Below are 57,671 nucleotides of genomic sequence, written 5' to 3' on the forward strand. Positions count from 1 at the left end.
CAGCCTGGACAAGTCGATCGGCGAGGTCGGGCATCTGCTGTACATCAAGACCAACGAACGCCGTGGCGGTTGGGTGCGCAAGGTGTGGATGCGCAATATCGAGGCGGGAGACCTGAGGAAGGGTGTGCTTGCGATCGATACGGATGTGCTCTTCCAGTGGCGGGATCTCGTGCCTACTTACGAGAAACGTATGACTCGTATCGAGTCTGTTCGCGTTGAAAATATAAAAGTCGGAGAGGTGGGATATGTGTATCGAATCCTTGGGGACGAGCGTCTGCCCGTAGCTGATGTACGGATGTCGGGTATCGAGTACGAGTCCGCCCGGGAGGCGAATGAAGTGCGCAACGCTCAGGCTGTGGATTGCCCCGAATAGCCTAGAGCGTGTTTCGTTTAGTTATTCGTACTGTGTGATAAGGAAGACGCGGCGTGCCCGGCGGTCCCGCCCTACCTTATGCGAATGATCAAACGAAAAATGCTTTAGACTTTTCTCTTTGTTCGGCCACAAAAACGCCACTTGAGCTACAGAGCGCAAGTGGCGTTTATTTTATATAGGCGAATTTTCCGAGGGCCTGCCTCAGGCCTGGTTTCGCCTAGAAGGTAAAGTTGGAGGACAGCTCCCAACGGCGTTCTTCTGGAATGCGGTAGATCGCATGAGTGCCGTCTGGTTGAGCAATGGTTGGCACGAGGTCATCCTCGTCCAGCAGATTGCGGATGTTGAGCTGGATCTTCCAGTTGACCTTGTCGTTCATGATCGGGCGTTGGTAACCAACCCAGACGTCCAGGTTCGACTCGTTCGGTCCGAAGAACGGGTTGGCAACGTCGATGATGCGATCGCCGTTGGGAGCTACGGTGATCGGGTAGCCGATCGCCGATTCGGACTGCCAGCGGTAGGCTCCGCCGACGTTCCACGTGTCGTTGAGACGGTAGTTGGCCACCGCATTGGCCCGCCACTCGCGCAGCTCTTGGCGGATTGCTCCGTCTTGGGCGACTACCGAGCGAATCTCGTTGGCGATAGACTCCGCTTGCTGGGCGAGGGTGACGCCGCCTTGGGTGATGACGAGGCCTTGGCCGACAGGACCGGTCCAGTTGTCGTAGAGGCTTTCGCCGTTGGATCCGACTGCGTCCTCGAAGTAGAACTTGCGCAGGGCGGCGCCGCTGTTGTCGCGGATGGCTTCCTGCTTGGCCACGTTAAGCACGAGGCTCAGGCGTTGGTTCGGGTTGTAGACCGTCTCGAGCTCGAAGCCGGAGGAGCTGGACTCGGTCACGCCGACGACGTTGCCCGGGTCGCTGAAGGTCGCGGAGCCGTCGGGGAGGCGAATCACGTTGAAGGTGTCCAAGAGGAACTGCGGCGGAGCGACGTAGCCCGATTCGAAGGGGATGCCGTCTCCGTTGGGGTCTGGATTGAGGCCGAAGCGGGTTGTCTCGATGAGGCGCACGTACTGGCGGTTCACGATCTCGCGGATCTGGGTGGAGATGGTGCCTTCGCTCACGTTGACCTGATCGGTCTCGTACCACGTGGCCCGGATGTGGAGCCTGTTCTCGAACATGGAGAGGCCGATGCTCTTGTCCACGTTCTTGCCTTGTGGGGAGGAGATGCGCTCGCCGTAGACATTGAAGCGGGAGGTGGTCGGCTGGAAGTTGGACGAATCGTTGTAGTAGAGGCTGATGCGATCGATCCAGCTGAGCTTCTCGGTTACGCTGTCCGGGAGGTGGAAGGCCAAGCCCCAGGAGAAGGTGTCGCTCTTGTCGTTGAAGGTCGAATCTGTTGGCAGGGTGTAGACGTCTGGATCGACGATGCGCGAACCTTGCGGGTGCAGCGGGGCTGGGCCGGCGTCGTAGGTGGTCAGCTCGTCTTCTCTCCAGCCGAGGGTGGCCACCAGCAGGTCGTCCCAGAAGTAGCTTTGGGAGACGAGGGCGATCGATTCGACTTCCGAGCGGCCGAAGTCGGCGTCTTCCGGAGCGATGGTGAGTTGTCGGTCATTATTGAATACGTTCAGTGGGATGACTTCCGCTTCCGCGCTGGCGCCTTGCTCCTTGAGGAAAAAGACGGCGTCGTTGCCGGTCAGGTTGAAGGCGGAGAGGCTGCGCTCGGTGTAGAGGCGGGGGATGTTGGCTCCGGCAGGGGAATCCATGTTAGCCAAGCTGCCGCCTAGATAGTGGATCGCTCCGAAGCGTGGGCCTTGGCCATTGGCGATACTGGAGCTGGCGCCGTGGGTGAACTCCGAACCGGCGTAGGTGGTGGCGCCGTAGCGGGACTGGGCCTCGCGGGTCTGCTCGCTGAGCACCCCGGTGAGGACGTGGCGTCCGAGCAGACGGCCAAGCAGGTCATTGTTGGTGTTGTCGCGCAGGTCCAAGTCGTAGAAGGCGGTTGCTCGCCAGGCGCTGCGTTCCGCTTCGTCGTAGTACATCTTGGGTACGTTGACGACGTAGGGGCGGCCGAAATTGGCGTTGGGCGTGCCGTCGATCATGGTCAGGGCGTTGTCGATCGCGATGGTGGCGTTGCGGTCGTCGCCGAGCAGCGAGCCATTTGCGTTGCTCATCTCCTGTTGGTCGAAGGCCAGTTCGATGCCGACCTTGTTGTCGAGGAAGAGCTGCTCGAGCGTCAGGTTCCACGCCTCGAACTCGGAATCCTCGTACTTGTTGGGACCGTCGATCAGGTTGTTGCGGAAATCGAAGATGCTGGTGTCGGTCAGGCTAGGCTGCTGGTAGAAGCCCCAGTCCGGGTCGCCGGCTTGGCGCAGGGCGTTGCCGACGCGAGTGATGCCGGTGTGCACCGCGGTGGTGCGGGTGCCGCTGGGGAAGGTCCAGTTGGAGAGAACGAACTGGCGTCCGATGATGTTTTGGCCGGCGGTGGCAGCGGGGTCTGCGGGAATGGGCGAAGTCTCGTCCGGATAGATCACCACGGGGTTGCGCAAGGCGCCGCCCATCGGTTCGGCTTCGGCGCTATTTCGATTGCCATAGGGAGTGTTGCCCGGGTCGAAGGTGAACTTCGGTTCGGAGGAGGGATCCCAAGGATCGAACCAGGACGTGATGTTGTCCGATGGTGGGGTGATGCGCGGGCGGTTGGCCTCGATCTCGCCCTTCTCGTAGTTGCCGCGCAAGGACAGCTTCGAAAAGGCTCCGCCCGTGCTGGCGAAGGGCTTGCTGTCGAGGGCGAGGAAGAGCCGGGAGTCATTCTCGAAGGCCGGGTCCTGCTGGAACTTCTGGCGGTCTTCGAGGCCGATGATGCGGATGGCCAATTGGTCTTCGAGCACTACGCGATTGATGTCGATCACGCCGCGCACGGAGCCGTAGGAGCCGACCTTGGCCTCAACGGTGTGGGAGTCCTCGTAGAAGGCCGCTTCGGTGGCGTTGTTGATAATGCCAGCGGGGCTGCCTAGACCGAAGAGGATGGAGTTCGCTCCGCGGTTCACCTCGACGCGGCTGGTATTGTAGGAGTCGAAGGGGATATCGGTGGCGAAGTAGTTGCGGGTCAGGTCAGCGGATGCGAGACCGCGCACGCGATTGCGGCCAGTGGCGCTGGTGCGGCTCGTACGCTCGTCGGCGAAGCCGCTCGAAGCGCCGGTAGCGGAGAAGTTTCCGCCTGAACCGCCGATTTCGGTGCCGACGGTGTAGACGAGCAGGCTCTTGGCGTCGGTGGATCCAGTGTCGTCCATGAACTCCTCGGTGACCACCGAGATGGAGGCGCTTACGTCCTGCAGGGAGGAACGCAGGCGTGAGCCGGCGAGGGTACTGGTTGCCATGTATCCAGAATCCTCGTTGGAAGATACTACGAAAGGAGAGAGTTCGAATGTCTCTTCCTCGTTGTCAGATTGGGCGTAGAATGGAAGCGTCGCGAACAGGGGCGCTCCCAATAGCAATAGGGGTGTTTTTTTCATAGGGTGATTTGGTGTTAAATCCCCCGCACTAACAGGCGGGGAGGTTCGTATTTGGGTTCCTAATAGGTTACCAGGACCATTCGTCGGTCCGGAAAGACGAAGCAGGTAGACCTGCGGAGTCGAACAAGCTTGCGCCTGTCCAGTTCTTCCAAGCGTAACGCACCGATTTGGGTGCTTGTACGTGATCGCTGGATACGTGAACGGTTCCGTCTCGCTTGGCAATTGCGGTAGCGGGATGGAAGATGCGGTCGTCTCCGGCGATGGTGAAATAATCGAGAGGAACCTCGTAGTTGAGGAAACCTTTGGCCATCCCGGTGAAATGGAGAATCGCAGTGGATCCTTCAAAGCTCACGCTTTCGAACACTGGGCCGCTCGCTCCGATGGACGTGTATCCATAAAGTTCGCGCAAAGCGAAGTAGGCGAAGCGGTCAGCGACTTTCCGTTTCTGGGGAGGATGGATGGTGTGAGGCGAACCGAGGTCCAGCGTGACGACCATGCCGGTGTGGGGAAGGTTCTTGGCGGTTTGGAACTGCGTTTCACGCAGGTAGGCGGCGCGGTCCTGTTGCTCGGTGAGCTCGTTGAAGCGTTCCACGTTGGGAGCGATTTGGGCGAAGTAGAAAGGCAGCTCCGGGCTTTCGAAAGTTTGGCGCCAGTTTTCGATCAAGCTTGGCAAGAGCTTGGCGTAGGGGAGCGGGTGGTGGCGATTGCCTTCGCCTTGGTACCAAAGCGCGCCGCGGAGGGTGTATTGGCCGATCGGGGCGATCATGCCGTTATAGAGCGAGGAGTGAGCCCGGTGCGGAATATCCGGATCCTGTTCGATCAGGTCTTCGGATGAAAACGTCTTTAGGGCCGCGCGCGGCAGCCATGACTCGATCGCGGAACTGGAGCGGGCGGCGAGTATCAGACCTATGGGTACATCGAGTGTGCCGCGAAGTTTCTCGCCGAAAAAATAGCCAACGGCGCTGAAGCGGCTAACGCTTTCAGGCGTCGCGCTTTGCCACGCTCCCGTCACGTCCTCGGCCGGCTCCTCGGCGAGTTGCACTTTCATGGGGAAGAAGCGGAGCGAATCGTCGCGACCATTGATAATGGCCTCCTGGCTGCCTTCCACCGGCTGACTCTTGAACCCTTCTACGGGCATCGCCATGTTGGACTGGCCGGAGCAGAGCCAGACTTCGCCGATCAGGATATTGGATACGGAAATCGATTCCGCGGCAGTCGAGACCGTAACGGTGTGAGGGCCGCCGGCGGCGGGCGTGCCGAGCGCGACACTCCAGCGTCCGTTGTTGTTGGCGGTTGCGGAAAGCGGGGCGGTCGACTCGCCCCAAGAGACGCTCACTTCCACCGTCTCGCCCGCGTTTGCCCAGCCCCAAATCCGCGCGTCGGACTCCTGCTGCAGCACCATCCCGTCGCTCACCAAAGCAGGCAGACGCAGTTCCGCGAGGACGTCCGAGCAGTGGAGGCTGAGAGCTAGGGCAAGGAGTGAGAATCGCATGACGGGTGACAAGTGAGGTGATGGGGCGTTTACGCTTCGGCAGGCGCGGGGGGCGGAACCAGCAAGGCGCCGTTTTTCTCCAGCAGGTTTCGCAGCTGGCTTTGATCAAGGGCCTGGCCGCTGGAGTCTTTCATCAAAGCGGCGGCCGTGCCGGCACCTTGGCCGATCGCCATCATGGTCGGCGTGGTACGGATCGCGGCGAAGGCTTCGTGCGTGGCGCTGAGGCAACGGCCATTGACCAGCAGGTTCGAAACCTCATTGGTCTGCAGCGAACGCAGCGGGATGCAGTAGGTGGTTCCGGGCTTGAAGAATTGAGTATTGGTGCCGTTTTCGTCCGGCGAATGGATGTCGATCGGGTAACCGCCGAGGGCGATGGTGTCCTCGAACTCGCGGCCGCTCAGCAAGTCCTCGGCAGTGAGTGTGTAGCGGCCGACCACGCGCTTCGACTCGCGCACGCCCACCTTGCTGGAAGAGTCCAGACGGATGGCGTTCTCGAAGCCCGCTCCGCGCTTTTTCAGGAACCTGAAGATTTCCAAGCATTGTTTGCGGCCGATCATTTCCGCCTTGCTGAGGTCGAGCGGGTTCGTGGCATCCAGACCTTGGATTCTGGATACGTTTATGATGAAGGTCCCTTTTTCGCTGGTTTCGAAAAGGAGGATGAATTCGCGGTTAAATGTAATTTCGCCGCTTTCGCGGGCCTGCTTGAGGGCTTTGATGAAGGTTTTGAGCGAAAGGCGAGGGGCAGTCTCCAAGCGCTTGAGGCCAAGCTCTGCTCCGTAGTCGAATTCGCAGTCGTCCACATTGTTCTTCACGTAGTCGATCAGCTTGTCGCGGTCCACGTTGCCCAGCTTGAGGTTCATGGTCATCGGCTGAGTCAGGCTGTCGGCATCGCGTCCGAACTCGAAGGGCACGCCGGCTCGCGTGGCTAGGTCCGCATCGCCAGTGGAGTCGATGAACACCTTGGCCTCGATGCGGGAGACTCCAGCCTTGTTCGCGATGGTGATCGCTTTGAGGGTGCCGGACTCGACCTCGGCATCGAGCAGCATGGTGTGGTAAAGAATATCGACGCCGGCTTCGGTGAGCATCTCTTCCAGTTCGATCTTGAGCATTTCGCTGTCGAAGGGAGTAACGGTCGAGACGTAGGTGATGATGTCCTCGACGTGACCCGGGCTGCCGCCCTTTGCTATGAGGCGGTCGATCAGCTCTTGAGGATAGCCCTGAATGACCTGTTCGCCGGAATTGTTGTGGAAGGTCATCATGGGACCGACTCCCATGGCGGTGAGACTGCCGCCGAGGAAGCCGAATTGTTCGACAAGCAGGACGCGGCAGCCTTCGCGGGCCGCGGCGAGAGCGGCCATCGAACCGGAGGGGCCGCCTCCGGCGACGATTACATCGTAGGAATCGAGGAGAGATTTAGAAGTTGTCATTTGAAAGTGGGTACAGGGCTATTTATGGAGAGGTCTCTCGGAGGGGAACAGTCGGAGGGTGGCGAGGGCGAAGGCGATCAAGGCGACAGCGCCCACCGGATACCACCAGAAGAAGCTGACTCCGTACTCTTGTAGTAGAAGTATCGATACGGTGGCCGCCACGCTGCCGACGAGGATTGCCCGCAGGTCGCCTACCCGCATCCAAGCGAGCAGGGCTATGCCCAAGATCGACCCATAGACGTAGCCTGGCACTGAGAGTCCCATGTCGAGCAGGCCGAGCTCCTTAGTCGAGTTGAAGAGCAGGGCGATGCCGCTGAGGGCGAAGCCCCAGAAGAGAACGCAGCCCTTGGAGAGCTTGAGGTAGAAGCGGTCGGCCCGATCGGGGTAGACGTAGGTGCGGAGCAAGTTGGTCGTCGTGGTCTGCGAGAGGGCGGAGAGGGCGGAGTCGAGCGTGGAAATTCCGGCCGCGAAAAGGGATGCGACCAACAGGCCGGATACGCCGACCGGCAGGTGGTTGACGATATAGTAGGGGACGATGCGGTCGGGCTCGGAGGCGATCTGGGCGGCGGCTTCGGCGGGCAGCGGATTGACCTCGAAGAAGGCGACCAGGCCGATGCCGACCGCGAGCATGATCCAGACAGTGACGTTCGCGAAGCAGGCTCCGTAGAGGGCCTTCTGGGCGTCGCGCAGGCTGCGGCAGCAGTAGAGGCGCTGGGTGACGACTTGGTCGACGCTCTTTTGGGCGAACTCGAAAATGCTGGTGCCGAAGATGCCGACCCAAAGGGTATACGTTACGGTGGGATTGGCGGTTAGGTTCAGGATGACGAGCTTTCCTTTGTCGTCGGCGATCTCTAGGATTTGCGTCAACCCACCCGGTAGGGCGAAGAGGAGGTTGGCGAGAATGAAGAGGCTGCCACAGACGAAGATCATTAGCTGCAGAAAGTCGGTCCAGACGACGGTGGTAATGCCTCCCATCCAGGTCCAGACCACTGCGAACAGGCCGATGACGAGAATGGACTGCTGTAGTGAAAGTCCGGTTACGACGCTGAGAATCAAAGCGGTCGAAAGAAGGCGTACGCTTTGGGATAGGACCGCGCCTATGGTGAAAAGTAGTCGGGTGTAGTTGGCGACCTTGCGGCCGAGTCGATCTTCGACGAAGTCGTAGGGGCTATAGTACTTCGCGTTGTAGATGGCTTTGAGAAGGGTGTGGGCCAGCAGGATGTTGCCCAAGATGAAGCCGATCGAGATTTGGAAAAAGGTCAGGTCGCCGCCCGGTTTGAAGACCACGGATGGGACCGCTACGAAGGTCAGGGCGCTGGTGCTGGTCGCGATGAGCGAACCGGAGACGGCCCACCATGGCAGATCGCGCCCTCCGGCGAAGAAGGACTCCACGTCCTGTCCTTTGCCGCGCAGGGCGTGGCCGAACCAAGTGGTTCCGAGCAGGAATGCGATAAGCAGGGTCCAATCTATTGCAGTAAAGGGTGAGCTATCCATGGAGCGTGTCGATTGCGAGGGTGGGGATCGGGGCGGCGCAGGGGCTGCCTAGGCTTAGCTTGTCGCCAATTGAAGCCCCAGCCAGCAAGGATTCTCGCTTGTTTACCGTAAATGATTGAGCTCGGGTGTCGAAGCTGCTGGAAAGGGGGGATGGGCGAGAAGCGGGTACGGTTGAAAGACATAGCGGAACGAGCGGGCGTTACCCCGATGGCGGTTTCCTACGCTTTGCGCGGCGCTCCGAACGTTTCGGAGGAGAAGCGGCGTCGCATTCTCGCGATTGCCGAGGAGATGGGCTACGTTCCGGATCCGGCGATCTCTCGCATGATGTCCTACCTTGCGGGTCGCAAGGGCACGCGGGTGTTTCAGAATACCTTAGCCTTGATCAATACCAGCGAGGATCGCGAATTCGTAGAACGGGAAGCGCCGCTAGTCGCTTTTCGCAGGTCGGCGGTCGAGCGGGCGGAGGAGCTCGGCTACAAGGTGGAGCTCTTTTGGTATCACCAGCCGCGCACGAGCCCGAAGCGACTGGCGGGGATTCTCAAGTCGCGTGGAATCGAGGGGATCATCTTGTCTTCGTCAGGCAGGGCGGATACGCGCCTCGACTTCGACTGTTCGGAGTTTTCCCTCGTCGCTCTGGGGGATACGATCGTTTCGCCACGGCTCAATCGAGTGATGGAATATCATTTCGGCAATGCCCTCACCCTCTTGGAGGAGCTGAAGGCCTTGGGCTATCGAAAAATTGGATTCGTATTCAACGAGGAAGTACAGAGGATGCACGCTCGGCGGCACAAGGCAGCAGCGCTTTGCCATTTGTCTGAAACTCAGCCCGCATGGCAGGTTCCGATTTTTGAATACAAGCAATGGGACGATCACGCCTTTGTGGCTTGGTATCAGGCTCACCGGCCGGAGGTCGTGGTCTCGAATCGACCCGTCGCGCTGGAGGCAATGCAGCGAATGGGGGTGGCAGTCCCACAGGAAACAGGTTTCGCTCAACTTGAGCTTCTCGACGAAACCGCCGCGGTCGCTGGAATGAGGACTCGTTTTAACCTTCTGGGCAGCGCCGCGGTTGAGCAGCTCGTCGGTCAGCTGCACAGCCGCATGCTGGGCCTGCCTTCCGCTCCCAAAACGGTTAAGATTGAGGGAAGCTGGCGGGCCGGACCGACGGTGCGGAGCCTTCGAGAGCCTTGAGGGCAGGGGCGGAAAAGAAGGGGCAAAGGGCAGGAAATTCAAAGGTGTTTACGGTAAATGAATCGGGTCCGTTGCGTCTGGGTGTCGGTTCGAGGTCAATACGGTTCAGTGGACCCGGACTAAGCGTTTCCGCTCGCGCCCCATGCGGAGCTTAGCTTCTCCCGTTTCTCGGAGGAGACTAAGCGAGCGAGTTGAGTTCGGTTCCTTCGCTCGCATGCCCCATCGAAATCATGACCCGAATCAGACACTCTAGCGTTGAAACTGTCGCCTTTGGCAGCGTTTCTGCACAGAAGCTCGCCTCGAAATTGCTGCTCCTCGTCCTCTTGTTTGCTCAGGCTCTCGCATTCGCGAGCAGTGGCTCCTCTGCTGGCGAAGAGCTGAGACCCAATATTCTCTTCGCGATCAGCGACGATCAGTCGTACGCCCACACCAGTTTTGCCGGTAGCGCTTTTGTGAATACGCCAGCTTTCGACCGGATCGCTGAAGAGGGAGTTTACTTTTCGCATTGCATCGCCGGCTCGCCAGGCTGCGCTCCGTCCAGAAGCGCGCTCGTGACAGGTCGCCACCACTGGCAGAACGAGCAATCTGGCCAGCACGCGTCAGCGTGGTTGAAGCAGTACGTTCCCTTCGTAGACGAGATTCGCCGCAACGGCTATTTCGTGGGCCGGACCGGTAAGGGGGTAGGCCCCTTCCAGTACGCTCGCGATGGCAGCGACGGCCTATGGCGCGAAGAGGATGCCGCTGGACCGGAGTTGAGCGAAATCCGCTATGACGATCCGGAGAGCGAGGACGTTCGCCCGACGACGCGGCTGAGCCCGACCGACTATTTTGCCAACTTCGAATCGTTCATGGGCAAGCGACCCGCTGGAGCGCCTTTTTTCTTTTGGTACGGGGGCAAGGAACCGCACCGCCGCTACGAGCAGGGCACTTGGCGACGCTTGGGCAAGAAGCTGATCGACGTGGAGGTTCCGGGCTTCTTGCCTGATAATGAGATCATCCGGGGCGACCTGCTCGACTACGCGGTGGAGATCGAGTGGTTTGACCAACACCTCATGCGAATGCTGCGTTACTTGGAGGAAGTGGGGGAGTTGGATCGCACGATCGTGATCGTAACCTCCGACAACGGCATGCCGTTTCCCAGAGCCAAGGCGAACGGCTTCGACTACGGCATAAGGGTGCCGTTGGCGATCCGCTATCCGAAAGCGTTTCTCGGCGGGCGGATCATCGACGATCCTACGAGTTTTGTGGATTTTGCTCCGACGATTCTGGAGCTGACCGCAACGAAACCGCGAGAGATGCTTCCGATGACGGGGAAAAGTTTCGCTCCCGCATTGAGATCCAACAAGAGCGGAAGCGGTGTATTGGAAAGCGAATACGCCTTCTCTGGGCGTGAGCGGCATTCGGCGTCGCGCTACAAAAACTGGGGCTATCCCCAGCGGGCGATTCGCAGCGAGAAGCACCTGCTGATCTGGAATGCCAAGCCGGATCGTTGGCCCGCGGGCGCTCCCCAGCGTATCGATCCGGAGCAAGCTAATTCGTTACTGCCGCTTTATGGGCTGGACGCTGCGGGCAAGCATGTCAGCGAGTGGGCGTTCACCGATATCGATGCGAGCCCGAGCAAGTCGTATTTGGTGGAACACTACGATGACGAGGAGGACGGGGCTTTCTTTTGGCATGCAGTAGGAAAGCGCCCCGAATTCGAGCTCTACGATGTGGAGGAAGATCCCTATTGTCTCTTGAACCTGGCTGGAGACAGAGACTATGCCGGATTGGAGGCGAAACTCAAAAAGGCCCTGTTCGCGGAGCTGCGAGAAACCAATGATACGCGCGTTGTCGGAGCGGACAGGGATGTTTTCGACTCCTACTTGCGTTATAGTCCGATGCGGGAATTTCCCGCTCCCGAGGAGTTGCAGCGATGAGGTTGCTTTCTTGTTTGATCGTAGTTGTTTTCGGCTTCGTTGCGGGAGAGCCCGCGATGGCGCGACCTCTTTATGTCGCTCATCACTTGGGAGGCGATTCGGGAGCGGCTATGGGCGAGGTCGCTTGGGTAAAGGTTTCAGGGGAGCCGGTAGACTATTGGTTAAAGTTTGGCTGGTCCGAGCGTGAGCTGCGGATCGGGATAAAGCTGAGCCCGGAAGCGATGGAAGCCGGGAAATACTTTCACTTCTGCTTGGATATCGAGAATGATAGCGACTTCTCGTATCAGGAAGATGACTACCATTTTTCGCTTTCGCTGCCAGATGGGGACGGCACTGTATCCTCCTCCCTAGTACGAGCGGGAGGCGAGACGGTTACGCCTAGCGAGGTGATCAGCGGGCAAGGCAGGCAAGCAGGCGCAAATTGGCTCGTCGATATCGCAGTTGATCTACAGGCGTTGAGGGACGGACCGATGAAGCTCGGGGGAGATCTGGGGATGATGCTTGAGCTGAAGCAGACGCCCGGGCCGAATCCGATGCCAATCCATTGGGGCGATCTGCTCTTCGGGGATGGCTTGGGAAAGGTTTCACCGCTGGCGCTTCAGCGGATGCAAAAGCATCAAGCGGAGCTGGAACTTCGGTTCCAGGTGCATCAGGCGGATCCGGTGGTCTCGGGAGAGCTGAGCGAAGCTGCAAGGCGTGACCTCGCGAGGGTGCGCCAGCGGATTGTTGAGGCTCAGCGACAGGAGGTGGATCGGGGCGAAGTGGCTGGCTACCTTCGTTCGCAGCAGGCCGATGGGTCTTGGGAGGACATCCGTTATTACGATTCTGGTCTTCCCGACATGGCGGGAGGCTGGGAACACTTGAACCGTCTCTTGGCGATCGCGGTAGGTATTCGATTCGCTGGATTGGGTGAAGATGCAAGAGAGGCTCTGTATCGAGGTTTGGACTACTGGTTCGATCACGACTTTATATTCACGAATTGGTGGAGAAACGAAATCGGAGTACCTTTGCAGATGGGGCGAATCGCTTTGCTCGATGATCAGCTCTCGGAAGCAAGGGTGGAGCGAATCGTCGAAATCATGACCAGGGCGAAGCGTCCCATGACGGGACAGAATTTGGTTTGGATAAACAAGGTCACGGTCATGCGTGGCGTGCTCGAGGGGAAGCCAGCTTTGGTGGATCGAGCTTTTGAACGCATCGAGGACGAGGTTCGCATCTCCGCGGGCGAGGGCTTGCAGGCGGATTACAGCTTTCACCAGCATGGAGCTCTGTTGTATTCGCATGGATACGGAGCCGAGTTTTTAAACGATGCGACCCAGTGCTTTTATTGGTCGCAAGGGGGCCAGTTTGAGATGGCGCGCAAGACTCGGGACTTGCTCGAGAGCATGGTGCTGGAAGGAAACCGCTGGATGGCGCTTGGACAGTTTGCCGACTACGCGGCGCTGGGCCGCAACGTGGCTCGTCCCGAAAGCAGTGGACGATACTTGGCCCGCGTCGCAACTACGCTATTGGAGGCTGGGGCGGAACGACGGGAAGAACTGCAGGCTCTGGTCGCTTCGGCGAGCGGTTCGGGCGCGGACGGACTTGCGGGGAACCGCTATTTCCATCGCTCCGAATTCATGGTCCATCGCAGGCCCGAGTTTTATGCGTCCGTAAATGTTTACTCCCGTCGCATGTCCGGCACTGAATACCTCAACGGAGAAGGGCTCAAGAGTTACTATCTGCCAGACGGAGCTACCCTTTTTCTCAAGAGGGGAAATGAGTATGAGGGGATCTTGCCGGTATGGGATTGGCGGGGTATTCCTGGTACAACCACTCCTCTGGGCGAAGGTCCTCTACCGCGGGTGGGCTCGGGTAAGTCTGGGTCGAAGGGGACTACTGACTTTGCGGGAGGAGTGAGCGATGGCTGGTATGGCTGTGTTGGATACGATTACGAGAAGGACGACGTGAGCGCGAAAAAGGCATACTTCGCCTTTGATTGGGGGCTGGTTTGCCTGGGGGCGCAAATTGATTCGACTAGGGGAAGGGCGCTGCGGACTACCGTCAACCAGACGCTGCTGAAGCAGGCCGTCACGGTTAGCAGAGAAGGAGGGGTGCCGGATCGAATGGAGCGAGGAGAGTTGCGACTGTCGGGCGGCAATTCTTGGGCGAGCCACAATGGATTGCTTTATTATTTCCCAGGCGGCCAGTCGGTGGTGGTTAAGGCGGAGAGGCAACATGGCAGTTGGCGAGAGTTGAGTCGGAGAGAGTCAGACGATCCTTTGAGTGAGGAAGTGTTCACTATAGAAGTGGCCCATGCTCCGGATGGAAAGGGGGCTTATGCCTATGCCGTAGTGGACGAAGGGCAGATCAAATCGGCTTCGGCATTTGTCGACAGGCTCAGGTTTTCGGTGCTGGAAAATTCGGCTCAGCTACAAGCGGTGCTGGATGAGGCCTCGGGAATTGTAGGTCTGGTGTTTTATGAAGGCGGGCAGCTCGAACTAGGAAACGGCTACGAATTGGAGGTGGACCGCCGCTGCGCGATCCTCATTCAGGAAGGGATTTCGGGTGAATTTACCTTAACTGTTGCTAGCCCAGCTCGGGAAACGGGTGAGATTCGCCTGAGCATGGAGAGGAGCTCCGATGGTGAGCGCCGTTCGGTTAAAATCGCTTTGCCAAGTGGCCCGCACCAGGCCGGCAGTTCCGTTTCCGAGCGCCTTGCATTTTGAACCTCTCAGTCTCGGTGTTTAAATAGTCTTTCTCTGTAACTAACCTGGCGGGACCGTATCATGGCCTGCCGCTTATGCTCGATATGAAAATAAATGACCGCCCCCGATTTCCCCTCACTTTTAAGATTCTGCTGGCTCTTCTAGCATTCTATCCAGCGACGCGAGTCTTAGCGGAAAACCGTCCCAACATCGTGATCGTTTACACGGATGACCATCGGTGGGATGCTGTGGGGGCGTCTCGCGCCAGCAGTATCCAAACTCCGAATATCGATCGCTTGGCGGAGCGCGGGCGCTACTTTCCCAACTCTTTCGTGACTTTGTCGATCTGCGCTCCGAGCCGAGCCGCGTTGCTCACGGGGCACTACGGGAGCGCCAACGGGGTGATGGACATGGAGTCGGACTTGCAGATGGAGGACGACACCTTGGGAGAGCGGCTGAAGGAGGCTGGTTACGAGACTTCCGTTTTCGGCAAGTGGCACTTGTCCAGCTCGCCCGAGCGTCTCGGCTTTTCGTACGCGTCGTACTTCTATGGCTTGGTTCCGTATTGGGATGTTGAATTCAATCGCCAGGGCCAGACGCTTACGGTGCCCGGCTTCGTGGACGATGCGACGACTCGGGAGACGGCGCTTTACCTGGAAAAGGAGAGGAACAAGGAGAAGCCGTTCTTCGTATTCTACAATTCCTTCGCTCCGCATATGGATAACAGCTTCGCTTGGCCTGCTCGTCCGGAGTCGATTGCCCTGTATCCAAAATCCAATTTGCCTTTGCCCCGTACCTGGAAGACGGGACTGAACGGGAAGCCGCCCTACATTCGCCAGAACCGTCCGCACCAGCGGGCGCTGGAGTATGGATACGCGGAGCAAGAAGCGGTGCTGGACCACATTCAAGGTTACTACGCTTCCGTTACCGACATGGATAGGGCGGTCGGCGAGTTGGTGGAGGTGTTGGAGCGCCAGGGCTTGCTGGAGGAAACCTATATTCTGTTGATGGGCGACAACGGGTGGTTCAACGCGGAGCATGGTTTGACGAGCAAGGTGCTTGCTTACGAGGAATCGATCCGAGTGCCGCTGATCGTGTCCGGCCCCGGAGTGAAGCAGGGAGTCAGCGAGGAGTTGGCCCTGAACATCGACTTGATGCCGACCCTTTTGGAATTGGCCGGGTTGCCGCAGGACCCCGAGTTGCCGGGGAGGAGCTTGGCGCCGCTGCTGAAGGGCGAATCGGTGGCGGACTGGCGGGAGTACATCTACTACGAGGCTCCGCACGAGCAACACGGCACGCAGCCATTGGTCGCGGTTCGCACCGCGGACTGGAAGTACATCGGAACCTATGCGGAGGAAACCTTGGATACGTTGGTCTTTGAGGAGCTCTACCACCTGGCATCCGACCGCGAGGAGCAGCGAAACCTGGTGGGCGATCCGGCGTGGGGAGAGCAGCTGGAGGAGATGCGGAAGCTTTTGCAGGAGGCACGGGAACGTTACACGAAGGAATCGGGATTGCCCTACAGCGCTCGCAAGTGGAGCGGGAAGAACCTGTAGCGGTCAAGTTCGGTTTCTCCTTTGCTGGCATCTGGAGGGGCGAGGAAGGTGGTCTCGTCTCTCGATCCTCTTTACGGGGAAAGTTAAAGGAAGCTTGGGCGAGCGGAGCGGGGAGCGCTTTATGGGAGAATTGGTGTTAATTGATAATATTGAAATTATGGATACTGAGGCAGGGGAGAGCTGCGGGGCGTTGTTTTCGTAAGCTTTACGGAATGTGCGATTGAGGTTTGAGCCGTGCCTAGATTTGTTTTTGTTCGTTGCTATGATACCCCTTAGATTCATTACCCGACTTTGCCTGTGGATAGGCCTTTGCGTTGCGGCGCGAAGCGCGATGGCCCAAGAGGATCCCGATCCTTTGCGCTACGCCGACGAGATCGCTCGTTTCGAGGCGGAGCGAGCGGAGGGCGTCCATGCGGAAGGGGCGATCGTCTGCGTGGGCAGTTCGTCGATGCGCATGTGGCACAAGCGTATGGCGGAGGACCTCAGTCCGCTGACGGTGATTCCGCGCGGTTTTGGCGGCAGCCACTACAGCGACGTTAACTATTTCTTCGACGAGTTGGTAGGGGCGTACCGGCCGCGAGCGGTCTTGGTCTACGAAGGGGACAACGACGTGACGCATGGGAAGTCGCCGGAGCGAGTGTTCGCGGATTTCATGGAGTTTCGCGAGAAGGTGGCGGCTCTGGATCCGGAGATACGGGTTTACGTGATCGGGGTGAAGCCCAGCACCACGCGCTGGCACCTGAAGGAAGAGATTCTGGCTACGAACCGGCTGATCGAGCAGGCCTGCGAGGCGGACGAGCGCTTGAGCTACATCGATGTATCCAAATTTCTATTGAACGAGGAAGGGGCACCGCGACCGGAGATCTTCGTTGAGGATGGGGTTCACTTGAACACGATCGGATACAACCTGTGGGCAGCGGCCGTGGGCCTGGTCCTCGTGCCTGCTGAATCTGAATACGAGCTCAAATGAGCGCGGAACACTCTCGTATCCAGGAGTCGCTGGAAGAACCGTCGCATTATGGTTTGCGGCAGTGGTCGGGCTGGGTGGTCGGGCCGGGACTGCTGCTGGTTACCTTGCTCTTCGATCCACCTGCGGGCTTGTCGGTGGAAGGCTGGCGTACCGCTGGGGCGGCCGCCTTGATGGCGACCTGGTGGATTAGCGAGTCGGTGCCGATTCCGGTTACGGCTTTGCTTCCGCTGGCCCTTTTTCCCTTGCTGGGATTGGGCAAGATTAAGGAGGTGGCGGCGCCCTATGCGAACCCCTTGGTTTTCCTCTTCCTAGGGGGCTTCCTCATCGCTTTGGCGATGCAGCGGTGGAACTTGCACCGTCGCGTGGCGGTGGGCTTGATTGGAGCTTTGGGAACGCGACCGAACCGGATCGTAGCGGGCTTTTTGCTGTCGGGCGCTTTGCTTAGCATGTGGGTGAGCAATACGGCGACCGCCCTGATGATGCTGCCGATCGCTACCTCGGTGGTGGCCTTGGCATCCGAGAGCTCGGGGCGTTCGGGCCCGGGTAAGCACTTCGGTCCGGCCCTCATGTTGGCAGTCGCCTACGGCGCCACTACCGGAGGCATGGCAACATTGATCGGCACGCCGCCGAACGCGCTGTTGGCTGGTTACTTGAATCGAGTTTATGGATACGAGATCGGTTTCGGTCAATGGATGATGGTGGGGCTGCCGGTGACCTTGCTTGCCCTGCCGGTGGTGTACCTGACCTTGACTCGAATCGTCTTCAAGCTGGGGCGCCAGCCGCTGCAAGGCATGGAGCAGCTTTTGATGGAGGAAAAAGGGCGCCTGGGCCGCTTCTCCAAGGGGGAGCGCTGGGTGGCGACCGTGTTCGCCGCTACGGCCCTCTGCTGGATCTTCCGCCCTTTGCTCGCGGATTTCGTGCCGATGATATCGGATACGACGATCGCGATTGCGGGAGCGGTGATCCTTTTCATGATCCCGGTGAACCTCGGTCGCGGCCAGTTCGTGATGGACTGGGGATCGACCAAGGGGCTTCCTTGGGACGTGCTCCTGCTTTTCGGGGGCGGCTTGAGCCTGGCGGGAATGATCCAAGCCCATGGGCTTTCCAGCTACTTGGGAACCTTGTGCGAAGGCCTGGGCGGCTGGCCGGTCTTTTTGGTATTGGGAGTGATTTGTTTCGGAATCCTCATGCTGACGGAGCTGACCAGCAATACCGCTACGGCGGCCACCTTTCTGCCGATCGTGGGAGCGGTTGCGGTTAGCTTGGGCCAAAACCCGCTGCTTTTCCTCATCCCCACGGCTCTGGCGGCCAACTGTTCCTACATGATGCCGGTAGGGACTCCGCCGAATGCCATCGTATTCGGTAGCGGGGTTCTGCAGCTGCCGCAGATGGCCAAGGCGGGACTCTTGCTCAACGTCTTGCTGGTGCCGGTGGTCCTGCTGCTGGTGTGGCTCCTTGGCTCCTGGGTCTTCGACATCGAGCTCGGCGAGCTGCCGGCTTGGGCCGGGAAAAGCGTCGAGTGAGGGGCGGCTGCGCGAGGCGGCTGAGGATCGGTTGCCCGCGCTTCGCGACCTTGCGATTTCCTTGCTGATATCTGCAGGTAGCGACTCGACTGGGGCGAGCGCTTAGGGGGCTCTTTTCCGAGGGAAGCGGGCGTGGTCCCGGTTTTCCCCCGATTGGGGGATTGAGAGTTGGGGCGAGGACTGCTAGTCTTATGGCAGATGCTCGGAGCTATCCGAGGTTTTCCCCACAGCTATCCTGCGATCCCCTGTCCGCTTCCCCGAAGTCGCCAAGACACGTTTCGGCCCATCTCATTACGAGCGGGACGTTTGGCATCGGTGTGTTGCTTGGGAACGCGTTCCACCCCAACAAAAACAAACCAAACTCACAAACTAAGATGAGTAGATTCAAACATCCCGCTAAACGTAGAACCTGCCAGGTACCGACTTATCTCGCCTGCGTCGGAGTTCTATCTGTTGTCCCCTCGGCTCTCTATTCCCAGGGCTCCCCTGCTGACGGTTCCGAAGAGGATGATCCGATCTTCGAGCTGTCGCCTTTCGAGGTGAAGGGCGATGAGGACGTTGGCTATATGGCGACTTCTTCCCTGGCCGGTTCTCGCTTGAACACGGAGCTGCGCGACATCGCGGCGGCGGTGCAAGCGATCACTCCGGAGTTCATGAAGGACATTGGAGCGACTGACCTGCAAAAGCTTCTCGTTTATACTACGAACACGGAAGTTGCTGGTATCGAAGGCAATTTCTATGGCGGGGACACATGGGACAAGGGGCATGCTCGCGATATGCTGGTCGAACCCCACCGCACGACTCGTATCCGTGGCTTGAATAGCGCGGACATCACCCGCGACTTTTTTCCGACTGATATTCCGATCGATTGGTACAGTCTCAACCGCGTTGACATCAGCCGTGGACCAAACTCGATCCTGTTTGGACTGGGAAGTCCAGCCGGTCTGATCAACAACACGCTCAAGACGCCGCTCATGTCCCAGGACGAGCGTTCGGTTGAGCTTCGTTTCGATAGCTATGGCTCGATTCGCGGGGTAGTCGACCTGAACAAGACGATTATCGAAGACGAGCTTTCCGTTCGCGTGGTCGCTTTGAACGACGAGGCGAAGTTCCGCCAAAGGGGAACCTTTAACAACGATCGCCGTATCTACGCCGCGTTGCGCTGGCAGCCAAGTTTCGGGGATGGCATCTTTACCCAGTTCGACGCCAACGGCGAGTGGGGACAGATCAATGCGAACCGTCCGATGGCGGCTCCGCCAGCCGACTTCCTGACGAACTGGTACGGAGCGACCGATCGCAACTTGGTTACCAACGACGAGTATTGGACCGATCCGGGCGACGCGGAAGGGCTTTCCGGCTTCGGCGCCCATGAGGCGATCTACGGCGCCCAGTCTATCGGAGGCCAAGTTTGGGACGACCATCCCGTTTCCTTCTTTGCGGATCCGACAAGCGGCGCGATTGGCCTAGCCGGTGGTCCCGATGCCATGGTTCTGCGCGGTTGGAACAATGTGAATGGCGGCGGCTGGGGTAGCTACGTGGGCTTGACCAATCCCAATTGGGAGTTGGGCAATGGCAACCACGAGAAGAACCAGGCGGCCTACTACGCTGGCAACCCTGCGGTCACCGCGATCATTGACGACTACGAGTCCTTGACCGGGCAGAACTTCCGTGGCTTCGGACAGGGTATGTGGCCGACGCAGATGATCATCGACGGTCCGATCGCGGAGTTGGCGAGGGAGAGCAACCTGGTCGGTCCCAACAAGTCTGAGTTCAACGACTTCGAGACTTTCAATTTGGTGGCGACTCAAACTTATCTCGACGGCCGCGTTGGATGGAATTTCGCCTACAACGACCAGTCATACCGTTCTGGATACACGAACGCGATGGAAGGGCTCTGGGGCGGTAACATTATTTCCGTAGACATCAACGAGTCGCTTCGTGGTGGCGAGGGTAACAATCCGAATGTGGGTCGACTCTTCACCATAGGCGAAGGCCGTGGCGGCATCTACGAAAAGCGCCGCGAGAACTGGCGGGCAACCGTGTTCGGCGAAGTCGCTGCCGACGATTTCTTCGATTCAGACAGCGTGCTCTCCACGGTTTTGGGCAAGCACACCTTTACCGGAGTCGCGTCGTCCCAGAAATACGACTACTTCGACCGCAGTTTCGCCATGTACCGCTGGGACGAGCAATTCAGCGAAGAGCAGGCATGGTCTCGTCCAGGCTATGCGACCTGGCGTGGTATCCACTATCTCAGCGACAGCATTCTCGGCACTACTTCTATGGACCAGATTACTGGCTTGGAAGGCGTCTCGACCGTGCAAGATCCAGCTCTCAACCAGTCCGTGCTGGCCTTCGGATTCAACGACGAAGGCGGCCGCGAATGGGCTCAAAGCGATTTTGGCCTCCTGAACTACCAGACCGACTTGGATAAGCTCTACGACGGCGCCAGCGAAGGCTACGACGTCACGGATTCCAAGGTGTTCGTCTGGCAGGGCGATCTACTCAACGGCGCCTTGGTACCGATCTTCGGATGGCGCGAAGACGAGTACGAAGCGCGTCGCAAGCCTTCTCCCACACGTATCGAAGAAGATGGCGTGATGGTAGAGTACGGAAGGGACGCGGTCTATAACAACGTGCTGCCGTACAGCGACAACTGGGTCTACAACGACGAACGTAGCACGCCGATCCTTGCCAAGGCCCAGCGCCGCAGCTGGAGCGTTGCCTTGCACGGCGAGGAGCTGCTCGATCTGTTCGGCCGCGAGCTGCCTAAGGGCATGGGGCTGACGCTGCTGTACAACGACTCGAGCAGCTTCCGGCCCTCCGAAGTGGCGACCGACGTTTACGCTCGCCAGGAGGCGAACCCATCGGGCAACACCAAGGACGTAAGCGTTCTCGTTTCGGCCATGGACAACAAGTTCTCGCTCCGCGTAACCAAGTATAAGACCACTCAGGAAAACACGACCTTCGTGGGCGACGCCCCGGCCTTCAACCGGAACAAAGCGATCTTGGGACGTGCCATGGACGGAATGATGTGGGAGATCGGCCCGCACTGGGGCGGATTGCCTGAGACGGATGAAGCAGCGGCGAATCGTTGGCAACCGACACCGGAGTGGGTCGTCAACAATTGGATGTTTGGCGAGGGCAACTACGACGCTTCGATTGCAAACACTCCGCTGCCTGCCGATTGGAGGGACAATCCTGACATCATGAGCCAGCCGCTTCGCATTCGTTCGTCGGCGCTGCCGGACTCTCCGAATTACGTCGCCCAGGGCGATATGAATCCTGACCTCACGCTACCGTACGTCGCTCCTCCTCTTACGGCGGAGGAAGTCGCGTATCGCTCCGAGTGGTACCGCGCTCGTTCCGACGCGGAGTGGTCGCGTCCGGTAGACCCGACCTTCTGGGATGCTATGAACTTCGAGCGCATCGAAGCTGCATGGGGAGGCTTCTGGGAGCTTACCGCTTGGCAGGTGCCCAGCACTTCTCGCAACTTGAACAATCTCGTGTCGGAAGGAATTGAATACGAATTGACTGCGAACCCAGTGGAGAACTGGCGCTTGACCTTCAACGCGTCCAAGGCCGAAGCCGTTCGCTCGAACGTTCTCAGCTCGTGGGACGAGTATATCGCGAACAGCATGGATATGTGGTTCGACGGTGGATACGAACTCTACGACGAGCCCGGCATGGACTACTGGTCTATCCAAGGATTCTACGACATTCCGGAAACTCCGGGTAACCAGTTGGGTACCGGTGGAAGATTGGGTACGAGCTACGGATCTGAGATCCTGGCCAAGTACTACCAAGCCAAGGCCACCGAAAGCCAGATGGTCAACGAGCTCAGAGAGTGGCACTTCAACTTGATTTCGAATTACAGCTTCAAGGACGGAAAGTTCAAGGGCTTGGGCATCGGCGGCGCCTATCGCTGGATGGACGAGTCGAACCTTGGTTACTACCCGAAGTATGACGCGGAGGCGAATGCCTGGGTGAACGACCTATCCAAGCCGATCAAAGGCTCTAGCGAAGATTACTTCGACGCGTGGGTTTCGTATGAAACGAATATCGGCGGCGACAAGACCTGGTCTATTCAGCTGAACGTGTACGACCTTTTCGCTGACGACGAGTTGATCCCAGTTCGCGCTAATCCAGACGGAACGATCGCTCAGGTTCGTATACCCGGCGAAACGCGTTGGTCGATCAGCAACACGATTCGATTCTAAGCCTGCTGCAGGCTTTGTGTAGCGGGACATCTTGGGGGGTGTCCCGCTTTTTTGCGGGCTGAGTATCTGCGGCTGCGCCTAGGGCGCGTCGCTAGAGCGTTTTTCGTTTAGTTAGTCGTACTGTGTGATGAGGGAAACGCGGCGTGCCCGGCGGTCCCGCCCTACCTTATGCGAATGATCAAATGAAAAATGCGCTAGCCCGCCTGTACCCGAAATCATACTACGACTATGAGTCTAATCCAATTCTCTACCGTTTCAGGACGCTCCGTTTTTTCATCGGCTAAGGCCATGGGCGTTTGCCGCTCCGCGCTTGTTGCCGCTCTGCTGTCGCTTGTTCCGGCAAGCTCGGGCGAGGAATTTGTATTTTTCGACCTGAGCGATGAGGGGGTCGAAAAGTCCATCCCGATTTGGGGACTTGATACCGCTTGGCTTTCGGAGAGCAACGTACGCCGCGGCGTCGAGTTTATGGGGAAGGATCAGGTAGACGTGATTCGCTTTTCCTTCACCGGCGACCGGCCTTTGATCGACGGGGATCTCGAGACCACGCGACAGGCGGAATTTGATGAGCGTATGAGGATCGTAGATACGTATGCTAAGCCCGATGCGGGGCTCTATTTCAATAGCGATACCATCGGCATCGATCCCTACTTTATGGATGGGTCTAGCGGACCGCGCCCCGACCGATGGGCTGAGCTGATCGACATCACGCGGCAAAAGGCGGAGGAGGCAGGGAGAACGGTATTGTCGGTGGCTCCTTTCAACGAGCCAGACCTTCTCTCCAATGGACAGGGCAGCGTTTCGCGCTTGAGGGAGATACTTGCCCTTTTGCGAGAAGATCCGAAATACAAGGATAGCTTCGCGAATATCCGTCTAGCTGGTGGCAGCACGCTCAATAACGATGAAGCGATGGATTGGTACGATCCGTTGAAGGATTTGCTCGACGAAGGCAATACTCACCAGCTCGCAGGTACCTTCGATACCTATGCATCGTTTTTTGAATACGTTAAGTCGAATGGTGATATTGGAATAAACGACGAATTGCACAACGTGATGGAGGCGATGGTCGGCGCCGAGTACGGCATGGAAGCAGGCATCTGGTGGGGGAGCGCCGAATACGCCAGAGGGGAATTTGTGAAGGCCAGCGATGGGCGCCGCCTCGGTTATGCGGAAAATCGTCCGAACTGGACCGCTGCTTCCGTCTACCGGGCGCCTAGCGGCAAGGTGCAGGCGTTCGTGGGAGAGTCGGAAAGAGAGGCCCGCCCGACTTCTTTCGTTTTCGTTTCCAAGGATCGGGATGTCTTCTACGATGGAGTCGGTCCACAGCGTCGGTTTAAAGTGAATACAACGGGCGGAAGCGGTTACCGGACGGCAGCCCATAAAAATGCGGAGCGGGTGGTTAACGTTACTTGGGGGGAAGACATACAGCCGGTGATCGACGGGCGTTATACCTTGGTGAATCGAGCGACGGGCAAGGTGCTGGAAGTCGAGGGAGGGAGTTCCCAGAACGGAGCCAATCTCCAGCAAGCAAGTCCTAGCTACAGCGATCACCAGTCCTGGATGGTTTCTCGCGTTCCCTTTACGATCGGTGGAGACTGGAGCTATTTCTCCATCAAACCCTTTCACAATTCGGAAAAGACGGGTGACGTTTGGAACTGGAATCTAGACGCCGGCGCGGACGTCCGTCTCTATGACTATGCGGGGGGGACCAACCAACAATGGGTTCTCGAGTACGTAGAGGATGGATACTTCTATATCCGCAGCCGCTTCAGCGGCAAGTATCTGGAAGTGGCGAATGGTTCCGTGGACGACGGAGCCAACGCGCAGCTGGGCGAGGGGCCTGGCGGTTTTCTGCAGCAGTGGCGATTCCTTCCTGCGGGGGCCTTGGTCGAGTTCGATCCGCCTGAAGCTCCGACGGGTTTGAGCGCTCGGGCGAATGCACTTTCGGTGAGCCTTGCCTGGGACGAAAATTCCGACGCTGATTTCGATAGTTATAGCATTTACCGCTCGATCGAGTCGGAGGGACCGTACGAATTGATCGCTCGAGGCATATCAAGCAATGCCTTCGTGGATGGCTCTGCCAACGAGGGGAGTTCCTTCTTCTACCGGGTCAAGGCGGTCGACCGCTCGCTCAATCATTCCGACTATTCGGAGGAAGTATCTGCTTCACCCAGTAGGGGGCGAGCCTTGGTTTTGTCGCTTGGCTTCGAGCAATCTATGGGAGACAGCTCCGGCAATGCGAACGACGCGGAAACAGGCTATACGCCAGCCTTCCTAGATGGACGCGGAGGAGGGAAGTCGCTGTATTTCAATGGGGCGACCCAGTTTGCGAATCTCCCTGCAGAGGTGTCCAACTTTGAGGGCTTGAGCATTTCCTGTTGGGTCTACTGGAGCGGTGGCTCGGACGGGCAGCGCCTCTTCGAGTTTGGGGAAAATTCGGAATCCCGTTTCTATTTGAGTCCGAAAGTTGAAGGAAGCGGGCTTCGATTTGCAATGATAAGTGGCGGCGCGGAAAAACAGCTGAATGGGGCGACTCTGGAGTCCAACCGTTGGACGCACCTTTCGGTAACCTTAGGCGCGGGCGTTGCCCGATTGTACGTCGATGGGGTATTGCAGGACGAGAGCGACGGGTTTGCTTCGCCCTCGGATCTTGGATCGATTTTGAACGTTATAGGAAAAAGCCATTTCGATTCCTTTTCATTCTACCGGGGACGAATCGACGATTTCCGAATCCACAATTTTGCTCTCGCTACGCATGAAGTGGTGGCTGAGGCGGGGCTATCGATCCCTGCCGCGCCCATGTCCGTGGCGGGAGCGTTTAGCGGGGATGAGGTTTACCTGACCTGGCAGGACGTGCCGGGGGCCAAGAGCTACACGGTGAAGCGTTCTGAGACGAGCGATGGTCCTTTTGTTGCAATCGGGACGGAAGTATTGAAAAATGGATACTTGGACGAGCATGCCTCTGGAAGCGATCGCTTCTATTATCTGGTGACTGCGGTGAATGAGATGGGAGAGAGCCTCGCATCTTCGGCTCATTCAGTGAGCTTGCTGTCTCCTGGTGAGGAATGGCGACGGGAGCACTTCGGGACAGTGGAAAACGAGGGTGACGCTGCGGACGGAGAGGATCCGGACCGTGATGGCATCGTCAACATTCTGGAGCGAGCTTACGGCGGCGATCCGCGGGTGGCGGATCGGTCAATCGCTCCTTATCTCGATCGCTCAACTTCTCCTCTGGCTATGGTCTATCGACGCGACTCGAGAGCGGTAGATTTGGAATTTCGAGTCCTAGAATCTTCGGATCTTTCGCCTCTTTGGGTTGAGGCGGAAGGGAGCACGGAGGTTTTGGGCGAGGAGGGTGCGATTCGATGGATACGATTCCAGCGTACGCAGGGATCGGACGAGAATTTGTTTCTGCGCCTTGAGGTAAAGAAAGATTAAGGGCTCGAACGGCTTTGAATTGATATTTGGGTATGAATATAAAATCTATTTATTCAATAATTTGCGCAGGTTTATTAGGAGCTTGCCCAGTTGTTAGCGCGGATCATTCAGGACTGGATGATAAGGGCCATATGCAGGCTCTCTTGCGAACCGACGAGGACGGTTTCGTTTTTGAGCGCTTGGAGAGCGGGATCCAGTTCGTTCTGGATGGGATCACTAAGAACGTGATTTTCTACGATCCGAAAGTGGTGCGCGTGAACGCGAACCTTGGCGAGAGTCACTGGAAGCATCCGAGTATCGTAGTGGTAGAGAAGCCCAAGCCAGTCTCTTTCGATTTGGAAGAGCTTGAGCGGTCCCTGGTTTTGACCGGCGAGTTTTTGCGAGTCGAGATCAGCAAGCAGACGGGGGCGGTAACCTTTAGAGATCGTAGCGGAAGGATCTACACGCAGGAACATCAGGAAAGTCCTCAACGCGTAAGGCGGTTTGAATACGAAGGCGCTCCCACCTACGAAGCCGAGAACACCTTTACCTTAAAGGAGGGAGAGGCGATATATGGATTCGGCTATCTAGGAACTAACGAGACTCAGAGAAGGGGCAAGGAGTTGCTTTTGGTGCAGACCAATATTGGCATCGTGATTCCTGTCATGATGTCCTCCGAAAGCTACGGGGTTCTTTGGGATACCTACTCGGTCATGAAGTTCAAGGACGATGAGGCGGGAGCCCGGCTCTGGGCCGAGAGCGCTCCTGGCGGCGTGGATTATTACTTCATGGCGGGAGAAGATTTGGATGATGTTGTAGCAGGATACCGTTGGTTGACGGGAGCGGCGCCGATGTATCCGAAACAAGCTTTTGGTCTTTTCATGAGCAAGGAGCGTTACCCGACTCAAGAACGTATTGTCGAAGTGGCGAAGGAATTCCGCGAACAGGAATTTCCGCTGGATTACATCGTGCAGGATTGGCAGTACTGGGGCTCCGCTAACGATGGAAGCTGGAGCGGAATGATTTGGGATAGCGAACGATTTCCTGATCCGGAAGGGATGACGAAAACGATCCACGATCTGAATATGAAACTCATGATTTCGATCTGGCCTTCGATCGGAAACGATACGCCTTTGGCCAAGGAACTGGACCGATACGGGCTGCGTCACGGGCCGCTTCATTGGATTTCGAAGAAGGCTCACATATATGACGCCTTCAGCGAAAAGGGCCGGGAGATCTACTTCAAGCATGTGAAAGAAGGGCTGCTCGATAAGGGGGTGGATGCCCTTTGGATGGATGGGACCGAAGTCGAATTGACTACCGCCTGCTGGGACCCTTATCAGGTGGCTCGCGATATCAAGCAGATTGGCCAGAACGCCTTGGGCGACACCTCTCGCTATCTCAATCCGTATTCTCTGATGACGACTATGGGAACCTACGAAGGTCAACGGGCCACTAGCGATAAGCGGGTCTTTACCTTGACTCGGTCTGGTTGGGCAGGGGCTCAGCGTACCGCTGCTGCGTCTTGGTCAGGCGATATTTACGCAAGTTGGGAGACCTTGAAAAGTCAGATTGCGGACGGAGTGAACGTTACGGTAACGGGAAATCCATATTGGACCCAGGATATAGGTGGCTTCTTTGTGCGGGACTATCCCGGCGGCGAGACCAATCCAGCTTATCGTGAACTTTTTGCCCGTTGGTTTCAGTTTGGTGTATTCAATCCTTTGATGCGCGTGCATGGGACCAGCGTAGAGCGTGAGCCCTATATTTTTAAGGATATGGATCCTCAAGTGTACGATTCCCTTTTGGATGCGGTCCACCTGCGCTATCGTCTCCTGCCCTATATCTACAGCTTGAGCTGGAAGGTGACCGACGAGAGCTATACTTTGATGCGACCACTGGTGATGGATTTTGCCGCCGACAGGAACGTTTTCGATATCGATAATTCCTTTATGTTCGGTTCGTCGTTTTTGGTTAATCCAGTGACGCGTCCGATGTATCGGGAATTGAACCCGCCTCCGGGGACCGTGCCTTCGACTGCCCTGCGGACTCCTGACGGGAAACCCGGATTGGCGGGACAGTACTTTGCGGGGGAAAACTTCGAGGAGCCGAAAGGCAAGGTCGTGGACCTTACCTTGGACCACGATTGGCCAGGCCCTCCTTTGGCAGGCCCTCCAGGAGGACTCGATGGCTTCTATAACTTCTCGGGTCGATGGGAAGGGGTGCTGGTGGCTCCTGAAGATGGCGAGTACGAAGTAGGTTTGGAAGGAGACGACGGTTTTCGACTCTACTTCGATGGTGAGCTGGTGGTGGAGGACTGGAACTATGCTGCTAAACGTTACAAAGGGAAAAAGGTAAGCTTGAAGAAGGGGCAAGAGCTTCCGATCGAAATCGAGTATTACCAAGGTGGATACGAACGCTATCTCCGCCTTGCCTGGCGTACTCCGAGCGAGATTCGCGAGATCGAAGCGAAAAAGGGGGAGCGAAACCTTACCGTGGAGACTTATCTACCCGAGGGCTCGCAGTGGTATGACTTTTGGACGAACGAAACCTTCGATGGCGGGCAAAGCGTGACGAAGGAAGCTCCGATGGATGTTATTCCGCTCTATGTCCGCGCGGGTTCGATTGTGCCGATGGGGCCGGTCGTGCAGTATGCGACGGAACGGCCTGACGCGCCGTACGAGATACGAATCTACCCGGGAGCCGACGCTGAGTTCACCCTCTACGAGGACGATAACGAGACTTACGATTACGAGGAGGGCGAATATGCGACGTATGATCTCGTTTGGGATGACTCGAATCGGATTTTAACGTTGGAAGCCCGCGAAGGCTCGTATCCGGAGATGAACAAGAAGCGTAAGCTAAAGGTTTTGCTAATGGCTTCGGGCGAAAAGGCGGGGCTGCACGCGAAAGCGAAGCGAAGCAAGTCGGTCACCTATACCGGGAAGCGACTCCAAGTAGCGTTCGATTGATTTGATAGCCCGGCTCTAGTCTAGTCCAAGTGTACGATACCGTGCCGGATGGCGGCGATGGCTGCCTCGGTGCGGTCGCGTACGCGAAGTTTGGCGAAGAGAGTCTTGAGGTGAGACTTCACGGTCTCCTCTGAGATGGAGAGGCTGGAGGCGATCTCCTTGTTGCTGCGGCCCTTGATGAGCGCTTCGAGGACATCGCGCTCCCGCTCGGTGATTTGATCGCGTTGCGAGCGCAGCTCGAGGCGTTTGGCGACGCTTTGGGGGAGGGAGGTGTCGCCTTCGTTTACGAGCTTGACGGTTTCGGCTATGTCTTCAATGGGCATGTCCTTAAGCAGGTAGGAGGCGGCACCGGACTGCAGGGCTCGGTGGATGTCTTCGTCCCAGTCGTAGGTTGAGAGGACTATGATTTTCGCTTCGGGGAATTTTTTGCGGATGGCGAGAATGGCCTCGGCCCCGCCCATTTCGGGCATGCGCAGGTCCATGAGTGTGACGTCGGGGAGGGTGTCCTCGAACACCTCGATGGCTTCCTCGCCATCGGAGGCTTCGGCGATCACCGTCATGCCCGGCTGCTGGTTGATCAGGGCGACCAATCCCATGCGCATGGAAGGATGGTCGTCGGCGATCATGACGCGAATGGGAGCGTTTGATTCTTCGTGGCTCATCTTTGTTTCTGTCGTTTAAAGGTGGATACGTTTGAAGTTCGCGAGGGTTAGTCGCTCACTTCGACGCGGATTCGGGTTCCTTTTCCGGGCGTACTTTGTATGTCGACCTCGCCGTCGAGCAGCTCCACGCGCTCGCGAATTCCCACGAGGCCGAAGCTCTTCTTTGAGTCTTGGCAGGTTTTTTCTTGGTCGAAGCCTTGGCCGTCGTCTTGTACGACGAGTTCGATTCGCCTGTTGTGGTAGGAGATATGGATTTCTATCTTTTGGGGCTTCGCGTGCTTGATGGCGTTGGTAACGGCTTCTTGGCCGACGCGCAGGAGGTTGTTTTCTACTACGGGAGGGAGGCGTCTCCTGTTTCCGGATACGCTTACGCTGGCTTCGATGTCGCTGTCTTCTACGAGCTGGAGGGCGATGCGTTCGAGCGCTCCGCCAAGGTCGTGCTTTTCCAGTACCTGCGAGCGCATGTTCCAGATGGAGTCGCGGGCGTCGGTGAGCGCGGTACGGGCTAGCTTGTGGGCGGTTTGGATGTGCTTTTGGGCGTCTTCCTTGAGGTCGCGAACGTCGGGTCGTACCAGTTCGAGGTGGACGGAGATGGCTCCGATGTTTTGGGCGAGGGTGTCGTGGATTTCGCGGGCGACGCGGTTGCGTTCGGTGAGGATCGCGGAAAATTCGGATTCCGCCATGGCCCGTTGCTGCTTTTGCTCGCGGAGTCTACGGCGTGAGAAGAGTACGATGAGGGCGATGGTGGCGATGGCGAGGAGCAGGACGCCGGCGAGACCGTAGGCGATGCGCTGGGGGGTCCACCAAGGGGCGGGCGTGAGAATGGTAAGGTCGCTGGGGGAGCGCAGGAGAAGGTGCAGGGATTCGGACCACCAGAGTCCGTTGAGGGGGATGGTTTCCCCTTCGCCCACGGTGGCGATTCCGGATACGGATACGGTGCTGCCTGGGCGCCAGTCCGGGAGTGAGTCCAGCTCGGCGTGGCTTATGAGGGAGGCGCGCACGGTAGTGCCCAGTCCTTGGAGGGTAAGCTCGATGCTTTCGGGGTAGCGTTGGACTTCGAGAAGGGTGGCGGTGAGGCGGATGAGGTCCGAGTCGTGGCGAGTGATCATGTTAAGCTCTGAGAGCTCTACGGGAGCAGGTCGGGGGGCGTTTCCTCGTTTTTTGAAGGTGGCGTCTTGCAGGACGGGGCTGTAGGTGCCTGGTGTTGGAAAACCCAATACGCTGACGATGTCGCCCGGTACAAGGGCTTCGTCTTGCGAGCTTTGGATGCGGAGGCTTTGCTTGTCGTCGCGTATCCAGAGGGCTTTGCCGGGGCGTTGATGGGTCACCACGCCCTTGACGTGGACGCGGTGTCCGGGGTTGCCGCCAGAGGGGTCGAACGTGAAAAGGCTGGAGACGGGGCGGGGCGGGGTATCGAAGCTCTTGTAGACGGGGGGCTGGATGATGTCGGGCACGATTCCCATGGGGGTGTGCAGGATGGGGCGCACGAACTGGCGGTTGCCGTTGTGCAGGTAGAAGCAGTGGCCGACGACTCGAATCTTGGCGTCGAGGTATTTGCTGGGGTCCAAGAGTTCCTGCATTTCGATCACGAGCTCCAGGTTGCCGGAGACGAGCTTGAGCTTGGTGTATAGGTTTTCGCCGTCGGGAGTGAGCGCTTCCGGCGGCTTTTGCAGGATATTGGGGAGGATTTCCACGCGTCGGACGATGCCTTCGAGCTCGACCCATTTGGCGTCCATTTGCCCGAAGTAGAGCTCGGCCAGAGTGGTGGGTATGGGATCGGGGACGCTTGCCTTTCCGATCAAGCGCACGGAGGTGGCGGTGACGCAGGGAGCGTAGTCGCCGGCGTTCGTGTAGCCGATGACTTCTACCCGGTCGCCTCGCTTGAAGTCTACGTCGACGGAGGTGGAGGAGGTGAAGATGAAGATGCCGTCCGTTTCGTCCTGCATGGAAAAGGAGTGGGTCTCCTGGGCCATGTAGCAACCTCTGAGGCGGATCGGATGTTGCTTGGCCGCCTCCTCTGGGGAGAGGGCTCTGATCTCAGCGGCGGTGGTGAAGAGTGGCTCGGGGGCGGGCGTTTGGGCCTGGGTGGGCTGGCATGGTAGTATGAGGACCGCTGCGAGGGCTAGGAGAAGAGAGAGCGGGGGCAGTGGGTAGGTGTAGCGAGTGTTTAGGTAAGGCACGAAGGTAGCGGTTGGGAGAGGGCGAAGGGGAGTACCGTTGCGGGAACGATGGGTTGAGACGCTATTGAAATCGGCTGGCGGGGCAAGTCGGGGCCTCGGCAATCGTATAGATTCTAGCCCAATTCCCCCATTTGGGTGAGGGTCAAGGGCGGAACCCTGTGCTAGTCTTCGGCGTGGCTTCGCAGAGGCGTCGCTCGAAGAATGCAGAGAAAGAATGAAAAGCGAAGCAGACAGCGTAGCTCAGGTGCGGAATGTTGCCCAAGCGCCCGTACCTATCAAAGTTTTGGTGGTGGACGACCATCCTTCTATGCGCATGGGAATCATCGCCTTGATCGACAGTCAGTCGGACATGGAGGTGATCGCTGAGGCTTCGGACGGCGAGGAGGCGATCGAGGTTTACGACGACGTATTGCCGGATGTAGTGCTGATGGACCTACGCATGCATCAGATGGGCGGAGCGGAGGCTATTCTTTCGATTTGCCGCAAGCATCCTGATGCGAAGGTGATCGTGCTTTCCACTTACGATTGGGACGAGGATATCCATCGGGCGATTCAGTCCGGAGCGAAGTCTTACTTGCTCAAGGACATGGCGGTGGAGGAAATCGCTGGCACGGTCCGCAGCGTGCATGCTGGCGAGGAGGTTTTGCCTCGGCAAGTAGCGGAGCGCCTGGCGGAGCGAGCACAGCGGCAGCCGCTCACGGAGCGCGAGCGGGATGTCTTGGAATCGCTGATCAAAGGCCGTAGCAACAAGGAGATCGCCTTTGGGCTTTGCATTTCCGAGGAGACGGTGAAATCGCACCTTAAGACTTTGTTCAGCAAACTGAAGGTGAGGGATCGGACCGAAGCGGCGATTGCGGCGATCCGCTATGGGATCGTGCATATTGATTGAGCGATGGCGCCAATGCACTCGATTGGGTGATAGACGAGAGCTGGCGTCGTCTGTAGAATCATGAGTGTATCTGAACGATCGTGAGGATTGGACGCGTTTTGCGCGAAGCCGTCTCGATCGTTTTAGCCCCGAATCAAGCCCTTTATCTATGAGACTTTACCCTCTTCTCGCTTTGATGGCCGCAGCCACTGCGCCGTTTCTTGCCGCTAGCTCGAAACCGGAACACTGGGAGCTGGCCCCGACTCCGCCCATGGGGTGGAACAGCTGGGATATCTTTGGCACTTCTGTAACGGAATCCCAAATACGAGAACAGGCCGACGCAATGGCGGAACACTTGCTACCCTTCGGCTACGATGTGCTGACGGTGGACATTCAGTGGTACGAACCGAATGCCAAAGGTCATTATTATAACCCAGGGGCGGAGCTTTCCATGGACGCTTTCAGCCGGCTGACGCCGGCGGAGAACCGATTCCCATCTGCTGCGGGAGGAAAAGGCTTCAAGCCTCTTGCGGACTACGTGCGCTCCAAGGGCTTGCGTTTCGGTATCCATATTATGCGGGGGATCCCGCGGCAGGCGGTGGAGAGGGATACGCCCTTGCTGGGAACCGCGGCAACGGCGGGGGAAGTTGGAATCGTTGACTCCGTTTGTCCTTGGAATCCGGATATGTATGGAGTGGACGCTACGACCGAAGCGGGACAGGCTTACTACGATTCGATCTTCCAGCTGTACGCGGAGTGGGGAGTCGACTACGTGAAGGTCGACGATATTTCGCGGCCGTATGATGCGGTGCAGCGGGCGGAGATCGAAGCCATCCGAGCTGCGATAGATAAGTGCGGTCGGCCTATGGTGTTGAGCTTGTCGCCTGGATCCACGCCGGTGGAGGCGGGCGAGCATGTGTCGCAGCACGCGAACCTTTGGCGGATCACGGACGACTTCTGGGATCGTTGGGGATTGTTGAAGGCGATGTTCGAACGTTGCCACGCTTGGACTCCCTATCGCAGGCCAGGGGCGTGGCCGGATGCGGATATGTTGCCGATCGGGATCGTCGAGTTCGACCGTCCTACGCAGTTTACGGAGGACGAGATTTATACCCTGATGACTTTGTGGAGCATCGCTCGCTCGCCTTTGATCTTCGGTGGCGACATGACGCGGTTGGATGCGTTCACGAAACGGATGTTGACGCATCCGCCGATGTTGGAGGTTAACCAGAACAGCGAGAACAATCGGCAGGTATCCAGAATTCGGAACCACATCGTTTGGATGGCGGATGTACCGGGCAGCGAGGACAAGTACGTGGCTTTGTTCAATGCCCAGAGCGCGGGCGAACGGCTGACCTTCTCTGAGGCTGACTATGCCAGTCCGGTCATTGCGGGAAAGGGGCAGTCCCAGGAGATTTCTCTGGATATAGGGGCGGCCAAGCGACTGGTTCTTTTCGTGACGGATGGCGGGGACGGATTTGATTGGGACCATGCGGTTTGGGTGGATCCTACCTTGCACGGTCCAGGGGGATCCCTGAAGTTGACGGAGTTGGATTGGGCCTACGCCGATGCGGGCTGGGGAGCTCCTCGGGTGAACTTGAGCTGCGCGGGCGAGCCGCTGGTTCTAGATGGCAAGCGAGTGGAGGGGATCGGAACCCATTCCGAATCGAAGATCGTCTACGAATTGCCGGAGGGCTACGAGCGCTTCACGGCGAAGGGCGTCGTAACGGAGAAGGGCTCGGTCATGTTTGGAGTATTGGCGGAGGAGTCGCTAGTTTCCTTGGAAATCGATACTGAGGTTAGCGTGAGCTTTGCGGAGCTAGGCTTGCCGGAAAGGGCTCAGGTTCGAGACCTTTGGGCTGAAGAAGATTTGGGCATTTTTCAAAACGAGTTTACGAGGGAGATCGCTCCGCATGGGGCTGGGCTTTATCGGATAACGCCCTTGTCGGAAAGATAAGGTATGACTGTACCCATATTGTGGATACTCGAGTTTGGCTGTGTTTATCCGTTAAGGCAGGTCGCCTAGCTGGACGGGACGATCGAGGCGCCGGCTAAGGCGGGCGCATAGGTTAAGGAAAAGAAGTCCGGTGGTATAGGCGTCGCCGAGGGCGGTATGGCGTTCGAGGGAAGGGATGTTGAGGTGGAGGCAGAGTTCGTCGAGGGAGGGAGGACGCTGGTTCGGGTAGCCGGTTCGTTTGAAGGTGGCAAGCTCTTGCATGGCGAGGTGCCCGGTGTCCACCACTCGATTTTTCAGGGGAATGCGGAAGTGGCGTTTGCTCGCTTCGGAAAGCATGGCGATATCGAAGTTGATGTGGTGGCCAACGATGATGGCGTCTTGCAGTTCCTCGAAGAATTCCGCAAGGACCTCTCTCTCCGGGATGCCGTTCCTCGATTCCGAAGGAAGGATTCCGTGGACTTGGACTGCCTCGTTGATGACGGAGGTCTCTCGGTAGATGGTCCAGCTGCGGGCGCTGTCGATGGCGATTTGCAGCTTCTCGATTTTTAGGAGGCCGAGGGTGAGGAGCCGGTCGAAGCCGACTCGGAAGCCCGTGGTTTCGGCGTCGAGCACTACGATGGGGAGTTCGCGGATCTCTCGCTTCTCGCGTCGCTGGTCCGGCTTGCAGGAAAGGTAGCGCAAGGCGACTGGATCTTTGGGACGGGAGAACGGCCAGATCATGAAATGCGTGGGTCGAGGTGGAAGGTCCTACGAACGGCTTGCTGGGTCATGCGCACGACGTCGAAGATGTTGGAGAGTTGGGCCCGGTCGAGCTTGCTCAGCTTGGAGGGCGTGATGTAGCGGCCGGAGTCGTGGCGTTCCAGGCCGGTGAGGTTGCGCAGCTGCAGGAGGAAGTCGTAGGCGCCGTAGGCGTGTTGGGCGATCTCTCGGAGTTCCGGTACTGCCTCGCCCAATTCCTCGAGGCGTCCGCCGGTGGAGTGGTGGCTGGTCAAGTTGTATTGGATGGCGAATACGCGGGCGGCGTCTCGCAGCGGAGAGAGGGCTTTGGCCTTGATGTCGAATTCTCCGACGTTGCTGCCTTTCTTTTCTACGAGGAATTTTCCGAAGAAGCTGAGCGGGGGTGGGGTGGCGACTGCGATTTCGGCGAAGCGTCGGAGCAGGAACGCGTTTTTGGCGGCGATGGAGAAGAGGGATTTCCTGAGGTCGAGGCAAAGCGAGCGCTTGCCTTCTACGAATCGCATGTCGAGCAGGATGCTCGCCCGAAGGACGTCTTCTCCGTTTTCGATGTTTACCTTAGCCATTTCGTTCGCCCATTCCGTTTCGCTGCGGCACCAGCGAGGGTTGGAGCTCATGACCCCTCCTTGGCAGCGGGCGAAACCGCAGGCCACGAACTTGTCGATGACGGAGCTATTGAAGGCCAGCAGCTCATTGCGGATTGCTTCATCCTTGGCTGGGTCGCCGGTAGAGGCGAAGACCATGGCGTTATCCATATCGGTCCGCAGGATTTGCTCGCGCCGCCCATCGCTGCCGATGCTCATCCAGGCCCAGTCCACCTGGGGGAGCTCCTTGCCGCTATCGGCTAGCTCTTCTAGGGTGAGGGCGATCAGGCGTTCGATGAGGACATCGTTGAGCTCCGCGAAAATTTGCCCGACGAGGATGCCCGATACTTTTGCTTCCAGGTAGCTTTTGCCTACGAGTTCGATTTCGTCGCAGATTTCGCGAAGCCGCGAAACGGTGCGAGCGCGGCGGATTTGGTTGAGGAAAAAGGCGGGGTGGCGGCTGGTGCGGGCGAGCAGGTCCTTGTAGGTGCAGACGTCGAGGGCTTTGGACTCGGGAGTGCCGTCCTCGGTCACGCAGACGAGACTGATCCGCTGGCGCAGCATCAGGAGGATGGCGGCCGCGGCGCTGGATTCGGGAGCGACGGTATGCACGGGGCCGCTTATCAAGGACTTGACGGGGGAAGAGGCGGATCCGCCCGCGACGACGATTTCCTTTAGCAGATTGATGCTGGTCACGATGCCGAGCGGGTGGCGGCGATCGTCGACGACGAGGATGGAGGGGACGCGTTTCGCCACCATCATGGCGGTGGCGACTTCGAGCGATTCGTCTGGAAGGCAGGTGAGCAGGCGATCGAGGGGCCGGGGCTTTACCAGTTGGGCCCCTTCGAAGTAGGACTCAAGGATTGTACGTTTTCCTTGGATACGGGCTTCATCGGGCACGCTGACTTTTCCGCCTACGCGGGTTGCCCAGAAAAGGTGGCGGCGAACGTAGTTGCGAGCGGTGTCGTTGAACTCGATCAGCTTGAGGAATCGCTCCGCCTCGATGGCGTAGAGGAGGCAATCCTCGGCGACGCTAGCGGTGACTCGATGGGGCGAGGTTTCGAGTACGGCGGTCAATCCAATGAGGTCGCCGATATCCCTGACGTCGACGAGTTCGCTTTTTCCTTCGTTGGCCCAGTAGTACTCTATGCGCCCGTTTTCGAGGAAGAATAGGTCTTTGGGCGGCGGGTCGCCTTGTTCGAAGAGCGTGTCTCCGGAGACGAGGGCGCGTACCCGCGCCTTGCTGGCGAGCTCGAATACCTCGTCGGTGCCGAGGTGCGAGAAGGGCGGGTATTTCGCTAGGGAAGCGGCGATGCGGTTTGGGATGACGTTGGGGGTGGTCACCCTTTGTTTGAAGCGATAAGGGATTGTCTCCGCAATACGTTTATCGGTCCACTTCGCCGGATTGCTATTTGGCTAGGGTTATGGGCTCTCCGCGGTCGCCGGCTTGGAATGCGGGCTGCATGGGGTCAATCGGGAGAATGTTGCCATCTTCGTCGAACTCCATGCGGGCGATGCAAGTTTCGCGTTTGTAGCCGCCACCGCCTGGTACGGCGTGGCGGTGGTAGGCGACGTACCATCGGTCGGTGCCGGGCACGTTGACGATGCTGTGGTGAGCGGTGCCTTGGGCTGCTCCGTTTTGGCGGAGCACGATGAAGTCCTCTTCGTTTTCTGGACTGACGACGGGCCCGTATGGAGAATCGGATACGCCCCAGCCGACGCGATAGTCGGGACTGCGGGCATCGTCGATGGACCACATGAAATAGTATTTTCCGTTTCGTTTGAAGACGGCGATGCCTTCTCGGAAATCGCGCAGAGGGAACTCGACGGGGTCGCCGTCGAATGAAACCATGTCTTCGTTGAGTCGATACACGGTAGGGGTTCCGTTGCCGAAATAGAGGTAGGGCTGGTCGTCGTCGTCGATGAAGGCGAAGGGATCGATGCTGAAGGTTTTTATCTTTTCGTTGTCGACGAGGGGACGGCCGAGGGCGTCCTTGAAGGGGCCGGTGGGAGAGTCGCTGACGGCGACGCCGATGTTGTGTTCGCCGCAGAAGTAGAAGTAGTACTTGCCCTTGTATTCGATGCAGTCGGGAGCCCAGGCTTTGTTGTTGGCCCAGCTAACGTCTTTGCGGAGGTCTAGGAAGACGTTTTCCTTCTTCCAGTCGACGAGGTTGGGGGAAGACCAGACGGCGAACTCTTTGGTGTTCCAGTAGGGGCGGTCAGAGGTCGGGTATATGTAGTACTTGTCGCCGAAGGCCCGGATGGCGGGATCGGCGGTAAACTCTCCCTGCAGGGCTGGCGCGGGCGCGGCGGATGCGGCTTCGGCGAGCAGCGACTGGGCGAGAGCGGATGGGACGGAGAAGATGGAGCCGTGGCGCTGTCCTTCGGGAACTGCTACATCGTAGGCAGTGGGGGCCCACTGCATCCAGTCCTTGCTGGCGCGGGCTCCGTAGCGGTGGTTCACGTAGTAGTCGAAAAGGACAAGTATTTCGTCTCCGGTATTCACCACGGTGGGCCCTTCCGCTTGCTCGCCGGCGAGGATTGGAGTCGGTAGCTGCTGGTAGGGGCCGCGAAGTTGTTTGGCCTTGGCTACGCGGATGGCTCCGTAGGCTTTGTTTTCTTGGTCGTCGGTTTCTTTGTAGATGGCGTAGTAGGATTCGTCCTGTTTGATGATAGTTGTATCGATATTGCTGATACCTGGGTTGAAGAGGATCTTGGGAGCGCTGAAGGTTTCGAAGTCGGTGGTCGTCGAGTAATAGGCGAGGAATTCTGGGATGTCCTTTGTTTCGTGATCGATGGCGGAGGACCAAACGATTTGGTAGCAATGGTTTTTTTCGTCGAAATAGATTTCAGGTGCCCAGCAGAGTTTGGCTCCGGGCAGGTTTTGCATGAGCGGGAGGAAGCGTTGCGGGGACCAGTTCCTCAGGTCTTGCGACTTCGCGTATCCGATTCCTAGGTCGCTCCAACCGCTGGTCCAAACCGCATGGTAGTAGCCGTCGGGGCCTCTGAGGATATGCGGGTCGCGCATGAGGCCGGAGCCGACTTCTGGCGTAAGGTAGATGGTGTCGAGGTCGGTCCAGTCTTTTGCATCATGAGAGTAGGCGAGGTGCAAGCCGTCGCCATTGTCCCGAAAGGAAGTCAAGAGGTAGGTGCTGTCTTCCGCTGGGGCGCTGGCGAGCAGGGCGGTAGCGAAAGTGGATGCAAGCGCGAGTAGCGTTGTCGTTGGGTGTTTGCTCATTGGAGTTTCTATTTCTGTATGATGCCGACGACGGCTGTTTGGTAGTCTTCGTAGTGGGTGTAGCGCCCTTGGAGCCACAGCGCCATCTGCTCGAAATCATGGCCTCTTGGTACGACGGGGCGTATGTTGTCGACTTGGGCGTCGTGGGTGAGCTGCTCGAAGCGCCAGGTTCCAGATTCGTGTACTCCTCGGTAGATCTGGTATCGTCCGGTGTCGTTTGCTCGGCCGGTCTCGGGGTCAACATCCGCAGAGAGGTAGATCTGGCGTGTGTTTTGAGGATCGATGGCGATTCCTCCGGCGTAGTGTTCTTCGCGGTCGTAGAGGTGGGTGCCTGCGTAGGCTATTTGGCTTTGGTTCCAAGTTTTGGATACGGAATCCCAGCGAGCGATGCGGTAGCGGAGGTCGTTGCCAATCTCGTGGTCCACGGAGTTTATGAATGCGGCGACGGGGTGCCCGCTTTCGTCGTATTCAAGATCCCATACCCAGCCTCTTCCGGCTTCGCTTCCGGAGTAAATGAGAGTGGCGTCCGAGGGGAGAAGGGGCTGCTCCTTTACTGCTTGGAGGCTCCGGATCAGGGTGCCGTCGCTTTTGTGGAATGCTTCGTTTTGGTAGTAGATGTGGTAGACGTTGTTCCGCGGATCCTTGCGGGGGTGGGCGTCGGTGAATATGAGGTCGATGCGGTCCTTGCCATTGTTAGCGTACTTGACGTAGGGGCGGGTACGGTCGTTTCCGGATCGGACGAGTTCGATCGGTTCGCTCCAGGTTTGACCTTCGTCCTCGGAGATTAGGAGGGTGGGATTCCAGCCGACGCAGCGCATGAAGTTGAATACGCGCCCGTTTTCGGCGGAGAGTTGTACGAGGTTGTTGTAGGTGGTTTTTGCGGGGGCGGGGATGGCGGATTCCGCGGCCCAGTCGACGGTGCGCCAATGGTCGGGGCCTTTTTTGGTGCCGTGGCGGGTGTACCAGACGGGCTCGAGATGGTGCTTGGAGTAGGCGGCGAGCAGCTTGCCGGACTCGAGTTGGAGAAGGGCGGGGTTGTTATGGTCGTCCTTGCTTTGCCAGGAGCTCAGGGGAGTTTGTTGGTAGATGAATGGGCTTTGGGTGAGAAGGGTGCTGTAGTAGTCGACGCGACTGGTGCCTTGGGAATCGATGGAACCGATATAGAGCCCTGCTCCGTCGTAGAGAACCCGTTCGTCGTTGAACCAGGTCCATGCCCCGTCGCGGGCGAGCAGCTTGATTTCGTAGGGCGGTTCCAGCGCGGCGAAGTCGCTTGCGTCGAGGTCCATGGAGTAGAGTTCGCTGGCGGCGAGGAGGAAGGCGCCGTGGGCGTAGTCTACGGAGTCGCTCGGTCGGACGTGGGCGGGGCCGCCTGCGACGAGTTGGGCGTAGCCGAGGCGGCCGTCGGTGTTGACGCATCCGACGAGGCCTTCCCAGGCTTTGAGGGCGACGGGCAGGTAGGCCTGAGGCTCGAGGTATCCGCGGTTGATGCCTGCGAGCAGGCCGTAGGTGAAGAAGGAAGTGCCGCTGCTTTCCTTCATGGGTTTCCAGCTTGGTTCGTTAAGGCTGGAGCGCCACATGCCGTCTTCTTGCTGCAGCGCGACGAGGGAGCGGGTCATTTGTAGGTAGAGATCGATGTAGTCAGGGCGACGTGGATCGTCGGCGGGTAGGTGGTCGAGGGTACGTATCAATCCGGCGTATACCCAGCCGTTGCCGCGGGACCAGAAGACGGGCTTTCCGTCAGGGGTCTTTTTGTCGAAATAGGTTTCGTCGCGAAAGAAGAGTCCATTTTCCTCGCTGTAGAGGTAGGCGACGGTGTCCCAGTAGAAGTTGTGGAGGAGGTCGAGGTAGCGCGTGTCTCCGGTGGCTGAATACATGCGAGCGAGAACGGGAGGGGCCATGTAGAGCGCGTCGCACCACCACCAGACGTTTCGCCCGATAAAGGGGCGAGGCTCGCCGCGCCAGAGAGCGTGCCCGAGCTCGTGGTGGGCGATCGTTTTTTTGGAGAAATAGGCTTCGAGGGCCTTGGCGGTGTCGGCGATCATTTGCGGGTCTCTTTCGTCGATGAAGACGTCAAGGAAGGTTTGGGCGGCGCAGATGTCGTCGGCAAAGAAGTGTTGGTCGGACAGGGTCCACCCTGCGGCTTCGCACCAGGCTTTCGCTTTGTCGCGAAAGCTTGGATCTTCGGTGGCCTGGTAGGCTGCGTAGAGTCCGGTGTAGTAGGTGCCGACCTTCCAGTCGGTTTCGATTTGTCCGCCAAATTCGCGTTCCTGGAAGTCGGCGACGCGTTGCATTATTTCCTTAACGGCTGCGGGGCGGGCTAGGATCTGATGGGCTGCGTTGATCGTTTCGGCGCTGGCGCTGAGGAGGGAAATGCAAGTTGAGACTGCGGCGGTGAAAAAGGGTAGCGTTCGCATGATGGTTCTGGGGGTTGGTAAGGTGGGCGGCGAGTCTTGGCGCTGCGGTGCGGTTTGTTAAGCGTTTCTTTCGATGTTACGACTAGCGGCTTACGTCGAAGGTGAGGGTGGAGCTGGGCAGGCCTGGGGCTGCGAACTCGACTTGGATGTTTCCGTGGTCTTCGGTGGCTTGGATGTAAGCGACGAGGTAACCGCGCTTGGTTGCGGCTTGGTTGTCTCGATGGTTTTCGGAAGCGTCGTGCGAAGCGTTTTCAAGTCCAAGCAGCCTACCGGCGCCCGCTACGGTGCAGGTAATGGTCTGGTCGTCTCCGTAGACTCGTCGCCCTAGCGAGTCTACGAGCGAAACGGCAACCACCGATACCGCATACGTGCCAGCTAGAGGTTCGCTGAGAACCTCCGTTTTTATGGCAGCGACTTGTCCGTCCGGGCGGATAGTGTCGGTCGCTATCTTTTGGCCGTTTGCGTAGGCGACGACTTTCAGTTCGCCCGCCTGGTAAGGAATGTCCCAGTGGATGATGGCGCTCTGCGAATCGTATGGCTTTCGTTCGCCTACGGTTTTCCCGTCGAGGAGCAGTTCGGCTTCCTCGCCGTTGGTGTAGCAGACGACGCGGACGATTTGCCCGGGCTGGTAATTCCAGTTTCGGCCGGCGTCCATGGAGAGGTAGGTGGTATTTGGATACGAGCCAAGGTAGGCGACGGGCTTTTCTGACCAGAGGGCGCGGCGGAAGTGACCGCGTGGTTTTATCTGGTTTGCAAGATCGACCATGCCGGTAGTGAAGCCACGGGAGGGCCAGGGACCGGACTCGCCGAGGTAATCGAAGCCGGTCCAGATGAATTGCCCGAAGATAAAGCCGTTGTTGGCGACGGATTTCCAGGCCGCTAGGTCATGTCGGGTCTCGCTGCCGTAGAGGACGCGTTCGGGGTAGGTTTCGTGGTCTTTAGCGTAGCGGTATTCGGTGTAATTGTATCCGACTATGTCCAAGGTTTCCGGATACGCCGTTTCGTTGGACATGACAGCTCCGGCGAGGGCTGCGGTGACGGGGCGGGAAGTATCGTGTCGGCGAACGACGGCGGCGAGACGCTTAGCGATGTCGCCAAGGCGTTCGGCGTGGGGTTGGTCTTTTTGGTACCCGGCGACGTGTTGTTGGCCGATGCCTTCCTCGTCGAGGACGGGGTGGCTGTAGGGGTCGTTGGGATAGTCGACTTCGTTGCCGATGCTCCACATGATGATGGAGGGGTGGTTTCGGTCCCGCTTGACCATGGCTTCCAGGTCTCGCTCGCCCCATTCGTGGAAGAAGTCGGCAGCGCCTTGGAAACCGGGTTCGCCTTTGTTCCAGCCTTCGATCCATTTCTTTTTAGGATATTCCCACTCGTCGAACGCTTCGTCCATGACGAGAAAGCCCATTTCGTCGCAGAGGTCGTAGAGGTCTGTTGCTTGCGGGTTGTGGCTCATGCGGATGCCGTTGACTCCGATTTCTTTGAGGCTTCGCAGTCGTTCGCGCCAGACAGCTTTGGGGACGGCGGCTCCGAGCACTCCGGCGTCGTGGTGGATACAGACGCCTTTTATCTTCATGTTTTGCCCGTTGAGGGCGAAGCCTTGCTCCGGGTCGAAATGGAGCGCGCGTATGCCGACGCGGGTAGCGCTTTCGTCGATGAGCTTGCCGTTATCGGTAAGGCGGGACTCCAGTCGGTAGAGCTGGGGCTGGGCGACGCTCCAGAGTCGGGCGTTTGCTACTTCCAGGGTGGTGGTGAAGGCGCTTTGGCTGTCAGCCTCTACGGTGAGATCGATCGTTTCGCTGGCGACGCGTTTTCCGTCGGGATCGATAAGGGTGTGCTCGAGAGCCAGCTTGCCGCGAGCTTGATGGAGGTGGTTTTCTATGGAGGAACTGATGCTTAGGGCCGCGTTGCCTGTGGGGTCGACGGTGGCCTGGTAGTGGATTCCCCAGAGGGCGAAATGTATTTGCTTTGCGGTGACAAGGTGTACGGGACGGTAGATGCCCGAGCCTGTGTACCAACGCGAGTCGGCGGAGCGGCTATGGTCGACGCGGACGCTGATCTGATTGCTTCCGCTGGTTTCGAGGTAGGGGGTGATGTCGTAGAGAAAGGAAACGTATCCGTTGGGTCGTTCTCCGACGAGGGTGCCGTTAACGTAGACTTGGCTGCGGTTGTAGACGCCTTCGAAGTAGAGGTAGCGCCTCTGCTCGGCGTTCGTCTCGATTTCGAGTTCGGTGTGGTACCAGCCGATGCCGCCGGGCAGGTATCCGGTACAGCTGGCGTTGTCAGGGTGCGCTGGATACTCGACGCTCCAATCGTGGGGGACGATGACGGGGCGCCAATCCTGTTCGCTCGCATCTAGGTTTAGCGGTGAAACGTCGTCGCTAAGGCTAAATTGCCATTCGCTGATTTGCTTCGACTGGCCGAATCCTTGGGCGAAGGAATGGGAATTGAAGGCGAGGCAGGCGAAGGCGAGAGCGATGTTCTTGATCGGCATTTGCTTACTTTGTTCTGTGGGAAAAATGCAAAGGGGCTACGGTTTCGCGTAGCCCTTTGTTTTGTAGGAGGAGCTTTCTTTTGGCCCCCTCCGCTTCTAGGCTAGCTTAGTTCTGGATTGGGGAGATTTTGTAGCGGTACGACAGGTCTTGCGGGGCGATGAGGTACTGCTGGTGTTGCCGGTAGCCCCAACTGTTGTCGCCGCCGACCCCCATTTGGGAGTGATCGACATTGAGGCTGACGAGCGGTCGCCTTTCGATATCGCTCGTCTTGCGCTGGGCCTTTTCGAGGCCGGGATCGAAGTCGGCTTCGTATTGATGGCGAGCGTTGAAGCCGAAGGGGCGGTCGATGGCTCGAATGGAGATGCCCTTGCCTTGTTCGTTGACGAGGGTGAGTTCGCGAATGTCGGTTCTGTATCCGTTTTCTTGGGGCCGACCGTATGCGTGGAGGAGTTCGTCGACGCTCGAAGAGTATTCGCCGATGAAGGCGGCTGTTTTGCGATCCGAGTAGTTTTCGAAGGGACCGCGTCCGTACCAGCTGGCCTTGGCGAACTCTTCTTGGAGTATGAGGTTGTTTCCGAAACGCGGAAGGTCGGGGAGATCGGAGGAAAGTCCGGCGAGGTGGTTCTCCACGAGAATGGATCCGTCGCCAAAAACTGTATACACGATATCGAGCTCGGCGTCTACGGAGCTAAGGCGATGCGTGGCGGAGAGGCGGATCGTCCCGTCGGCTAGTTTCTCGTGGGAGAAGTTCGCGAGTTCGGAGGACTCGGTCGCTTGTTTCCAGACCGCGTGCGTTTTGGGCATATGGTAGCCGAAGTCGTTATCGGTGGGCGCTCTCCAGAAGTTCGGCTTGAGGCCTTCCTTCAGGATTTGTTGCTCTGAGTAGCTCAGGGCGGAGAGGGCGCCGCTTTGCGTGTCGAAGCGAGCTTCGAAGCTTGGGCCGGAGACGATGAGCTCGTTTCCGTTTCGTTGGAGACTGGGTACGGGAGAGGAAGGGGAAGGGCTGGGAGCGGCTAGATGGGGGGCGGTGAGGGCGAATTGTTCGCGAGCGAGTTCGTAGCCTTCCGGAAGGAGAGGCTTTTTGACTCTCAGGGTCGCGGAGAGGTTTAGCAGGTATTCGCCATCGTTTTCGTCGATGTTTGGCGTATTCAGTTTTACGCGACGAGAGGCGCCGGGCTCGATATCGAGGATGGGGAGTTCCTCGCTGGCGACGGGTTTTCCGTTTTTGAGCAAGGTCCAGGCGATTGCGAAGTCGGAGAGGGGGGTGAAGTCGTAGCCGTTGGCGATTTCCAGGCTTTGGGAGTTCGGATCGTAGTCGCGGAATTTGATGAACTGGTAGACTTTCTTGACCTCGTGGAGGGAGGGGTGCGGGGTGCGGTCCGCACTGATAAGGCCGTTGAGGCAGAAGTTTTGGTCGTGCTGCAGGTGTTCTCCGCCGAGGTGGCCTCCGTAGGCCCAGAAGAGCTTTCCGTTTTCGTCGTGGGCGAGCAGGCCTTGGTCGACCCAGTCCCAAATGAAGCCGCCTTGCATGATGTCGTAGGATTCGATGACATCCCAGTAGTCTTGGAGGTTGCCGACGCTATTGCCCATGGCGTGGGAGTATTCGCACTGGATAAGGGGGCGTTTGGGATTGTTTTCAGCGTAGTCGATCATGTCTTGGATTCTCCAATACATGGGGACTTGCAGGTCGGAGTTGGAGTAGTGGGTGGCTCCTTCGTATTGGACGGGGCGAGTGTCTTGCACCTTTTTCAGCCAGTCGTAGGCGGCGAATTGGTTTTGCCCGTTTCCGGCTTCGTTGCCGAGGGACCAGATAATGATGGAGGGATGGTTCTTGGAGCGCTCGTACATGCGCTGGGTACGGTCGAGGAAGGCGCCCTTCCATTCGGGAAGGTAGGCGGGATGGATGGATTCGTCGAACTGGCCTTGGTTGGTCGTGCCCATGCCGTGCACTTCGATGTTCGCTTCGTCGACGACGTAGAAGCCGAGGCGATCGCAGAGGGTGTAGAAGAGGTCTTCCTTGGGATAGTGGCTGCAACGGATGGCGTTGATGTTGTTTTCCTTCATCAGCTGGAGATCTTTCAGGGTGAAGGCTTGGTCCATGACGTGTCCGGTGACTGGATGATGGTCGTGCAGGTTGACGCCCTTGAGGTAGACTGCCTTGCCGTTGACCAGGAGTTGGGTATCCTTGATTTCGATACGGCGAAAGCCTACGTCGAAGAAGGAGATTTCTGGGTCGCCGGTCTCTGGGGCGGCGATGACGGTGAGGGAGTAGAGCTCGGGGGTCTCGGCGGTCCACTTGCGCACTTGGGCGATGGTTTCGGCGAGCTTGAGCGTTTTTTGCCCTTTGGCTGGGATCTTCACGGTTTTGCGGAATTTGAGAAGCTCGTCCTTACCGTCGTTTAGGATAGCGGTGAGGGTGAGCTTTTGGGCTTTGCTGGCGCTGTTGGACAGCTCGAACTCGGTGGAGAACTTTCCGTTTTCGTAGGAATCGTCGAGGTCGGCGGCGATGGTGAGATCCTTGAGGGTAGCGGAGTTGGTGGCGTAGAGCCAGACGTCTCGTTCGATGCCGCTGAGGCGCCAGAAGTCCTGGTCTTCGATGTAGCTCGCGTCGGACCAGCGGTAGACTTCGAGGGCCAGAGTGTTGCTGCCTTCCTGGAGGTAGTCGTTGAGCTTGAACTCGGCTTCGGTCTTGCTGCCTTCGCTGTAGCCAACCTTTTGGCCGTTGATCCAGAGGTAGAAGGCGCTGCGCACGGCTCCGAAGCTGATGAAGATGTCCTTGCCGTCCCATTCTGTGGGTACGGTGAATTCGTGGCGGTAGCTGCCGACGGGGTTGTGGGAAGGGTCGATGTGCGGGGGATTCTTGGGGAAGGGATAGACTAGGTTGGTATAGATGGGGATGCCGTAGCCTTGCAGTTCCCAGTTGCTCGGTACGGGGATGGTGTCCCAAGAAGAGATGTCGTAGTTGGGGGCGTGGAAGCCGACGGGCCGATCGGCTGGTTTGGAAACCCAGTGGAATTTCCACTCGCCGTTGAGCGACCGGTAGTAGGACGAATCCGCCTTGGAGGAGGGCGAGGAGAGGTTGTCCGGCGCGAAGCGAGTCAGGTTCGCCTGCGGCGCCTCGCGGTTGACTTGGAAGATCTCCGGCGTGTCGAGTTCGCTGTTGCCGAAGCTGGAGCCGAGGCAGAGCGAGAAGGCGGTGGAAAGGGCAAGGAAGGTTTGGGAGGCTGTGGCCATTTGGAGGGTGTTCAGGGTTCTGAATCAGTTAAAGTCGGTAGGGCTTCCGAGCCGCAGGTCCGCGCGGAGGAGAACGGGTTTTCCCGCTGCGGGGCGGCGTTTGGGGGCGCGGCTCCGCAGTGGGTTCGGAAAACCATGAGTATCCAGCAGGATACAAAGTCCGCCGGTGAGCGTCCATCCCTCGAACAGGTGAAACTCGCAGGCGGGCGGGCTCTTTGCCGCGGCTAGCCAGCGGCTTTCGGGAAGCCTAGAGGCGCGGGGCGCTAGCGGGAGCTATGGCTGTCACCCCAGCGCTTTTCCAAGCGATCGAGCTCCTCTTGGTTCAGAGGGATGACGGAGCCGTGGCGGAAGTGGAAGGGAAACTGGAAGTTCTCGGCAGGCTCGAATTGGCCGGAGCTGAGATCCGAGGTGATGAAGGGCTGGTAGCCGGTGTTTTTCGAGTAGCGGTCCAGGATGAGGCACCAGCGGCCTGGCTGGCCTTGGCTGGGGGCGTCGAGGCGGTAGCATTCGGGCCCTTCGTAGCCTTGCAGGTGGGCGAGGGAGAAGTCGGGCAGGTCGGTCCATGGCCCGGAGAGGCGAGGGGCGGATTCCATGGTGATGCTCTTGAACTTTTCGTCCTTGGTGAAGCGGTAGTAGTTTTGTCCGTCGTTGATGATGGTGGTATCGATGACGGTGGTGGGTTTATCGATGAAGACGAAGGGGGCTCCGAAGGTTTTGAAGTCTTCAGTGCGGGCCGCCCAGATGCGGTGCTTGGCGAAGTCGTCCCGCCCGGTGGTGGAGGCCCAGAAGACGAGGTAGTTGCCCGCCTCTTCGTCGTAGATGGCTTCGGGGGCCCAAGTGCAGCCGGCGTCCTCGGGGGCCACGGGGATGAGGCGAGGCTCGGACCAATCGACGAGATTGGTGGACTCCCAGACGACGATGTTGTGGCTGCCTGAGGTGACGGCGCGTCTCCAATCCGGGTTCAGGTTGATGGAGAGGTCGGTGGCGACCATGAAGAATTTGGATCCGTCGTGGGAGCGCAGCAGATAGGGGTCGCGGACGCCTTTTTCACCTTGCTTGCTGACGAGGACGGGTTCGCCTCCGTTGAGCGCTTTCCAATTCTGGCCGTCGCGGCTGGTGGAGAAATAGATCTGTTCGGTGAGCGGCGTTTGCTCGCCCTTGAAGGTGGCGAAGAGATAGCCAGCGGGCGGAGCGGTGGAGCAGCCCGTGTTGGAGGCGAAGAGGCTAGTCGCGAGTAGGAGGGTCTTGAGGAATGCGGCTAAACATCGTTTTCCTTGGGTAAGACTGGTGGCGTTCATCGTGTATCTGTTAAATGGATATGAGGGCCGAGCGATGGGGGTGCGCCGGAAGGTGATGTTGCTAGTCCAGCTGCCAGTCTGTTGCGGGGCAAGCCGATCCGTATCACTCGATTGGGGGATATGGAGCAGTGGGGTGGCGAGCGACTTGCGAGTCGGCGGCGGCTCTAGGAGGTCCAGTTTTCCTGGAAGCTCGGGTAGAGGCTGAGGCCTCCGTCGATGCGGATGGTTTGGCCGGTGAGGTTCTTGGATTCGTCGCTCGCGAGGAAGAGTACGCAACGAGCGATTTCGGCAGGGTCGATGATGGTGCGGGTGGGGATCTGGTCTTTGGTTTCCTCCCGCGTCTGCTTGTCCTTAAGCTGGGGATTCATCTTCGTATAAACGGCTCCGGGGGCGATGGCGTTGATGCGGATGTTGCGGTCGGCGTATTCGAGGGCGAGGGTTCGAGTGAGGTTGCGTAGTCCACCCTTGGATACGGAGTAGGGAAGGAATCCGGGCTTGGGCACGTCCTCGTGGACGCTGCTGATGTTGACGATGCAGCCTTGGGGGCTGCGATTCTTGAGGAAGGCCTGCAGGGCGGACCGGCAGCAGAGGATGGGGCCCATCAGGTTGACCGCTAGTTCGAGCTTGATGCGGTCGGGGTCGAGCTCATGGGAAGGGCACTCGCTTTGGATGCCGGCGTTGTTGACGAGCAGGTCGAGGGGACCGAGGCGGTCTTCCACTTGTTTGAACATGGAAGCGGTTTCCTTCGGGCTGGAAACGTCGGCCTTGACCATGAGCAGGTCGGAGGTGGGCCGGCCCGCTACGGTGAGGAGCGTGCGGAGGTCGCGGGCGGTTTCGTCGCGCTTGGAATCCTCGGAGTGGTAGTTGACGGCGACTTTCGCTCCTGCTTCGAGAAGCGAGGTCGCGACCTTCTTGCCGATTCCGGAGGTGGCGCCTGTGACGAGCGCGATTTTGTCTTTGAATTTCATACAAGGATTTTGGGTTCGACTCCGGAGTGCATGATGCGCGCCGGGGTGCCGAGCCGGTAGGGAGGGAAGAGAAGCTGTGCGTTCTGCACTGTAATTGCAAAGAGTGGTGCATATTGCCTCTTGCTACAGCATGGTCTTTCGCCTTTCGGGAGCGATGTCGCTGCGGGAGCGAGGGGAAATGCGGAGCGCGGCGGGGCTGGCGCCCTTCCTGCGATTGGAGGGGTTCTATATGACCCTTTCTCCCAAGCACCTCGATTTATACCGCAAGATTGCCTGGCTATTCGTGAAGTACGCTCGTCCGGCGATCATCGAGCAAGCGAACTTCGGTTCGGAAGCGAAGGTCGACAAGGAAAGCGGGCAGGAAGACCCGGAGAAGTTCGCGAGTTCGCTGGAGGAGATGGGGCCGACCTTCGTGAAACTTGGCCAGCTGCTCTCGACCCGAAGCGATCTGCTTCCCAAGCGCTATATCGAAAGCCTGGAGCGATTGCAGGACGATGTGGATCCGCTGCCGCACGAAACGATCCGTGAAGCGTTCGAGAGCGATTTGAACGTTCGTATTTCCAAGGCCTTTAAACGTTTCGACGAGAAGCCGATCGCGTCCGCTTCGCTGGGGCAGGTGCATTATGCCGAACTGCGGGATGGAAAGAAGGTGGTTGTGAAGGTGCAGCGGCCGGGAGTGCGGGAGCGCATCAATTCGGATCTGGAGGCATTGCTGGCGATCGCCAACTACGCGGACGAGCATTCGGAGCTGGGACGCCGTTATCGCTTCTCCGGCATCATCGAGCAGTTTCAGCGCAGCATTACGGACGAGCTCGACTATAGCTTGGAGATGCAGAACCTGAGGAACTTGGGTCGCATCCTGGAGGACTTTCCGCAGCTCGTGGTGCCGCAGCCGATCGACGGATTCTGTAGCCGCAAGGTTTTGACGATGGAGCTGATCGACGGGGTGAAGGTCACGGACCTTTCCGGCGTGGCTATGACCGAGTTCGACGGCGAAGCGGTAGCGGAGGAAATGTTCAAGGCCTACTTGCATCAAGTTCTGGTGGAAGGATTTTATCATTCGGATCCGCACCCGGGGAACGTGCTGGTGACGCCGGACCGTCGGATCGCTTTGATCGATCTCGGCATGGTCGGGCGCCTGAGCGAGTCGATGCGGGACCGGCTTTTCGCCTTGTTGACCGCGATTTGCGAAAAGGATTCCGATCGGGTGTGCGAGGTGGCGATGAAAGTTTCGGATTCGCCCACGCACAGTCTTTCGCGGGCGGAGTTTACCAGCGAGATCGCCGATCTGCTGGGACGCGCTCACAATGCGGAAGTGAAGCAGCTGGAGTTCGGCTCCGTCTTGATGGACGTGATGAGGATTTGCTCCGAGCAAGGCTTGGCGATCCCGAGGGAATTGTCCCTGTTGGGAAAGACTTTGTTGAACTTGGACAGGGTGGCTATGGCGATCGCGCCCAGCTTCAACCCCAACGCCAGCATCGAGAGGAATCTGAATGCGATCGCCCGCAAGCGATCCTTCGACTCGCTCAAGCAGGGCGATTTGATGACCATGTTGCTGGAGTTCAAGGAGCTCTTGGCCCGTTCTCCGCAGCGGGTGAACGACATTCTGAGCGTGCTGGCGGAAAACCGTTTACGCATCGACGTGGATGCCGTCGACGAGGTGGCCTTGATCCAAGGCTTTCAGAAGATAGCGAACCGGATCGCCATGGGGGCCATCATCGGCGCCATGATCGTGGGCGCTTCCTTCATGATGGATATAGAATCGAAGTTCACTCTATTTGGTTATCCCGGTTTGCCGATGGGGATCATGATCGTAGCGGGAATCTTGGGAATCGGTTTTATGTGGAGCGTATTTCGCAACGACAAATGAGAGCTCCGGAAGGAGCCCTTCAGACGTTAAACTATAACAAACAATAACAATGAAAAAATCGTACTTAAAATATATTTTAGTGTCTTCACTTCTTGCTTCCCTGCTGGGCCTAGTGGGCTGCGGCACGGTGGATGGCGTGGGTAGAGACGTAGAAAATTTGGGTGAAGAGATCCAAGACGCTTCGAACTAGGCTTAGTCTGTTCAGTTGATTTAGTAATCAACCGCTAGTTGAACGAAGGCGCTGCGCGCACCGAGGGCTGTATGAGTCCGGCCCTCGGAAGCAGGGCCTTCGTTTTTTTTGTGTATTCAAGCGAGCGCGACGCGGCGCTGTGAGGCCGCGATCGACCATTGCAAATAGAGAAAGGGCTACGATAGCAATCGTAGCCCTGCAGGGTATTGTTTATAAGCTGTGGAAAAGCGGTAGCTTATAAACAATTCGATTCCCGACCGATTGATTAGCAGTACTGAGTCGTATCGACCCTGTTGGCTGCTGCGAGTTCGGGCGAGGCTTGAGAGCTGTTTTGCTCGGATGCGCGGCTCTCGTTTTCGAGTTCGAACTGATGGGCGGTAAGCACGCTTTCGAACGCGATCCGTTCGCGTATGATGAGAAAAGGGATGGGACTGGCTAGCCATTCGCTTTCGGCTTCTCGAGCGGCGCGTGCCTTGATTCTAGGCAGGGCCCGCTGCCTCAGCATGAGGCTCGTCGATTCGAGCTCCTGGATGGTTGCTCGTAGGCTGGTGGGAGTGTCGAGAATGTTCGAAAGTGGGGAAGTCGATCCGCTGAAGCAGCAGAGGAAGTGCAGCTTCAACTTTTCGGTTCCTTTATAAAGGTCGTTACACTTGGCGAAGCTGCGGAAGGTTTTGAGGTTTCGGTTGCAGGCCGCTATATAAAGCTTCAGGGAGGCCTTTCGCGAATCCCGGTAGGGAGTGGACGTTTTCAGTAGTTGCCTGGCGAGCTGTCTGGCGTGGAGGCAGAGGAGGATTGCTTGGTGCAGGTCTTTCTTCAGCGCGGCTTGATTCCGTGGCAGAAAGGAGGTTGTTTCGGGTGTGGGCGCGTATGGTCTCATTGGTGTTTCTGTTTGTGTTGTTCTAGAGGAGGGTGGAGCTAGCGGTCAGCTAGCGGGTGTGTGGGCGGTCGATGCCTTCTAGGTTTTGCTGGCTGTGGTCGGGCGTTTGGGCGGAATCGCTGTCCGGCTTTAGGGCGTCCGACTTCCCGTTGTCGCCGGGGCGTTTGGTGCTTTTTTGGAAAAATTGGTTGTTGGGAATGCGGAAGACGTCCCCGTTGTCGCGTCGCAAGGTGGTGAACATGAAGTTCACGTCGATGACGCGCCCGCTGATGTCGTCGCCGACAAGGCAAATATAGTCGCCTACCTTGAACGGCTTGAATCCCAGGAGGAAGAAGGTAGCGGATATGTTGCTCAGCACGCTCCAAACGGCGACGAAGCCAATGGCTACCAGGCCTAGGATGGTCGATATGAAGGTCCAGAAGTTCCCGATGGGAATGCCGTAGGCGGAAAGGATGAGCACTAGGGCGGCTAGGAAAACGCCGTAGCGAAGAACGAGGCGAACGGGGAGTAATGCCTGTTTGGATACGTGTTTCTTTTCCGCTCGGCCGATGGCTTTGGAGAGCAGGCTCCATATCAGGAGCGCGACGACCAGGATGATGACTGCGGTAATAGTGCCCGAGGTGAGCGCATGCCAATTGATATGGATATCGGGCAAGGACCAGGTGCTGTTTACGTTTTCTTCTTCCATCGGGACTTTGCTTTGCAGGTCGCGTGCCTTAGGGGCTTTCGGGGGGCAGTTTAGACGGATAAAATCGCATTATCTGTTTCCCGAGCTTTGGCTTTGAAACCTAGGGAAGAGGGCTCGCAATGTGCATCCGGTGGCGGTGCATTTTGCATATAAAATAGGCTCTGAGAGGGGCCCGATTTCCCGCATTTATCGATTTCCCCTCTGGGGATTAAAGTTGGCGCGGTATTAGCAAATAGAGGGAGTAGGTGTTGAGGAGCACCTACATACTACGATGCGACTGCGAAGTCAGTCGCAACGAAGGAAGGGACAAAAGGACGGCCCCGCTGGCATGCGGGGCCGTCTTCATTTTATAGAACCGGTAGCGGTGCAAAACAGTATCGGTCGTGCTGCTCCGGTGGCAAAAAGCCGTAGCAGGGAACTGGAGTTTAGAGAACGTATAGGCGTGCTGTGGGCGCCGCGGTCCGAGGACAGAATTAGGTCCTGCTCCGACTAGCGGAGCAGGACCTGGTTGAGAGAGGGGTCGCGCCCTTTCGAGCGATTTGCTCGGGGCCAAGAGCGTTTTGCGTTTAGTTAGTCTTACTGTGTGATGAGGGAAACGCGGCGTGCCCGGCGGTCCCGCCCTACCTTATGCGAATGATCAAACGAAAAATGCTCTAGTTTTCCTGTAGGCCGTAGCGTTCCCGAATGTTGGGAAGCTGGCCTGATTCGATAAATCTCAGGAGGGACTGGTTGATTTGCTCCTTCTGTTCCGGGGGGACGTTCAGGGCGATGGCGTAGTCCTGGGAGCGGAGATTGATGGGAAGGATGCGGATCGACTCGTCCTCGGGAAGGTAGTATTTAAGAAGGTCCTTGTCGTAGACGAGCGAGTTGATGGCCTTGCCTTGGAGCGCTTGGATCGCGTCGCCGATATTTGGATACGTTACCGGTTTCGCTCCTATTTCCCTCAAGTAGGCTTCGCTAGCGGTGCCGCCTAGGGTGCCGACCCGTCGACCCTCGAGGTCGTCGGCGGTTTCGATGGAGGAGCCCATGGAGTTGACCGTGAGCGAGGTGGCGATGGAGGCGGTGAAGCCGGAGATAACGATGATACTCGTAAACATCCAGATCAAGGCCACGATGCGGCCACCGAAGGTGACGGGTGCTTTGTCGCCGTAGCCGACGGTGGTCATGGTGACGGCGGACCACCAAAAGCCGTCACCGATGCCTTTCATGCGGCTGCCTCCGAATTGTTCGGGATTGGCCCGACGTTCGAAGAGCCAGATCGCGAAGCCCGCTGCCAGGAGCACTAGCAAAAGGGCGAAGAGGGCGGAGAAGAATTGCCAGGAGAAGAAGGCTTTTATCACCGCCCACCAGTTGAGGCCTTCGGACTCCGCTCTGGTTGCGATGCCGAGCCCTGATTTGTAGTAGCTATGGGAGAAATCCAGCGTTTTCTCCCGTTCGCTGGTGAGGGTGATGGCGGATACGGCAGCCTGGTAATTCCCGGCGGAAACGCCTTCAAGCATCTGGTTGAGGTCGGCTTCCTCGTAGGCGAAGTCGATGCCCGCGTCGGCCGCGACCCACTCCCAGATATCGATGGACACGCCCTCCCAATTCCCTTCGTCGTTCTTCATGGAGAAGGGGGGCGATTCCTTGGTAGCGACTCGGAAGTCTTGGGCGTGGCCGAATGGGGAGGCGAGGAGGGCGAGAAGGAGTACGAATCTCATGGGACAGCCGGTTGAGTTTAGCTCTTTTGGAGTTTTAGCTCTTCGTCCACGGAGATGGGATGCGTGTCGCTCGGTTCGGAGGGAGAGCCTTTGATTTGTTCCTTGGTGTAGGTGCAACCGATCTCCGAGTTGTCGTAGTCGACGTACTTTACGGTGTTGATAGGGATCACCTTATGGGAGCCGATGAACCATGGGCGGGTGTTCACGACGGCAAACTTAACGGTCCAATTGGCAGCATCTACGAGGAGATCGTGCAAGGGACCGCTGCTGTCGGAATCTGCGGGCCGTATCGAATATCCGCATACCTCGCGGAGAGAGCGGAGATTGGGATCGCCTTCCTCTACGCTAGGGGGAGGCATCTCGGCTGGGGGAGTGTTGGTGGGAATCGGCGGTACGCCGGCGTAGAGCGGCGAGGCGGAATCGCCGAGCCAGTAGGGTTGCCAGCCGTAGTACACGTGCAGCCGTTCTTCGGCTTGGCGCGACACGGGTTTGTCGGCATCCATGGGAGGGCTCTTCTCGATCTGTTCCCGAGTCATGGTTACGGGAATACCGTCCCTTAGGTCTCCCATGTTCACGGAATCGATCGATTGGGGAGATAGCAGCACTCGTCGCCCGGGAAGCCAGTTTCCGGTGTCTATAACGAGGTAGCGGATATGGAAACTTTCATCGTCGAAGTAGAGATCCTTGCAGGTTCCGAAATCTTCGTTGGTGGCTTGGATCTTTTTCCCTAGGAGACTTTTTGTGCTGTATATCATTGTATTTTATTAGCTGAGGTTGTGACAAGTGGGGTGGGGTATCCGGCCTTTCGGATCGCAAGTTACGCGCCACGGGGCGGTTAGGGGAGATCGGGGCGCCGCGATTGCGGAAAGGGGGCAAAATGCACCGGAGCGGCATGCATTGTAGTGCAAGGACGAAGGGAGCGTTTGCTCGAGCTGGAGGCGCGAAAGGGCATTGTCAGCGGGCGAGGATACTCTTTCAGCGAGGCGAATGAGGAGGTCCGTAAGGCTTTCCACTATTTGGCGCAAACTCTGCAAATGATCGCGGTACCGAACTTCGGAAAGAGGTTCACAACTCTAAATGATACAGGAATCTTCACTCTCTGGCCTTGCGGGGCGAATGGCATTCGAGCGTCCGGCGCCCGGCTGGCAGCGTCGCACTTGCAACGGGGTACTCGAAGCGGTAGGCGGCACGCCCTTGGTGCGGCTGGAACGTTACCTTGATCTCTACGACGTGGAGCTTTTCGCCAAGTTGGAGTACCTCAACCCGGGAGGCAGCGCCAAGGACCGCCCAGCCCGCAAGATGATCGAGGACGCTTTGGAAGCGGGTGAAATCAGAAGAGGGCAGACGGTTGTCGAATCGACCTCGGGGAACATGGGAATCGGTTTGGCCCAGGCCTGCGCCTACCATGGCCTGAAGCTGGTATGCGTGGTCGATCCCAACGCGCAGCTGCAGAACGTGGCGATCATGCAGGCCTTGGGAGCGACGATCGAATGGGTGCGAGAGCCGGTGAATGGAGACTTTTTGACGGCTCGCTTGCAGCGGGTCCGGGAAATTCAAGAAAGAGATCCAAACGTGTATTGGACGAATCAATACGAAAACCAAAGAAACCCTGAGGCTCACTTCGAGAGCACGATCCAGGAGATCGACGATGTCTTCGGCGATTCGGTGGATGTGCTCTTCGTTGCGACCAGCAGCACCGGGACTGCTAGCGGTTGCCAGAACTTTCTAAAGGAGCGAGGACGCCAGACCAAGGTGGTCGCAGTGGACGCGGAAGGAAGCGTGCTGTTTGGAGGGGAGAAGGGGCCTCGTCTGATACCTGGCCTAGGGGCTGGGACGGTTCCCGGGCTGGCGAAAGGGAAGCATTTCGACTCGCTTTGCCGGGTCTCGGACGTGCGCTGCGTTGTGGGCTGTCGACGGGCGGCGATGCGCGAGGCGATGCTGGTAGGAGGTTCTGCAGGCGGAGTACTGGAAGCGGTGCGCTCACTGCAAACCGAGTTGGTCGGAAAACGCTGCGTGGCTATCCTGCACGATTCCGGTGTTCGCTATTTGGATACCGTCTACTCGAATAATTGGGTAAAGGAAAAGCTAGGGGTGGAGGTGGAAGAGCTCCGTTCTCTTATCGATGCGAACTGTGTCGAGTGTCTGGAACGCGATACCTTTCGGTGATGAGTGAAGCGAAAGCTCTGTCGAAATTGCCAAGTGGAAGCGTGTATCGACACAGCTTGGGAATCGTAGGATGCGGACCGCGGGGACTCCATTGCTTGGAGCGCTTGGCGAACGAGCTTGCAGCCATCGGCTCGGGAGAAGGTTACGATATCGTACTTTTCGAGCCGTCCCCTTGGGCCGGAGCTGGTTGCGTTTACGATTTGCGGCAGCCAGAGTATTTGCGAGTCAACTACGCGATCAAGAACATCGATGTCTGGAGCTTGCGGGAGCAGCCGCGGCCGCCTTCATTGGTCCAGTGGCTCTTGAAGGTGAAGAAGGAATCGGTCGATGCGGAGGAGTACCTACCGCGCTCGGTCGTGGGAGACTACCTGCAGGAGTGCCTGCAGATCGTGCAGAGCGAATTGATCGCGCTCGGCTGCTCGATACAGCTGTGTTCGGAGCAGGTCGATAGCATCGAAGTCGATGCGGAGAGATTGGCTGTGCATGCGGGGGAACGTTGGTATCGCTTCGATGATCTCGTATTGACCACTGGGCATGAGGGATGGCGCGGGGCTACCCGGGACGGGGAGAGGAGAGCTGCATCTCCAGCTGTGGTTTCCCATGTCTTTCCGGTGGAGCGAATGCTTTCCACCTCGAATATTCCCTGCGGAAGCAAGGTCGCAGTGCGGGGATTTTCGTTGTGCTTCATCGATGCGGCGCTGGCCTTGACCCAAGGAAGGGGCGGGGAATTCATTCGTACTCCGACGGGGCTGCGGTATCGAAGAAGCAACTTCGAGCCGGATGCGATTTATCCGTATTGCCGGAGCGGACGTC

Annotated in this window: 34 protein-coding genes (2 of these 34 cut by a window edge); 16 read left to right on the plus strand and 18 right to left on the minus strand. The window is 58.2% G+C overall.

The window, feature by feature from the left end:
* On the plus strand, nt 1-373 hold the 3' end of the coding sequence (locus QEH57_RS10090) for a glycoside hydrolase family 28 protein (protein ID WP_309006609.1). Its footprint begins 947 nt before the window's first position; only the last 373 of its 1,320 coding nucleotides appear in the window; its start codon lies beyond the left edge, outside the window; it ends in the stop codon at nt 371-373.
* A gap of 217 nt (nt 374-590) precedes the next feature.
* Here QEH57_RS10090 and QEH57_RS10095 read toward each other — a convergent pair whose 3' ends face one another.
* From QEH57_RS10095 to QEH57_RS10110, 4 genes are all read right to left on the minus strand, one after another.
* A complete protein-coding gene (locus tag QEH57_RS10095; RefSeq protein ID WP_309006610.1) occupies nt 591-3,878 on the minus strand; it encodes a TonB-dependent receptor plug domain-containing protein in 3,288 nt (1,095 codons plus the stop codon).
* A gap of 67 nt (nt 3,879-3,945) precedes the next feature.
* Entirely contained in the window at nt 3,946-5,370 is a 1,425-nt protein-coding gene (locus QEH57_RS10100; protein ID WP_309006611.1) for a sialate O-acetylesterase, read from the minus strand.
* Between the two features lie 29 nt (nt 5,371-5,399).
* Nucleotides 5,400-6,797 (minus strand): FAD-dependent oxidoreductase, encoded by a 1,398-nt coding sequence (locus QEH57_RS10105; protein ID WP_309006612.1) that lies wholly within the window; start codon nt 6,795-6,797, stop codon nt 5,400-5,402.
* Between the two features lie 18 nt (nt 6,798-6,815).
* A complete protein-coding gene (locus QEH57_RS10110; protein WP_309006613.1) occupies nt 6,816-8,291 on the minus strand; it encodes a hypothetical protein in 1,476 nt (491 codons plus the stop codon).
* Nucleotides 8,292-8,462: 171 nt separating this feature from the next.
* Here QEH57_RS10110 and QEH57_RS10115 point away from each other — a divergent pair, with 171 nt between their 5' ends.
* From QEH57_RS10115 to QEH57_RS10155, 9 genes are all read left to right on the plus strand, one after another.
* Nucleotides 8,463-9,479 carry a LacI family DNA-binding transcriptional regulator gene (locus tag QEH57_RS10115; RefSeq protein ID WP_309006614.1) on the plus strand — a complete coding sequence of 339 codons (1,017 nt, stop codon included), beginning with the start codon at nt 8,463-8,465 and terminating at the stop codon, nt 9,477-9,479.
* A 230-nt stretch (nt 9,480-9,709) separates the two neighbouring features.
* Nucleotides 9,710-11,398, plus strand: a complete 1,689-nt coding sequence (locus tag QEH57_RS10120) for a sulfatase (RefSeq protein WP_309006615.1) — start codon at nt 9,710-9,712, stop codon at nt 11,396-11,398.
* On the plus strand, nt 11,395-14,106 hold the full coding sequence (locus QEH57_RS10125; RefSeq protein ID WP_309006616.1) for a polysaccharide lyase family 8 super-sandwich domain-containing protein: 2,712 nt from the start codon (nt 11,395-11,397) through the stop codon (nt 14,104-14,106). Before QEH57_RS10120 ends, QEH57_RS10125 begins: the two co-directional genes overlap by 4 nt.
* A gap of 83 nt (nt 14,107-14,189) precedes the next feature.
* Nucleotides 14,190-15,641 carry a sulfatase-like hydrolase/transferase gene (locus QEH57_RS10130; RefSeq protein WP_309006617.1) on the plus strand — a complete coding sequence of 484 codons (1,452 nt, stop codon included), beginning with the start codon at nt 14,190-14,192 and terminating at the stop codon, nt 15,639-15,641.
* A 331-nt stretch (nt 15,642-15,972) separates the two neighbouring features.
* Nucleotides 15,973-16,611, plus strand: a complete 639-nt coding sequence (locus tag QEH57_RS10135) for a GDSL-type esterase/lipase family protein (protein WP_309006618.1) — start codon at nt 15,973-15,975, stop codon at nt 16,609-16,611.
* A complete protein-coding gene (locus QEH57_RS10140; RefSeq protein WP_309006619.1) occupies nt 16,608-18,134 on the plus strand; it encodes an SLC13 family permease in 1,527 nt (508 codons plus the stop codon). Before QEH57_RS10135 ends, QEH57_RS10140 begins: the two co-directional genes overlap by 4 nt.
* A 374-nt stretch (nt 18,135-18,508) precedes the next feature.
* Complete coding sequence (locus tag QEH57_RS10145; RefSeq protein WP_309006620.1) at nt 18,509-22,351, plus strand: TonB-dependent receptor plug domain-containing protein; 3,843 nt, start codon at nt 18,509-18,511, stop codon at nt 22,349-22,351.
* 228 nt (nt 22,352-22,579) lie between these two features.
* Nucleotides 22,580-25,786, plus strand: coding sequence for an RICIN domain-containing protein (locus QEH57_RS10150; protein ID WP_309006621.1), 3,207 nt, complete (start codon nt 22,580-22,582; stop codon nt 25,784-25,786).
* A 131-nt stretch (nt 25,787-25,917) separates the two neighbouring features.
* The gene (locus QEH57_RS10155; protein WP_309006622.1) at nt 25,918-28,737 is read left to right on the plus strand and encodes a TIM-barrel domain-containing protein; all 2,820 of its coding nucleotides are present in this window, start codon (nt 25,918-25,920) and stop codon (nt 28,735-28,737) included.
* 20 nt (nt 28,738-28,757) lie between these two features.
* Here the strand turns inward: QEH57_RS10155 and QEH57_RS10160 are convergent, their stop codons facing one another.
* Both QEH57_RS10160 and QEH57_RS10165 read right to left on the minus strand, forming a co-directional pair.
* Complete coding sequence (locus QEH57_RS10160; RefSeq protein ID WP_309006623.1) at nt 28,758-29,399, minus strand: response regulator transcription factor; 642 nt, start codon at nt 29,397-29,399, stop codon at nt 28,758-28,760.
* 47 nt (nt 29,400-29,446) lie between these two features.
* Complete coding sequence (locus tag QEH57_RS10165; protein WP_309006624.1) at nt 29,447-31,579, minus strand: sensor histidine kinase; 2,133 nt, start codon at nt 31,577-31,579, stop codon at nt 29,447-29,449.
* Between the two features lie 214 nt (nt 31,580-31,793).
* On the opposite strand from QEH57_RS10165, the gene QEH57_RS10170 reads away from it, so the two are divergent.
* Both QEH57_RS10170 and QEH57_RS10175 read left to right on the plus strand, forming a co-directional pair.
* Complete coding sequence (locus QEH57_RS10170) at nt 31,794-32,468, plus strand: response regulator transcription factor (RefSeq protein ID WP_309006625.1); 675 nt, start codon at nt 31,794-31,796, stop codon at nt 32,466-32,468.
* A gap of 148 nt (nt 32,469-32,616) precedes the next feature.
* A complete protein-coding gene (locus tag QEH57_RS10175; protein WP_309006626.1) occupies nt 32,617-34,404 on the plus strand; it encodes an NPCBM/NEW2 domain-containing protein in 1,788 nt (595 codons plus the stop codon).
* A 51-nt stretch (nt 34,405-34,455) separates the two neighbouring features.
* Here QEH57_RS10175 and QEH57_RS10180 read toward each other — a convergent pair whose 3' ends face one another.
* The 8 genes from QEH57_RS10180 to QEH57_RS10215 form a co-directional block, all read right to left on the minus strand.
* Complete coding sequence (locus tag QEH57_RS10180) at nt 34,456-35,124, minus strand: 3'-5' exonuclease (RefSeq protein ID WP_309006627.1); 669 nt, start codon at nt 35,122-35,124, stop codon at nt 34,456-34,458.
* Nucleotides 35,121-37,067, minus strand: coding sequence for a DUF294 nucleotidyltransferase-like domain-containing protein (locus QEH57_RS10185; RefSeq protein WP_309006628.1), 1,947 nt, complete (start codon nt 37,065-37,067; stop codon nt 35,121-35,123). Before QEH57_RS10185 ends, QEH57_RS10180 begins: the two co-directional genes overlap by 4 nt.
* Before the next feature lie 64 nt (nt 37,068-37,131).
* Nucleotides 37,132-38,961: a family 43 glycosylhydrolase gene (locus QEH57_RS10190; RefSeq protein ID WP_309006629.1), complete on the minus strand. Its 1,830-nt coding sequence runs from the start codon at nt 38,959-38,961 to the stop codon at nt 37,132-37,134.
* Nucleotides 38,962-38,969: 8 nt separating this feature from the next.
* Complete coding sequence (locus tag QEH57_RS10195) at nt 38,970-41,375, minus strand: glycoside hydrolase family 88 protein (RefSeq protein WP_309006630.1); 2,406 nt, start codon at nt 41,373-41,375, stop codon at nt 38,970-38,972.
* 82 nt (nt 41,376-41,457) lie between these two features.
* Entirely contained in the window at nt 41,458-43,866 is a 2,409-nt protein-coding gene (locus QEH57_RS10200) for a glycoside hydrolase family 2 TIM barrel-domain containing protein (protein WP_309006631.1), read from the minus strand.
* 106 nt (nt 43,867-43,972) lie between these two features.
* Nucleotides 43,973-47,101 carry a glycoside hydrolase family 2 TIM barrel-domain containing protein gene (locus QEH57_RS10205; RefSeq protein WP_309006632.1) on the minus strand — a complete coding sequence of 1,043 codons (3,129 nt, stop codon included), beginning with the start codon at nt 47,099-47,101 and terminating at the stop codon, nt 43,973-43,975.
* Between the two features lie 263 nt (nt 47,102-47,364).
* Nucleotides 47,365-48,399, minus strand: coding sequence for a glycoside hydrolase family 43 protein (locus QEH57_RS10210; protein ID WP_309006633.1), 1,035 nt, complete (start codon nt 48,397-48,399; stop codon nt 47,365-47,367).
* Nucleotides 48,400-48,563: 164 nt separating this feature from the next.
* The gene (locus tag QEH57_RS10215) at nt 48,564-49,367 is read right to left on the minus strand and encodes an SDR family oxidoreductase (protein ID WP_309006634.1); all 804 of its coding nucleotides are present in this window, start codon (nt 49,365-49,367) and stop codon (nt 48,564-48,566) included.
* Nucleotides 49,368-49,497: 130 nt separating this feature from the next.
* Between QEH57_RS10215 and QEH57_RS10220 the strand changes: the two genes are divergently transcribed.
* Together QEH57_RS10220 and QEH57_RS24965 are read left to right on the plus strand one after the other, a co-directional pair.
* On the plus strand, nt 49,498-51,237 hold the full coding sequence (locus QEH57_RS10220; RefSeq protein WP_309006635.1) for an AarF/UbiB family protein: 1,740 nt from the start codon (nt 49,498-49,500) through the stop codon (nt 51,235-51,237).
* 49 nt (nt 51,238-51,286) lie between these two features.
* Entirely contained in the window at nt 51,287-51,427 is a 141-nt protein-coding gene (locus tag QEH57_RS24965; RefSeq protein WP_343224768.1) for an entericidin A/B family lipoprotein, read from the plus strand.
* Between the two features lie 265 nt (nt 51,428-51,692).
* Here the strand turns inward: QEH57_RS24965 and QEH57_RS10225 are convergent, their stop codons facing one another.
* The 4 genes from QEH57_RS10225 to QEH57_RS10240 all read right to left on the minus strand — a co-directional run bounded on the left by QEH57_RS10225 (nt 51,693) and on the right by QEH57_RS10240 (nt 55,447).
* On the minus strand, nt 51,693-52,304 hold the full coding sequence (locus QEH57_RS10225) for a hypothetical protein (protein WP_309006636.1): 612 nt from the start codon (nt 52,302-52,304) through the stop codon (nt 51,693-51,695).
* A 49-nt stretch (nt 52,305-52,353) separates the two neighbouring features.
* On the minus strand, nt 52,354-52,992 hold the full coding sequence (locus tag QEH57_RS10230; RefSeq protein ID WP_309006637.1) for a mechanosensitive ion channel family protein: 639 nt from the start codon (nt 52,990-52,992) through the stop codon (nt 52,354-52,356).
* Between the two features lie 653 nt (nt 52,993-53,645).
* Nucleotides 53,646-54,692 carry a transporter substrate-binding domain-containing protein gene (locus QEH57_RS10235; RefSeq protein ID WP_309006638.1) on the minus strand — a complete coding sequence of 349 codons (1,047 nt, stop codon included), beginning with the start codon at nt 54,690-54,692 and terminating at the stop codon, nt 53,646-53,648.
* A gap of 17 nt (nt 54,693-54,709) precedes the next feature.
* Nucleotides 54,710-55,447, minus strand: coding sequence for a PRC-barrel domain-containing protein (locus tag QEH57_RS10240; protein ID WP_309006639.1), 738 nt, complete (start codon nt 55,445-55,447; stop codon nt 54,710-54,712).
* 361 nt (nt 55,448-55,808) lie between these two features.
* On the opposite strand from QEH57_RS10240, the gene sbnA reads away from it, so the two are divergent.
* Nucleotides 55,809-56,858 (plus strand): 2,3-diaminopropionate biosynthesis protein SbnA, encoded by a 1,050-nt coding sequence (sbnA, locus tag QEH57_RS10245; protein ID WP_343224769.1) that lies wholly within the window; start codon nt 55,809-55,811, stop codon nt 56,856-56,858.
* Nucleotides 56,858-57,671, plus strand: partial view of an FAD/NAD(P)-binding protein gene (locus QEH57_RS10250; protein ID WP_309006641.1) — the beginning only. The gene runs 881 nt beyond the window's last position; only the first 814 of its 1,695 coding nucleotides appear in the window; the start codon lies at nt 56,858-56,860; its stop codon lies beyond the right edge, outside the window. The genes sbnA and QEH57_RS10250 overlap by 1 nt, the downstream gene beginning before the upstream one ends.

It is taken from the genome of Pelagicoccus sp. SDUM812005, assembly GCF_031127875.1.
GTDB lineage: Bacteria > Verrucomicrobiota > Verrucomicrobiia > Opitutales > Opitutaceae > Pelagicoccus.

Coding starts and splice junctions, on each gene's coding strand:
- QEH57_RS10095 (WP_309006610.1), bottom strand. CDS start 3,878: ATGAAAAAAACACCCCTATTGCTATTGGGAGCGCCCCTGTTCGCGACG.
- QEH57_RS10100 (WP_309006611.1), bottom strand. CDS start 5,370: ATGCGATTCTCACTCCTTGCCCTAGCTCTCAGCCTCCACTGCTCGGAC.
- QEH57_RS10105 (WP_309006612.1), bottom strand. CDS start 6,797: ATGACAACTTCTAAATCTCTCCTCGATTCCTACGATGTAATCGTCGCC.
- QEH57_RS10110 (WP_309006613.1), bottom strand. CDS start 8,291: ATGGATAGCTCACCCTTTACTGCAATAGATTGGACCCTGCTTATCGCA.
- QEH57_RS10120 (WP_309006615.1), top strand. CDS start 9,710: ATGACCCGAATCAGACACTCTAGCGTTGAAACTGTCGCCTTTGGCAGC.
- QEH57_RS10125 (WP_309006616.1), top strand. CDS start 11,395: ATGAGGTTGCTTTCTTGTTTGATCGTAGTTGTTTTCGGCTTCGTTGCG.
- QEH57_RS10130 (WP_309006617.1), top strand. CDS start 14,190: ATGAAAATAAATGACCGCCCCCGATTTCCCCTCACTTTTAAGATTCTG.
- QEH57_RS10135 (WP_309006618.1), top strand. CDS start 15,973: ATGGCCCAAGAGGATCCCGATCCTTTGCGCTACGCCGACGAGATCGCT.
- QEH57_RS10140 (WP_309006619.1), top strand. CDS start 16,608: ATGAGCGCGGAACACTCTCGTATCCAGGAGTCGCTGGAAGAACCGTCG.
- QEH57_RS10145 (WP_309006620.1), top strand. CDS start 18,509: ATGAGTAGATTCAAACATCCCGCTAAACGTAGAACCTGCCAGGTACCG.
- QEH57_RS10150 (WP_309006621.1), top strand. CDS start 22,580: ATGAGTCTAATCCAATTCTCTACCGTTTCAGGACGCTCCGTTTTTTCA.
- QEH57_RS10155 (WP_309006622.1), top strand. CDS start 25,918: ATGCAGGCTCTCTTGCGAACCGACGAGGACGGTTTCGTTTTTGAGCGC.
- QEH57_RS10160 (WP_309006623.1), bottom strand. CDS start 29,399: ATGAGCCACGAAGAATCAAACGCTCCCATTCGCGTCATGATCGCCGAC.
- QEH57_RS10170 (WP_309006625.1), top strand. CDS start 31,794: ATGAAAAGCGAAGCAGACAGCGTAGCTCAGGTGCGGAATGTTGCCCAA.
- QEH57_RS10175 (WP_309006626.1), top strand. CDS start 32,617: ATGAGACTTTACCCTCTTCTCGCTTTGATGGCCGCAGCCACTGCGCCG.
- QEH57_RS10180 (WP_309006627.1), bottom strand. CDS start 35,124: ATGATCTGGCCGTTCTCCCGTCCCAAAGATCCAGTCGCCTTGCGCTAC.
- QEH57_RS10190 (WP_309006629.1), bottom strand. CDS start 38,961: ATGAGCAAACACCCAACGACAACGCTACTCGCGCTTGCATCCACTTTC.
- QEH57_RS10195 (WP_309006630.1), bottom strand. CDS start 41,375: ATGCGAACGCTACCCTTTTTCACCGCCGCAGTCTCAACTTGCATTTCC.
- QEH57_RS10200 (WP_309006631.1), bottom strand. CDS start 43,866: ATGCCGATCAAGAACATCGCTCTCGCCTTCGCCTGCCTCGCCTTCAAT.
- QEH57_RS10205 (WP_309006632.1), bottom strand. CDS start 47,101: ATGGCCACAGCCTCCCAAACCTTCCTTGCCCTTTCCACCGCCTTCTCG.
- QEH57_RS10210 (WP_309006633.1), bottom strand. CDS start 48,399: ATGAACGCCACCAGTCTTACCCAAGGAAAACGATGTTTAGCCGCATTC.
- QEH57_RS10215 (WP_309006634.1), bottom strand. CDS start 49,367: ATGAAATTCAAAGACAAAATCGCGCTCGTCACAGGCGCCACCTCCGGA.
- QEH57_RS10220 (WP_309006635.1), top strand. CDS start 49,498: ATGGTCTTTCGCCTTTCGGGAGCGATGTCGCTGCGGGAGCGAGGGGAA.
- QEH57_RS24965 (WP_343224768.1), top strand. CDS start 51,287: ATGAAAAAATCGTACTTAAAATATATTTTAGTGTCTTCACTTCTTGCT.
- QEH57_RS10225 (WP_309006636.1), bottom strand. CDS start 52,304: ATGAGACCATACGCGCCCACACCCGAAACAACCTCCTTTCTGCCACGG.
- QEH57_RS10230 (WP_309006637.1), bottom strand. CDS start 52,992: ATGGAAGAAGAAAACGTAAACAGCACCTGGTCCTTGCCCGATATCCAT.
- QEH57_RS10235 (WP_309006638.1), bottom strand. CDS start 54,692: ATGAGATTCGTACTCCTTCTCGCCCTCCTCGCCTCCCCATTCGGCCAC.
- QEH57_RS10240 (WP_309006639.1), bottom strand. CDS start 55,447: ATGATATACAGCACAAAAAGTCTCCTAGGGAAAAAGATCCAAGCCACC.
- sbnA (WP_343224769.1), top strand. CDS start 55,809: ATGGCATTCGAGCGTCCGGCGCCCGGCTGGCAGCGTCGCACTTGCAAC.